The organism is Vibrio sp. CDRSL-10 TSBA (assembly GCA_039696685.1).
Classification (GTDB): Bacteria; Pseudomonadota; Gammaproteobacteria; order Enterobacterales; family Vibrionaceae; genus Vibrio.
On record CP155566.1, the window covers coordinates 3,056,591 to 3,114,261 of the forward strand.

The 57,671-nt window shown below is 52.1% G+C and carries 38 protein-coding genes and 25 pseudogenes (2 of these 63 running past the window's edge); 10 read left to right on the plus strand and 53 right to left on the minus strand.

Annotated elements, in window-relative coordinates; all coding sequences use genetic code 11:
* The 24 genes and pseudogenes from secY to rnr all read right to left on the minus strand — a co-directional run.
* A protein-coding gene (gene secY / locus ABDK09_21895) for a preprotein translocase subunit SecY (protein XAW89352.1) crosses the window boundary here: on the minus strand, nucleotides 1–184 show its beginning. The gene continues 1,151 nt to the left of window position 1, outside the view; the window shows 184 of its 1,335 coding nt (coding positions 1–184); it begins with the start codon at nucleotides 182–184; the stop codon falls past the left edge of the window.
* Between the two features lie 20 nt (nucleotides 185–204).
* Nucleotides 205–640: pseudogene (gene rplO / locus ABDK09_21900) on the minus strand (50S ribosomal protein L15).
* A 5-nt stretch (nucleotides 641–645) separates the two neighbouring features.
* Complete coding sequence (gene rpmD, locus ABDK09_21905; GenBank protein XAW89353.1) at nucleotides 646–822, minus strand: 50S ribosomal protein L30; 177 nt, start codon at nucleotides 820–822, stop codon at nucleotides 646–648.
* Nucleotides 823–829: 7 nt separating this feature from the next.
* A complete protein-coding gene (gene rpsE / locus ABDK09_21910) occupies nucleotides 830–1,333 on the minus strand; it encodes a 30S ribosomal protein S5 (GenBank protein XAW89354.1) in 504 nt (167 codons plus the stop codon).
* 14 nt (nucleotides 1,334–1,347) lie between these two features.
* Nucleotides 1,348–1,701 carry a 50S ribosomal protein L18 gene (gene rplR, locus ABDK09_21915; protein ID XAW89355.1) on the minus strand — a complete coding sequence of 118 codons (354 nt, stop codon included), beginning with the start codon at nucleotides 1,699–1,701 and terminating at the stop codon, nucleotides 1,348–1,350.
* 9 nt (nucleotides 1,702–1,710) lie between these two features.
* Nucleotides 1,711–2,245: pseudogene (gene rplF / locus ABDK09_21920) on the minus strand (50S ribosomal protein L6).
* A gap of 16 nt (nucleotides 2,246–2,261) precedes the next feature.
* Nucleotides 2,262–2,654: a 30S ribosomal protein S8 gene (gene rpsH, locus ABDK09_21925; GenBank protein XAW89356.1), complete on the minus strand. Its 393-nt coding sequence runs from the start codon at nucleotides 2,652–2,654 to the stop codon at nucleotides 2,262–2,264.
* Between the two features lie 29 nt (nucleotides 2,655–2,683).
* On the minus strand, nucleotides 2,684–2,989 hold the full coding sequence (gene rpsN / locus ABDK09_21930; GenBank protein XAW89357.1) for a 30S ribosomal protein S14: 306 nt from the start codon (nucleotides 2,987–2,989) through the stop codon (nucleotides 2,684–2,686).
* A gap of 17 nt (nucleotides 2,990–3,006) precedes the next feature.
* A pseudogene (rplE, locus tag ABDK09_21935) lies at nucleotides 3,007–3,547 on the minus strand (50S ribosomal protein L5).
* Nucleotides 3,548–3,571: 24 nt separating this feature from the next.
* Nucleotides 3,572–3,889 (minus strand): 50S ribosomal protein L24, encoded by a 318-nt coding sequence (rplX, locus tag ABDK09_21940; protein ID XAW90800.1) that lies wholly within the window; start codon nucleotides 3,887–3,889, stop codon nucleotides 3,572–3,574.
* 21 nt (nucleotides 3,890–3,910) lie between these two features.
* Nucleotides 3,911–4,276 (minus strand): annotated as a pseudogene (gene rplN, locus ABDK09_21945) (50S ribosomal protein L14).
* Between the two features lie 159 nt (nucleotides 4,277–4,435).
* A complete protein-coding gene (gene rpsQ, locus ABDK09_21950; protein ID XAW89358.1) occupies nucleotides 4,436–4,690 on the minus strand; it encodes a 30S ribosomal protein S17 in 255 nt (84 codons plus the stop codon).
* A complete protein-coding gene (gene rpmC, locus ABDK09_21955; protein XAW89359.1) occupies nucleotides 4,690–4,881 on the minus strand; it encodes a 50S ribosomal protein L29 in 192 nt (63 codons plus the stop codon). The genes rpsQ and rpmC overlap by 1 nt, the downstream gene beginning before the upstream one ends.
* Nucleotides 4,881–5,292: pseudogene (rplP, locus tag ABDK09_21960) on the minus strand (50S ribosomal protein L16). Before rplP ends, rpmC begins: the two are co-directional and overlap by 1 nt.
* A gap of 11 nt (nucleotides 5,293–5,303) precedes the next feature.
* On the minus strand, nucleotides 5,304–6,005 hold the full coding sequence (rpsC, locus tag ABDK09_21965; GenBank protein ID XAW89360.1) for a 30S ribosomal protein S3: 702 nt from the start codon (nucleotides 6,003–6,005) through the stop codon (nucleotides 5,304–5,306).
* Between the two features lie 19 nt (nucleotides 6,006–6,024).
* The gene (rplV, locus tag ABDK09_21970) at nucleotides 6,025–6,357 is read right to left on the minus strand and encodes a 50S ribosomal protein L22 (protein ID XAW89361.1); all 333 of its coding nucleotides are present in this window, start codon (nucleotides 6,355–6,357) and stop codon (nucleotides 6,025–6,027) included.
* Between the two features lie 10 nt (nucleotides 6,358–6,367).
* Complete coding sequence (rpsS, locus tag ABDK09_21975; protein ID XAW89362.1) at nucleotides 6,368–6,646, minus strand: 30S ribosomal protein S19; 279 nt, start codon at nucleotides 6,644–6,646, stop codon at nucleotides 6,368–6,370.
* Nucleotides 6,647–6,666: 20 nt separating this feature from the next.
* Nucleotides 6,667–7,491 carry a 50S ribosomal protein L2 gene (rplB, locus tag ABDK09_21980; GenBank protein ID XAW89363.1) on the minus strand — a complete coding sequence of 275 codons (825 nt, stop codon included), beginning with the start codon at nucleotides 7,489–7,491 and terminating at the stop codon, nucleotides 6,667–6,669.
* Between the two features lie 16 nt (nucleotides 7,492–7,507).
* Complete coding sequence (gene rplW / locus ABDK09_21985) at nucleotides 7,508–7,810, minus strand: 50S ribosomal protein L23 (protein XAW89364.1); 303 nt, start codon at nucleotides 7,808–7,810, stop codon at nucleotides 7,508–7,510.
* Nucleotides 7,807–8,410 (minus strand): annotated as a pseudogene (gene rplD / locus ABDK09_21990) (50S ribosomal protein L4). The gene rplW and the pseudogene rplD overlap by 4 nt, the downstream one beginning before the upstream one ends.
* A gap of 16 nt (nucleotides 8,411–8,426) precedes the next feature.
* A complete protein-coding gene (rplC, locus tag ABDK09_21995) occupies nucleotides 8,427–9,056 on the minus strand; it encodes a 50S ribosomal protein L3 (GenBank protein XAW89365.1) in 630 nt (209 codons plus the stop codon).
* 14 nt (nucleotides 9,057–9,070) lie between these two features.
* The gene (gene rpsJ, locus ABDK09_22000; GenBank protein XAW89366.1) at nucleotides 9,071–9,382 is read right to left on the minus strand and encodes a 30S ribosomal protein S10; all 312 of its coding nucleotides are present in this window, start codon (nucleotides 9,380–9,382) and stop codon (nucleotides 9,071–9,073) included.
* Nucleotides 9,383–9,810: 428 nt separating this feature from the next.
* Nucleotides 9,811–10,551, minus strand: coding sequence for a 23S rRNA (guanosine(2251)-2'-O)-methyltransferase RlmB (gene rlmB / locus ABDK09_22005; GenBank protein ID XAW89367.1), 741 nt, complete (start codon nucleotides 10,549–10,551; stop codon nucleotides 9,811–9,813).
* A 10-nt stretch (nucleotides 10,552–10,561) separates the two neighbouring features.
* Nucleotides 10,562–13,011 (minus strand): annotated as a pseudogene (rnr, locus tag ABDK09_22010) (ribonuclease R).
* Nucleotides 13,012–13,197: 186 nt separating this feature from the next.
* Here rnr and ABDK09_22015 point away from each other — a divergent pair.
* Nucleotides 13,198–15,058 (plus strand): annotated as a pseudogene (locus ABDK09_22015) (DUF3413 domain-containing protein).
* Nucleotides 15,059–15,146: 88 nt separating this feature from the next.
* Here the strand turns inward: ABDK09_22015 and ABDK09_22020 are convergent.
* From ABDK09_22020 to kefG, 7 genes and pseudogenes are all read right to left on the minus strand, one after another.
* On the minus strand, nucleotides 15,147–15,782 hold the full coding sequence (locus ABDK09_22020) for a tetratricopeptide repeat protein (protein ID XAW89368.1): 636 nt from the start codon (nucleotides 15,780–15,782) through the stop codon (nucleotides 15,147–15,149).
* Nucleotides 15,783–16,013: 231 nt separating this feature from the next.
* The gene (locus ABDK09_22025) at nucleotides 16,014–17,330 is read right to left on the minus strand and encodes an adenylosuccinate synthase (GenBank protein XAW89369.1); all 1,317 of its coding nucleotides are present in this window, start codon (nucleotides 17,328–17,330) and stop codon (nucleotides 16,014–16,016) included.
* A gap of 129 nt (nucleotides 17,331–17,459) precedes the next feature.
* A pseudogene (locus ABDK09_22030) lies at nucleotides 17,460–18,402 on the minus strand (isoaspartyl peptidase/L-asparaginase).
* Nucleotides 18,403–18,587: 185 nt separating this feature from the next.
* Complete coding sequence (gene slyD, locus ABDK09_22035) at nucleotides 18,588–19,118, minus strand: peptidylprolyl isomerase (protein ID XAW89370.1); 531 nt, start codon at nucleotides 19,116–19,118, stop codon at nucleotides 18,588–18,590.
* Nucleotides 19,119–19,310: 192 nt separating this feature from the next.
* Nucleotides 19,311–19,511 (minus strand): YheV family putative zinc ribbon protein, encoded by a 201-nt coding sequence (locus ABDK09_22040; GenBank protein XAW89371.1) that lies wholly within the window; start codon nucleotides 19,509–19,511, stop codon nucleotides 19,311–19,313.
* Nucleotides 19,512–19,525: 14 nt separating this feature from the next.
* Nucleotides 19,526–21,329 (minus strand): annotated as a pseudogene (gene kefB / locus ABDK09_22045) (glutathione-regulated potassium-efflux system protein KefB).
* A complete protein-coding gene (gene kefG / locus ABDK09_22050; protein XAW89372.1) occupies nucleotides 21,310–21,900 on the minus strand; it encodes a glutathione-regulated potassium-efflux system ancillary protein KefG in 591 nt (196 codons plus the stop codon). The pseudogene kefB and the gene kefG overlap by 20 nt, the downstream one beginning before the upstream one ends.
* A gap of 134 nt (nucleotides 21,901–22,034) precedes the next feature.
* On the opposite strand from kefG, the gene ABDK09_22055 reads away from it, so the two are divergent.
* The 6 genes and pseudogenes from ABDK09_22055 (at nucleotide 22,035) to crp (ending at nucleotide 27,583) form a co-directional block, all read left to right on the plus strand.
* A complete protein-coding gene (locus ABDK09_22055; GenBank protein XAW89373.1) occupies nucleotides 22,035–23,957 on the plus strand; it encodes an ABC transporter ATP-binding protein in 1,923 nt (640 codons plus the stop codon).
* Nucleotides 23,954–24,428: pseudogene (locus ABDK09_22060) on the plus strand (TIGR02444 family protein). Before ABDK09_22055 ends, ABDK09_22060 begins: the two are co-directional and overlap by 4 nt.
* Nucleotides 24,429–24,525: 97 nt before the next feature.
* A complete protein-coding gene (locus tag ABDK09_22065) occupies nucleotides 24,526–25,500 on the plus strand; it encodes a hydrolase (protein XAW89374.1) in 975 nt (324 codons plus the stop codon).
* A gap of 42 nt (nucleotides 25,501–25,542) precedes the next feature.
* On the plus strand, nucleotides 25,543–25,752 hold the full coding sequence (locus ABDK09_22070; protein ID XAW89375.1) for a YheU family protein: 210 nt from the start codon (nucleotides 25,543–25,545) through the stop codon (nucleotides 25,750–25,752).
* Nucleotides 25,753–25,845: 93 nt separating this feature from the next.
* A pseudogene (locus ABDK09_22075) lies at nucleotides 25,846–26,716 on the plus strand (phosphoribulokinase).
* Between the two features lie 233 nt (nucleotides 26,717–26,949).
* A pseudogene (crp, locus tag ABDK09_22080) lies at nucleotides 26,950–27,583 on the plus strand (cAMP-activated global transcriptional regulator CRP).
* An 82-nt stretch (nucleotides 27,584–27,665) separates the two neighbouring features.
* On the opposite strand, the gene ABDK09_22085 reads toward crp, so the two are convergent.
* The 17 genes and pseudogenes from ABDK09_22085 to pilM form a co-directional block, all read right to left on the minus strand.
* A complete protein-coding gene (locus ABDK09_22085) occupies nucleotides 27,666–28,460 on the minus strand; it encodes a DUF1338 domain-containing protein (GenBank protein XAW89376.1) in 795 nt (264 codons plus the stop codon).
* Between the two features lie 102 nt (nucleotides 28,461–28,562).
* Nucleotides 28,563–30,021, minus strand: a pseudogene (astD, locus tag ABDK09_22090) (succinylglutamate-semialdehyde dehydrogenase).
* Nucleotides 30,022–30,055: 34 nt separating this feature from the next.
* A complete protein-coding gene (gene astA / locus ABDK09_22095) occupies nucleotides 30,056–31,075 on the minus strand; it encodes an arginine N-succinyltransferase (GenBank protein XAW89377.1) in 1,020 nt (339 codons plus the stop codon).
* 99 nt (nucleotides 31,076–31,174) lie between these two features.
* Entirely contained in the window at nucleotides 31,175–32,386 is a 1,212-nt protein-coding gene (locus ABDK09_22100; GenBank protein XAW89378.1) for an aspartate aminotransferase family protein, read from the minus strand.
* Between the two features lie 420 nt (nucleotides 32,387–32,806).
* Nucleotides 32,807–33,385: an aminodeoxychorismate/anthranilate synthase component II gene (locus ABDK09_22105; protein XAW89379.1), complete on the minus strand. Its 579-nt coding sequence runs from the start codon at nucleotides 33,383–33,385 to the stop codon at nucleotides 32,807–32,809.
* A gap of 244 nt (nucleotides 33,386–33,629) precedes the next feature.
* A pseudogene (locus ABDK09_22110) lies at nucleotides 33,630–36,174 on the minus strand (ExeM/NucH family extracellular endonuclease).
* Between the two features lie 351 nt (nucleotides 36,175–36,525).
* Nucleotides 36,526–37,543, minus strand: a pseudogene (gene trpS / locus ABDK09_22115) (tryptophan--tRNA ligase).
* A gap of 151 nt (nucleotides 37,544–37,694) precedes the next feature.
* Nucleotides 37,695–38,375 (minus strand): phosphoglycolate phosphatase, encoded by a 681-nt coding sequence (locus tag ABDK09_22120; GenBank protein XAW89380.1) that lies wholly within the window; start codon nucleotides 38,373–38,375, stop codon nucleotides 37,695–37,697.
* 66 nt (nucleotides 38,376–38,441) lie between these two features.
* Nucleotides 38,442–39,114: pseudogene (rpe, locus tag ABDK09_22125) on the minus strand (ribulose-phosphate 3-epimerase).
* Nucleotides 39,115–39,244: 130 nt separating this feature from the next.
* Nucleotides 39,245–40,070 (minus strand): annotated as a pseudogene (locus tag ABDK09_22130) (Dam family site-specific DNA-(adenine-N6)-methyltransferase).
* Between the two features lie 114 nt (nucleotides 40,071–40,184).
* A complete protein-coding gene (locus ABDK09_22135) occupies nucleotides 40,185–41,702 on the minus strand; it encodes an SPOR domain-containing protein (protein XAW89381.1) in 1,518 nt (505 codons plus the stop codon).
* A 46-nt stretch (nucleotides 41,703–41,748) separates the two neighbouring features.
* A pseudogene (aroB, locus tag ABDK09_22140) lies at nucleotides 41,749–42,835 on the minus strand (3-dehydroquinate synthase).
* 27 nt (nucleotides 42,836–42,862) lie between these two features.
* Nucleotides 42,863–43,381 (minus strand): shikimate kinase AroK, encoded by a 519-nt coding sequence (aroK, locus tag ABDK09_22145; protein ID XAW89382.1) that lies wholly within the window; start codon nucleotides 43,379–43,381, stop codon nucleotides 42,863–42,865.
* A 188-nt stretch (nucleotides 43,382–43,569) separates the two neighbouring features.
* Nucleotides 43,570–44,809: pseudogene (locus tag ABDK09_22150) on the minus strand (type IV pilus secretin PilQ family protein).
* A 188-nt stretch (nucleotides 44,810–44,997) separates the two neighbouring features.
* Complete coding sequence (locus ABDK09_22155) at nucleotides 44,998–45,483, minus strand: hypothetical protein (GenBank protein XAW89383.1); 486 nt, start codon at nucleotides 45,481–45,483, stop codon at nucleotides 44,998–45,000.
* Complete coding sequence (gene pilO, locus ABDK09_22160; protein XAW89384.1) at nucleotides 45,476–46,645, minus strand: type 4a pilus biogenesis protein PilO; 1,170 nt, start codon at nucleotides 46,643–46,645, stop codon at nucleotides 45,476–45,478. Before pilO ends, ABDK09_22155 begins: the two co-directional genes overlap by 8 nt.
* Entirely contained in the window at nucleotides 46,642–47,625 is a 984-nt protein-coding gene (gene pilM / locus ABDK09_22165) for a type IV pilus assembly protein PilM (GenBank protein XAW89385.1), read from the minus strand. Before pilM ends, pilO begins: the two co-directional genes overlap by 4 nt.
* Before the next feature lie 207 nt (nucleotides 47,626–47,832).
* Here pilM and ABDK09_22170 point away from each other — a divergent pair, with 207 nt between their 5' ends.
* On the plus strand, nucleotides 47,833–50,313 hold the full coding sequence (locus tag ABDK09_22170) for a PBP1A family penicillin-binding protein (protein ID XAW89386.1): 2,481 nt from the start codon (nucleotides 47,833–47,835) through the stop codon (nucleotides 50,311–50,313).
* 82 nt (nucleotides 50,314–50,395) lie between these two features.
* On the opposite strand, the pseudogene oxyR reads toward ABDK09_22170, so the two are convergent.
* Nucleotides 50,396–51,317 (minus strand): annotated as a pseudogene (gene oxyR, locus ABDK09_22175) (DNA-binding transcriptional regulator OxyR).
* A 143-nt stretch (nucleotides 51,318–51,460) separates the two neighbouring features.
* On the opposite strand from oxyR, the pseudogene ABDK09_22180 reads away from it, so the two are divergent.
* A pseudogene (locus tag ABDK09_22180) lies at nucleotides 51,461–52,202 on the plus strand (glutathione peroxidase).
* 252 nt (nucleotides 52,203–52,454) lie between these two features.
* The gene (locus ABDK09_22185) at nucleotides 52,455–52,718 is read left to right on the plus strand and encodes a DUF3624 domain-containing protein (GenBank protein XAW89387.1); all 264 of its coding nucleotides are present in this window, start codon (nucleotides 52,455–52,457) and stop codon (nucleotides 52,716–52,718) included.
* A 196-nt stretch (nucleotides 52,719–52,914) separates the two neighbouring features.
* On the opposite strand, the pseudogene argH reads toward ABDK09_22185, so the two are convergent.
* From argH to argC, 4 genes and pseudogenes are all read right to left on the minus strand, one after another.
* Nucleotides 52,915–54,790: pseudogene (gene argH, locus ABDK09_22190) on the minus strand (argininosuccinate lyase).
* Between the two features lie 264 nt (nucleotides 54,791–55,054).
* Nucleotides 55,055–56,273 (minus strand): annotated as a pseudogene (locus ABDK09_22195) (argininosuccinate synthase).
* A 180-nt stretch (nucleotides 56,274–56,453) separates the two neighbouring features.
* Nucleotides 56,454–57,245 carry an acetylglutamate kinase gene (argB, locus tag ABDK09_22200; protein XAW89388.1) on the minus strand — a complete coding sequence of 264 codons (792 nt, stop codon included), beginning with the start codon at nucleotides 57,243–57,245 and terminating at the stop codon, nucleotides 56,454–56,456.
* Nucleotides 57,246–57,254: 9 nt separating this feature from the next.
* Nucleotides 57,255–57,671 (minus strand): annotated as a pseudogene (gene argC / locus ABDK09_22205) (N-acetyl-gamma-glutamyl-phosphate reductase) (it continues 589 nt past the right edge of the window).

A 57,671-nucleotide genomic window follows, 5' to 3' on the forward strand; every position in this document is an offset into this window, starting at 1 on the left:
CAATGATGGTGCCTTTTTGCTGTTCGAACAAATCGGCAAGTACAGCAGCGTCAATACCAGGGATTGGCACAAAAGAGCCTGCTCGGAATACTAGAAGCGCACCCACTACGAATAATAAGCGCGACTTCAGTTCACTTAAGCCGCTCTGAGCACTACGAAAATCTTGTCCTGGTTTCTTAGCCATCTGTACCTCAATCCTCGAGATTATTCCTCGATTTTACCGCCTGCAGCTTCGATTGCAGCTTTAGCGCCTTTAGTTACGCGCAGACCTTTTACAGTCACTGCTTTGTTGATCTCGCCAGAAAGAACGATTTTTGCAAACTCGATGTTTTTAGTCACCAGGTTTGCCGCTTTCAGGCTGTTTAGATCAACTACGTCACCAGTTACTTTCGCCAGTTCAGACAGACGAATTTCAGCAGACACTAGGCTCTTACGAGAAGTGAAACCGAATTTTGGTAGACGTTGTTTCAGAGGCATCTGACCGCCTTCGAAACCTGGACGAACTTTACCGCCAGAAACGTGACTTTTGACCCTTGTGGCCACGGCCACCAGTTTTACCAAGGCCAGAACCGATACCACGGCCTACACGCTTCTTAGAAGGTTTAGAACCAGCAGCCGGTGATAGAGTATTCAAAAACATTATGATTACTCCTCAACTTTAACCATGTAGTAAACCTTGTTGATCATACCGCGTACGCACGGAGTATCTTCAAGTTCTACTGTGTGGTTGATTTTACGAAGACCTAGACCGCGCAAAGTAGCTTTGTGCTTCGGTAGGCGACCAATTGAGCTTTTAGTTTGAGTTACTTTAATAGTTGCCATGGTGTTCTTACTCCGAAATAGATTCAACAGTTAGACCACGTTTAGCCGCAACCATTTCTGGTGACTTAACATCTACTAGAGCGTCGATCGTTGCACGAACGATGTTGATAGGGTTCGTAGAACCGTATGCTTTAGACAGAACGTTATGTACACCCGCAACTTCAAGTACTGCACGCATCGCACCACCTGCGATTACACCAGTACCTTCTGCAGCTGGCTGCATGTAAACTTTAGAGCCCGAGTGGCGACCTTTCACCGGGTGGTGAAGAGTACCTTCGTTAAGCGCGATAGTAACCATGTTACGACGTGCTTTTTCCATTGCTTTTTGAATCGCTGCAGGTACTTCACGGGCTTTACCGTAACCGAAACCTACACGACCGTTACCGTCACCAACTACAGTCAGTGCAGTGAAGCTCATGATTCGACCACCTTTAACCGTTTTAGAAACGCGGTTAACGGCGATTAGCTTTTCTTGCAAATCATTCGCTTGAACTTGTTGTTCTTTAGCCATCTTCCAACCCTACCTTAGAATTTCAGACCAGCTTCGCGAGCAGAGTCTGCCAGCGCCGCTACTCGACCGTGGTATTGGAAACCGGAACGATCAAATGCAACAGCTGATACGCCTTTCTCAAGCGCACGCTCTGCAATAGCTTTACCTACTGCTTTAGCTGCATCGATGTTACCAGAGTATTTCACTTGCTCACGGATCGCTTTTTCTACAGTAGAAGCTGATGCGATAACCTCAGAGCCGTTCGCTGCGATTACCTGAGCGTACACGTGACGAGGAGTACGGTGTACAACTAGGCGAGTCGCACCCAGTTCTGCAATCTTACGACGTGCACGTGTAGCACGACGGATGCGAGATGCTTTCTTATCCATAGTGTTACCTTACTTCTTCTTAGCTTCTTTAGTACGCACATTTTCATCTGCGTAACGAATACCTTTACCTTTGTAAGGCTCAGGCGCGCGGTAAGAACGAATGTCAGCCGCAACTTGACCAACTACTTGCTTGTCAGCACCAGTCAGTACAATTTCAGTTTGGCTTGGACATTCAGCTTTAATACCCGCTGGCAGCTCGTGCTCAACAGGGTGAGAGAAGCCCAGGGTCAGACCTACAGCGTTGCCTTTGATAGCAGCACGGTAACCTACACCCTTAAGAAACTAGCTTCTTAGTAAAGCCTTCAGTAACACCAACAACCATGTTGTTAACCAGAGCGCGAGCAGTACCTGCTTGAGCCCATGCGTTAGCAACACCTTCAGCTGGGCCGAAAGTTAGGTTGTTTTCTTCCTGTGCGATCACTACGCCATTGTGAATAACGCGAGTTAGTTCACCTTTAGCGCCTTTAACAGTGATCTCTTGGCCGTTTAGTTTCACCTCTACGCCAGCTGGAATAGCGACAGGTGCTTTAGCAACACGAGACATGTTCTACTCCTTAAAATTAAGCTACGTAGCAAATGATTTCACCGCCAAGACCTGCTTTGCGAGCAGCACGGTCTGACATCAGACCCTTGGAAGTGGAAACAACAGCAACACCAAGACCGCCCATCACTGATGGCAGCTCGTCTTTCTTCTTGTAAACACGAAGACCTGGACGAGAAACGCGCTTGATTTGCTCGATTACTGGTTTCGCTTGGAAATACTTAAGAGTGATTTCCAGCTCAGGTTTTGCTTCGCTGTCAACAGCGAAGTCAACGATGTAACCTTCAGCTTTCAGTAGTGCAGCGATTGCAACTTTCAGCTTTGAAGAAGGCATTTTAACAGCAACTTTGTTTGCTGCCTGACCGTTACGAATACGGGTCAGCATATCCGAAATCGGATCTTGCATGCTCATAAACTTTACTCCAAATGATTAAGTGGCAATTACCAGCTAGCCTTACGAAGTCCAGGAATCTCGCCTTTCATGCAAGCTTCACGAACTTTAATACGGCTCAGACCGAACTTACGTAGGTAACCGTGTGGACGACCAGTTTGGTTACAACGGTTGCGCTGACGTGATGCACTTGAATCACGTGGAAGAGATTGCAGAGTCAGAACTGCATTCCAACGATCTTCTTCAGATGCGTTTACATCGCTGATGATAGCTTTTAGCGCAGCACGCTTTTCTGCGAACTTAGCTACTAGCTTTGCACGTTTTTCTTCACGTGCTTTCATTGATTGTTTAGCCATAACAGTAACCCTTCACCTTACTTACGGAATGGGAAGTTAAAGGCAGCCAGCAGAGCACGGCCTTCCTCATCGTTTGCAGCAGACGTCGTGATAGTAATATCAAGACCGCGCACACGATCGACTTTATCGTAGTCGATTTCCGGAAAGATGATTTGCTCGCGAAACGCCCATGCTGTAGTTACCGCGACCGTCAAAAGACTTAGCGCTAACACCGCGGAAGTCACGTACACGTGGTAGAGCGATTGCAATTAAGCGCTCCAGAAAATCCCACATGCGTTCGCCACGCAAGGTTACTTTACAACCAATTGGGTAGCCTTCACGAATTTTGAAACCAGCAACAGATTTACGCGCTTTAGTGATCAGTGGCTTTTGACCAGAAATGGTTGCCATGTCAGATGCTGCGTTTTCCAGTAGTTTCTTATCGTTGATTGCTTCACCAACGCCCATATTGAGGGTGATTTTCTCAATTCTAGGGACTTGCATGACGCTTGTGTAACCGAACTGTTTGGTCAGTTCAGCGACTACAGACGACTTGTAGTAATCATGCAGTTTCGCCATAGTAGAACTCCAAATTACTTCTAATTAGTTAGAAACGGTTTCGTTGTTAGACTTGAAGAAACGAACTTTCTTGCCGTCTTCGAAACGAAAACCGATACGGTCCGCTTTACCAGTAGCTGCGTTGAAGATAGCCACGTTAGAAACGTCGATCGCTGCTTCTTGCTCTACGATACCGCCTTGGATACCTAGTGCAGGAACAGGTTTCTGGTGTTTCTTAACAAGGTTGATACCTTCTACGATAACTTTACCAGTTGCTAGAACCTTAGTTACTTTACCTTTCTTGCCTTTGTCTTTACCAGCAAGAACGATCACTTCGTCATTACGACGGATTTTAGCTGCCATTTTATTGCCGCTCCTTACAGAAACTTCTGGAGCCAGTGAAACAATCTTCATGAATTTCGCAGTACGAAGTTCACGAGTCACTGGACCAAAGATACGTGTACCGATTGGTGCCTCGGTGTTGTTGTTCAACAGCACACAAGCATTACGGTCGAAGCGAATGACAGAACCGTCTGGTCGACGTACGCCTTTACGGGTGCGAACTACCACCGCCTTCAGTACATCACCTTTCTTCACTTTACCGCGAGGAATTGCTTCTTTCACGGTAACTTTGATGATGTCGCCCACATGAGCGTAACGACGGTGAGAGCCACCCAGAACCTTAATACACATTACGCTGCGAGCGCCTGAGTTATCAGCTGCGTCCAGCATACTTTGCATTTGGATCATGTTAGTGCTCCGCTAAATATTAAATAAACTAGACCCGTCTCGGGTCGGGCTGCCTCTTTAAAGGGACGCGAATTGTACCACCCTTTTTTGAGATTGGGTAGTCAAAAAACAAGCGGCCCCAAAAATAATTGGGGCCGCTTTATTCGTAGTTAAGCTAAATTAGATTTTCGCTTTTTCTACTACTTTTACCAAAGTCCAAGACTTAGTCTTAGACAGTGGACGACATTCTGAAATCTCAACTGTGTCGCCAATGCCACACTCGTTGTTTTCATCATGTGCGTGTACTTTAGTCGTACGCTTAACGAATTTACCGTAGATTGGGTGCTTCACAAAACGTTCGATAGCAACAGTGATAGACTTGTCCATCTTGTCGCTAACTACACGACCTTGCTGGGTACGAATATTGTCGCTCATTATGCGCCCGCCTTCTCAGTCAAAACAGTTTTAACACGTGCGATATCACGGCGTACAGCTTTCAGAGTATGAGTTTGCTGTAGTTGACCAGTTGCAGCTTGCATGCGCAAGTTGAACTGCTCTTTAAGCAGATTCATCAGCTCTGCATTCAGCTCTTCAACGCTTTTTTCGCGTAGATCTTGTGCTTTCATCACATCACCTGTTTAGTTACAAATGTAGTCTTGAATGGCAGTTTACGCGCCGCTAGACGGAACGCTTCACGAGCCAGTTCTTCAGGTACACCATCAACTTCGTACATAACCTTACCAGGTTGGATTTGGGCTACCCAGTACTCAACGTTACCTTTACCCTTACCTTGACGAACTTCTAGTGGTTTTTCTGTGATTGGTTTGTCTGGGAACACACGGATCCAGATTTTACCTTGACGCTTAATGTGACGCGTCATAGCACGACGTGCCGCTTCGATTTGACGAGCAGTTAGACGACCACGGCCTACAGCTTTCAAACCAAAAGAAACCGAAGCTTACTTCAGTACCTTTAGCCAGACCACGGTTACGACCTGTATGAACCTTACGGAACTTAGTACGTTTAGGTTGTAGCATCTGTCGACTCCTTACTTACGGCCTTTACGCGGCTTCTTGTTAGGCTTGTCAGCCTTAGGCTCTACTGCGTTAGCAGCTGGCATTCCGCCTAGAATCTCACCTTTGAAGATCCAAACTTTAACGCCGATTACACCGTAAGTGGTGTGAGCCGAAGAAGTTGCGTAATCAATGTCAGCACGTAGAGTGTGTAGAGGCACACGGCCTTCACGGTACCACTCTGAACGTGCGATTTCAGCGCCGCCTAGACGACCGCTTACTTCCACTTTGATACCTTTAGCGCCTAGACGCATAGCATTCTGTACCGCGCGCTTCATAGCACGACGGAACATAACACGACGCTCTAGTTGAGACGCGATGCTATCAGCCACTAGTTGGCCGTCTAGCTCAGGCTTACGTACTTCAGCGATGTTGATTTGCGCTGGTACACCTGCGATTTTCGCTACTGCTGCGCGTAGCTTCTCAACGTCTTCACCTTTCTTACCGATAACAACACCTGGACGAGCAGTGTGAATAGTCACACGGATGCTCTTCGCAGGACGCTCGATAACGATGCGTGATAGAGACGCTTTTGACAGTTCTTTAGTCAGGAACTGACGTACCTTGAAGTCGCCGTCTAGGTTGTCAGCGAAATCTTTGGTGTTAGCAAACCATGTAGCATTCCAAGGCTTAACGATGCCTAGACGAATACCATTTGGATGTACTTTTTGACCCATTGCTTACTCTCCTAGTCTCTTAGCGATCTGCGACAACCACAGTGATGTGGCTTGAACGCTTCAAGATACGATCCGCACGGCCTTTAGCACGAGGCATAATACGCTTCATGACTGGGCCCTCATCTACGAAGATTTTAGCGACACGTAGGTCGTCAATATCTGCACCTTCGTTGTGCTCCGCGTTCGCGATAGCTGACTCTAGAACTTTCTTAACCAGTACAGCAGCTTTTTTGTTGCTGAAAGTCAGAACTTCTAGTGCTTGGTCAACTTTCTTACCGCGAATTTGATCTGCAACTAAGCGAGCTTTCTGAGGAGAAATGCGAGCAAAGTTATGTTTAGCTAATGCTTCCATTATTTACTCCTTAGCGCTTCTTAGCTTTCTTATCCGCAGCGTGGCCGCGGTAAGTGCGAGTTGGTGCAAATTCACCCAGCTTGTGACCGATCATCTCGTCAGTTACGAAAACTGGAACGTGTTGACGACCATTATGGACAGCGATGGTCAAACCGATCATTGTAGGAATGATCATTGAACGACGGGACCAAGTCTTAATAGGCTTTTTGTCTCCGCTTTCCACCGCTTTCTCTACCTTCTTCAGCAAGTGTAGGTCAATAAATGGACCCTTCTTGAGAGAACGTGGCATGGCTTATCCTCTTTAATAGATTACTTATTGCGACGACGTACGATGTACTTGTCAGTGCGTTTGTTCTTACGGGTCTTAAAGCCTTTAGTAGGCATACCCCAAGGAGATACTGGGTGACGACCACCAGAAGTACGGCCTTCACCACCACCGTGTGGGTGGTCAACCGGGTTCATTACCACACCGCGAACGGTTGGACGAACACCGCGCCAGCGGCTAGCACCAGCTTTACCCAGTTCACGTAGCATGTGCTCAGAGTTGCCTACTTCACCGATTGTTGCACGGCCTTCAGACAATACTTTACGCATTTCGCCAGAACGTAGACGGATAGTTACATATGAACCGTCGCGAGCAACGATTTGTGCATATGCACCCGCAGAACGAGCTAGCTGTGCACCTTTACCAGGAGTCAGCTCTACGTTGTGAACGGTTGAACCTACAGGGATGTTGCGCATTGGCAGAGTGTTACCCGCTTTAATCGGTGCATCAACACCAGATTGGATAACATCACCAGCTTGCAGACCTTTAGGTGCAATGATGTAACGACGCTCACCGTCTTTGTAAAGAACCAGAGCGATATTCGCGCTACGGTTTGGATCGTATTCTAGACGCTCAACTTTCGCTGGGATGCCGTCTTTTGTACGTTTAAAGTCGATTACACGGTAGTGTTGTTTGTGACCACCACCGATGTGACGTACAGTGATACGACCGTTGTTGTTACGACCGCCGTTCTTAGAGTTTTTCTCTAGAAGAGGTGCGTAAGGCTTACCCTTGTGTAGGTCAGCGTTAACAACTTTAACTACGTGACGACGACCAGCCGAAGTCGGCTTACATTTAACAATAGCCATTTTTCAACTACTCCTGTTATTCCGCGCCGCCAACAAAGTCAAGATCTTGACCTTCTTTCAAAGTTACGTACGCTTTCTTCACGTCTGAACGACGGCCTTGGCGTAGACCTTGACGCTTGGTCTTACCCTTAAGAATAAGAGTATTTACAGACTTAACTTCAACTTCAAATAGCTTTTCTACAGCTGCTTTGATCTCTTTCTTAGTTGCATCTTTTGCTACTTTGAAAACGATAGTGTTCGCTTTCTCTGCAGCCATAGTTGCTTTTTCAGAGATGTGTGGAGCACGTAGAACTTTTAGTAGACGCTCTTCACGAATCATGCCAGCATCTCCTCTACTTGCTTAACTGCAGTAGCAGTCATAAGAACCTTGTCAAATGCGATCAGGCTTACTGGGTCGATACCAGAAGCGTCGCGCACGTCAACTTTGTACAGGTTACGAGCAGCTAAGAACAGATTCTCGTCTACTTCGCCAGTAACGATAAGTACATCGTTAAGCTCAAGTTCGTTAAGCTTAGCTACTAGCTCTTTAGTTTTTGGTGCTTCTACTGAGAAGTTATCAACAACGATTAGACGCTCTTGACGAAACTAGCTCAGAAAGAATTGCTTTCATAGCACCGCGGTACATTTTCTTGTTTACTTTTTGGCTGTGATCTTGTGGTTTCGCAGCAAAAGTAACACCACCTGTACGCCAGATTGGGCTACGAATTGTACCAGCACGTGCACGGCCAGTACCTTTTTGACGCCATGGCTTAGCGCCACCGCCAGAAACTTCTGAACGTGTCTTTTGAGCACGAGTACCTTGACGAGCACCTGCTGCGTATGCAACAACTACTTGGTGTACAAGAGCTTCGTTGAACTCACGTCCGAAAGTAGTTTCGGAAACAGTTAGTGCGTTAGCACCTTTAACCATCAATTCCATTACTTACTCCTAGACGTTATGCTTTAACAGCTGGTTTTACGATCACGTTGCCGCCAGTTGCGCCTGGGACTGCACCTTTAATAAGAAGCAGATTGCGCTCAGCGTCAACTCGTACGATCTCTAGGTTTTGAGTCGTTACACGCTCAGCACCCATGTGACCTGCCATTTTCTTGCCTTTAAACACGCGGCCTGGAGTCTGACATTGACCGATAGAGCCAGGTGCGCGGTGAGACAATGAGTTACCGTGAGTCATATCTTGAGTGCGGAAGTTCCAACGCTTAACAGCGCCTTGGAAGCCTTTACCCTTAGATGTACCAGTAACGTCTACTTTCTTAGTTTCGTTGAACAGTTCAACAGTCAGTTCAGCACCAACTTCAAACTCTTCACCGTTTTCCAAACGGAATTCCCAAAGACCGCGACCAGCTTCAACGCCAGCTTTAGCAAAGTGACCTGCTTCAGCTTTGTTTACGCGGTTTGCTTTCTTAGCACCAGCAGTTACCTGGATTGCTGCGTAGCCGTCAGACTCAAGAGTTTTAACTTGAGAAATACGGTTCGCTTCAACCTCAACAACTGTTACTGGGATAGAAACGCCTTCTTCAGTAAATACGCGGGTCATGCCCACTTTACGACCGATTAGACCAATCATTCTTCTAATCTCCCTTAACCTAGGCTAATTTGTACGTCAACGCCCGCAGCAAGGTCTAGACGCATCAGAGCATCAACAGTTTTGTCTGTTGGCTCAACGATGTCGATCAGACGTTTGTGAGTACGAATTTCGTACTGATCACGAGCATCTTTGTTAACGTGTGGAGAGATAAGAACTGTGAAACGCTCTTTACGAGTTGGCAGTGGGATTGGACCACGAACCTGTGCGCCAGTGCGCTTAGCTGTTTCAACGATTTCCGCGGTAGAAGCATCGATCAGTTTGTAATCGAAAGCTTTTAGGCGGATACGGATACGTTGGTTCTGCATGAGACAGAGCTCCAAATTTGATAAATTACACAAACAATATCGCCACTCAAACTCGCCAGGGCGAGAGAATGCCGATTGATTTATGTGAAACCGTAGCATCCAAGATTAGGACGCATTGTCAGCTAATAGGTGATTAACCTGGAACTATCATAACGACAGTTAAAAGCTAAATTTTTATTAACTGCGAACATAAGCTGAGTTTACATTACCTGAAAAATCCGAAGATTTAACAGCTCCTCGCTGCTCATTGGTTCACAACTGGCTTAACCAGTGGGGCTGCATTATACAGATCGGTGCCGGGCATGCAAGCAGTGTTTGAAAAATAAACGCTGTTAATTCTAAACCACTGAATTGGGGTTGCTCAGTAACCAACAGCGCCGATAAAAAACGCAGGCCTGAGCCTGCGTTTTGCTGTGTTTGCGGGTCAGTTAGCTCAGCGAACGCTGGCGCACTGCCTCAAACAGGCAGATACCGGTTGCCACAGACACGTTGAGGCTCGATACCGTTCCGGCCATCGGGATCTTGATCAGGTCGTCACAGGTTTCACGGGTCAGTCGACGCATGCCATCCCCTTCCGCACCCATCACGATAGCCAGCGGCCCGGTCAGTTTGCTCTGATAGATGTCGTGAGTCGCTTCGCCGGCGGTACCGACGAACCAAACCCCCTGCTCCTGCAGCGCACGCATGGTACGCGCCAGGTTGGTTACCCGCACCAGAGGCACGGTTTCCGCCGCGCCGCACGCCACTTTGCTGACCGTTGCTGTCATCGGGGCTGATTTATCTTTCGGCACAATGACCGCTGCCACACCCGCGGCATCGGCATTACGCAGACACGCTCCCAGGTTGTGCGGGTCGGTTACGCCGTCCAGCACCAGCAGCAACGGCTGCTCATGTTGAGCCAGGATCGCGTCCAGGTCATTTTCATTCAGCGGCTTGGTCGGTTTGACTTTGGCAATCACGCCCTGGTGATTGGCACCGTTCGCTTTGTCATCCAGAACTTTGCGGTTCATTTCCTGAATCGATACACCGATACGAGCCAGCTCGTTCAGTACCGGCAGCAGGCGATCATCCTGACGACCTTTCAGGACGTAAGCTTCAACAAAACGTGCCGGGTCGCGTTCCAGGACGGCACGCACTGCATGAATGCCGTAGATCAGTTCGTTACTCATTATTTACCTATTACTTTTTCGCACGGGCTTTGTCGGCTTTACTGCGCGACTTATGCTTGCGTGCTTTTTCCGCTTTGCTTTTTTTACGCTTCGGTTGCTCGGCGGCATCCCTGTCGTCAGGGCGTTTGGTCGGTTCAATTTGCGGAACCGCTTTCGCGCCACGAGTGGCGGCCTGTTTTTTGCCTTTAGCCTTGGCTTTGGCTTCCGCCGCGCGTTTCTTAGCCGTTTTACCTTCGCCGCGTAGCTTACGACTAGTTTCCACTAATTCAAAGTCTATTTGACGATCATCAAGGTTAACCGCCAGCACTTTTACTTTTACCGCATCGCCGAGGCGATAAATGGCACCAAATGATTCACCCACCAGACGCTGGCCAATCGGATCAAACTGGTAATAGTCGTTCGCCAGGTTGGAAATATGCACCAGACCATCGATGTGCAGCTCAGTCAGACGCACGAAGAAGCCAAACCCGGTCACATTAGCAATCACACCTTCCAGCTCTTCGCCGACGTGATCCTGCATGTATTCACATTTGAGCCAGTCAGAGACTTCGCGCGTTGCATCGTCAGCACGACGCTCGGTCATCGAACACTGCTCACCATAGAAGTCCATATCATCAAAGGAATAATGATAACCGCCGGTCGGTGTCCAGCGATCCTTATTGGTCCCTTCCTGCTTGGCGATCAGATACTTGATAGCGCGGTGCAGCAGCAGATCCGGATAACGACGGATCGGCGAAGTAAAGTGAGCATAACGCTGCAGCGCCAGACCGAAGTGGCCGGCATTATCTGCGTTGTATACCGCCTGCTTCATCGAACGCAGCAGCATAGTCTGAATCAGCTCTTTATCCGGACGTTCGCCAATCTGACTCATCAGGTGAGCGTAATCGGTCGGCGACGGCTCCAGGCCACCACCTAAATCCAGTCCGAGCTCGGACAGGAAGTCACGGAAACCCATCAGACGCTCCTCACCCGGTGATTCATGGATGCGGTACAACGAGGGTTTCTTTGGCTTTTTCCACCAGCGAGGCCGAGGCGATGTTCGCCAGGATCATGCACTCTTCAATCAGCTTGTGGGCATCGTTACGCACCAGCGGCTCGATACTTTCGATCTTACGCTGGGCGTTAAAAATAAATTTGGTTTCAACCGTTTCGAACTCAATCGCACCACGCTGTTCACGTGAGCCTTTGAGTACTTTATACATACGGTGCAGCTCTTCCAGATGCGGCACTAACGCGTGATAGCGCTCGCGCAGCTCTTCGTCGCCTTCGAGAATATCGTGCACCTTGTTGTAGGTCAGACGGGCATGGGAATTCATCACCGCTTCATAATGCTTGTAACCAGACAGCTTGCCGTTTTCCGAGATGGTCATCTCACACACCATGCACAGGCGATCGACCTGCGGGTTGAGTGAGCACAGGCCATTGGACAGCACTTCCGGCAGCATAGGTACAACCTGAGACGGGAAGTAAACCGAGTTACCGCGTTGAATCGCCTCTTTATCCAGGGCTGAATCCGGACGCACGTAATAGCTGACATCGGCAATGGCAACCCACAAACGCCAGCCGCCGCCTTGCTTGGCTTCACAGTAGACCGCATCATCGAAATCACGCGCATCTTCGCCATCGATAGTCACCAATGGCAGTTCACGCAGGTCGACCCGGCCCTGTTTGGCCTCTTCCGGCACCTCTTCACCCAGACCGGCAATCTGTTTTTCCACTTCTTGTGGCCACACATGCGGGATCTGGTGGGTACGGATAGCAATTTGCGTCTCCATGCCCGGCGCCATATTTTCGCCCAGCACTTCAACCACTTGCCCCATCATGCCGCGATTGCGCGAACCACGGTCGGTAATTTCAATCACCACCACGTTGCCCATCCGGGCACCGCCACGCAGTTTCGTTAGGGATCAGGATATCCTGATGAATGCGCGAGTCATCCGGCACCACGTAGGAGTAACCGTATTCAAAGAAAAAGCGACCGACAATCTGGGTTTGACGCTCTTCCAGCACGCGGACTAAACGCCCCTCTTTTCTGCCGCGCTTGTCAGTACCGGTTGGCTGCACCAGTACCAGATCACCATGGATGATGTGCTTCATCTGATGATGAGGAAGAAGAATGTCATTGTCTTTATTGACGCTGCCTTCCGGGCGTACCCAGCCGTGACCGTCTTTATGACCAATCACATAGCCTTTGACCATTTCCAGTTTTTCCGGCAGGGCGTAACACTGGCGACGGGTAAAAACCAGCTGGCCGTCTCGTTCCATTGCACGCAGACGACGACGTAAGCCTTCGTACTGTTCCTCACCAGACAACTGCAGCGCTTCGAACAGATCATTGCGGTTCATCGGCACATTGGCCTGAGTCAGATATTCGATGATGAATTCACGACTTGGTATCGGATTTTCGTAGTTATCAGCTTCACGATCCGCGAAAGGATCAACGTGCGGGGTGTCAGACATAGCCAGACCTGCTTAATTATGAAGGGAACACCAGTATAACCTACTGAGAATCTGAGCATAAGAACTAAAACAAATATCCTGAACAAGATCACCAAAGGCAAATATGTGACATAAATCAAACTTTACGTTACATTGACCCGCTTTCTACCTCTTGTTTCACCCCCTTCTGCGGGTACGGATAATCTCATGCTGTTAAATTTACGCCACAAGGTGCGCTGGTTACTGAGCCAGTTTGTTTTGAACGTTGTTTTATTGTCAGTACTAGGCCTGCCTTATCTGACCTGGATGCTCACCCCGCAGCACGACTGGGTGGCCAAACTGTACTTGCTGACCACCCAGATAGGCTGGTTTGGTCTGTTTGCTCTGGCCATCAGTTTAGTCATGCTGACGCTGAGCTGGCTGCCGGGACGCTGGCTGAGAAGTATCGCGACCCTGGTCACCTGGCTCGCCTCGGTGCTGCTGATCGTCGATGTGCAGGTTTACCAGCAGTACCGCTTCCATCTCAGTGGTTTCGTCTGGGAATTGCTGATCGAAGGCGGTGATGAGGTCATCAGCCTGTCCTGGTACACCCTGCTGATGGCAGGCATGATTGTGCTGGGGCTCGGGCTGGCCAGCCTGGTGGTGAGCGTATTGAGCAGTAAACTGGCTCGCACGAATCTGCGCAGGGCCAGATACGCCTGCGCGATTTGGTTTGCTTCCCTGCTGACCAGCCAGGGCATTCATATGTGGCGCGATGCCAATTACGACAGCGTCGTACCCAGCTACAGCTATCACTGGCCACTGTACTACCCTCTGACTGCCAAACGCTTTTTCCACAAGATGGGCTGGATTGATATCCAGACAGCACGTGAAGAGAACCTGACTCTGGCCCATCCACAGAGTTCAAACCTCAATTACCCTTTGCATCCGCTCAGCTATGAGAAGTCAACGCAGCAACCTAAGCAACAACCGAAGCAGCAAGCGAATATTCTGTTCATCGCCATCGATACCTGGCGCTACGATGATGCCAACCCACAAGTGACGCCGCATATCAGCCAGTTTGCCAAGCGCAGTTTGCGTTTCCAGCAACATGTCAGTGGCGGCAACTCAACCCAGGCCGGTATTTTCAGCCTGTTCTACGGTTTGCCGGCGACTTACTGGAAACGCGTTCCTGTCAGCGCAGCAACGTCCGGCGCTGATGGATGCTCTGCAGGCACAAGATTATCAGTTTGCGATTTATGCCGCGGCGCCGCTCAACAGCCCTCCGTTTGATCGCACGGTATTTAACGGGGTGGAAAATCTGCGTATTGATACACCGGCAGACACCTCGCCACAACGTGACGCGCGCATTACCGATGACTTCATTGACTTTCTGCACACACGTGACAGCAGCAAACCTTATTTCGGTTTCCTGTTCTATGACTCAGCCCATGCGACCGATTTTCCGGCTGACATGCCGCTGCACTTTTCGCCTTCCTGGGAGCGGGTTGATCATATCAAGCTCAACAACGATTTCGATCCTGAACCGTACCGCAACCGCTACCGCAATGCGCTGTACTATATTGACACTCAGGTCGAACGGGTGCTGAAATCCCTGCAGGCACGCGGTGAACTGGACAACACCATCGTTGTCATCACGTCCGATCACGGTCAGGAGTTTAACGATAACCATCAGAACTACTGGGGTCACGGCAGTAACTACAGCATGGCGCAGATTCATGTCCCGCTCTATATCTATGTGCCGGGCCGGGAGAGTAAAGATATTCGCTGGAAGACCACTCATCAGGATATCGCACCGACTGTTATGCAGCGTACACTCGGGGTCACTAACCCGGTCAGCGACTATTCGGTAGGTTATGATTTGTTTGATACTCAGCGGGACCGGGACTGGTTGCTGATCGGCAGTTACTTCAACTACGCCATGGTGGCGGATGATGAGATTATGGTGACCTACCCGAGCGGCAGCGTTCAGACCATGACACCGCAGTTAGAGCCGAAAGCGCAGCACTCGTTTACCAGCAGCGATCTGATGCAGGCGCTGACCCAGATGAATCGCTTTTTGAAATAAGCACTTTCGCTTTACGCCAGAGACAACTGCGGCCACGTGCAGGTATGACAACGTGGCCGCAATCGCAAATAAAGGTAGTCTGGTGAAGCTACCAGAAGGTGGTACGCCGCTTGGCGCGGGCAATGATATTTTGCGGCATACGCTGCTCCAGCCCCTGGCGCAGAATCGCAATCCGGTTGTGAGTCCGTTGGTCAGCGGTCACTGAATTGTACAGCCAGCGATAGGCATCCTCATAATCCAGCGGACTGCCGTAATCACGCAGCAGCAGCTCGGCAAGGTGAATACGCGCGTTGAGATTACCCATCGACGCAGCTTCACGCAGATAAGGGATCGCGCGCTCTTTATCCTGCTGCACTAAGGTGCCGCGCGAATAATAGCGTCCCAGTTGTTCCAGCGCAGCCGGCAACCCCTGGTGAGCGGCATTTTCCATGTAGTACAGGCCAAGCTCCACGTCCTGATCCACACACACGCCCCATGCCAGCATGTCACCATACAGAAACTCGTAAGCCGGCAGATTGATGCGGGTGGCGCGGGCAACGATGTCCTCGACCAACTGACAATTATCCGCTTTGACGCGTTCCAGATGTTTGTTGTTCTCGATTAGTTTGATCAGCTCAGCTTCTGAATATATTGGCACTGGCTCACCGACCTCAGCCACATTAGCTTGGCTGAAAGACGCGTGAAAGACTAACACCAGAGAAGCGGCTACCGTTCGTAGCTTCATACCTGCACTCTTAGTTAACTCCGATAGCCATAACAGTATAGCGCGCGATACGCGCAGGCCCGGTCTGATTCTTTTATCGGCCAATGCCCGCCACGCTTTAGGCAAATATTGCCACAGGCTGGCAACTTTTTGCCGCAGCAGTTGCCTGCTCTGGGATGAGAAGCATAAAAAAAGCCGGCTGAGTCAGCCGGCTTTCAAAAATACTTTACTATCAATTACACGTTAAACGAATTACACGTTAAACGGATGCACTTTGATAATGGTCTCGTTACGGTCAGGACCGGTCGAGATGATGTCAACCGGCACACCAGTCAGCTCTTCGATACGCTTGATGTAATCCAGAGCAGTTTGTGGCAGTTGATCAATCGATTTTGCGCCAAAGGTGGTTTCTGACCAGCCTGGCATGGTTTCGTAAATCGGTGTCACGTTCTCGTATGCGTCAGCCGCCATTGGCGATACTTCAGCAATTGAGCCGTCAGCCATCTGGTAACCAGTACAGATCTTGATCTCTTTCAGACCATCCAGTACGTCCAGTTTAGTCAGACAGAAACCCGTGATTGAGTTGATCTGGATTGCACGACGCATCGCAACCGCATCGAACCAACCAGTACGACGCAGACGACCGGTCGTCGCACCAAACTCATGACCTACAGTACCCAGGTGTTTACCAACCGGATCCTGCTTGTCCAAACCATCGTACAGTTCAGTCGGGAACGGACCAGAACCAACACGGGTACAGTACGCTTTGGCAATACCCAGGATGTAGCCCAGGTAGCGAGGACCAAAACCAGAACCGGCAGCAACGCCACCAGCAGTGGTGTTGGATGAAGTCACGTATGGGTAAGTACCGTGGTCGATGTCCAGCAGTGTACCTTGCGCGCCTTCGAACATGATTTTGTCGCCGCGTTTACGGGCTGCATCCAGCTCGTCGGTCACGTCGATAACCATAGAAGTCAGCAGATCAGCGTAACCCATCGCCTGTTCCAGAACATCTTCGTAGCTGACAGGTTCAACTTTGTAGAAGTGTTCCAGCTGGAAGTTGTGCAGCGCCATGACTTCTTTCAGCTTCTCAGCAAAAGCAGCACGGTCAAACAGGTCGCCAACACGCAGACCACGACGAGCAACTTTGTCTTCGTAAGCAGGACCGATACCACGACCGGTAGTACCAATGGCTTTTTTACCACGCGCAGCTTCACGAGCCTGGTCGAGAGCGATGTGGTAAGGAAGAATCAGGGGACAAGCTTCAGAAATGTAAAGACGTTCACGTACCGGAACACCGCGCTCTTCCAGAGCTGTCATTTCTTTGATTAATGCGTCAGGTGAAAGTACCACACCGTTACCGATGATACATTTCACGTTATCACGAAGGATACCGGAAGGAATCAGGTGCAAAACGGTTTTTTCACCGTCGATGACCAGTGTGTGACCTGCATTGTGACCGCCTTGATAACGAACCACATATTTTGCATCTTCAGTTAAAAGATCAACGATCTTCCCTTTTCCTTCATCACCCCATTGGGTGCCAAGAACGACTACGTTATTTCCCATCTTTCCAAGTCTGATTGCTGATTAAAAATGGATTCTAGCACCGATAACGATTCGATGCAGTCATTTTTTAAGCGTAAAAAACGGATAAAAAATTACCTTTGCAATCCATTTATTTAGTGAATTTAATACTCACTCATCTGCATAAATATTGACAAGCAAGTTGCCTTGTACATCGATACTGGCGCGGTACATACCGCTGCTGTTCATCGCGAAATGAATCTCGCCCTGTGCGTCGATGGCAATCAGACCGCCTTCACCGCCCATCGCTTTCAGATCGCCCTGGATCACCTGTTCGCAAGCCGTATGTACGTCCTGCTGCAGATAGCGCATCCGGGCCGCCACATCCCCGGCGACACTTTTACGGATAAAGTACTCGCCCATTCCCGTCGCTGACACCGCTACGTTGCCGTTTTCTGCCAGCGTACCTGCGCCGATAATCGCCGAATCACCGATGCGACCATACTGCTTGTTGGTGATGCCACCGGTACTAGTGGCTGCGGCGAGGTTGCCATGCTGATCCAGCGCGACCGCGCCGACCGTACCGTGCTTAGTATCGTCCGGATACGCGGATTCCGACAGGGCAAACAGACCTTTTTGTTTCATACTTTGCAGCTGGTCATAACGGCGCTCGGTAAAAAAGTAATCCTGCTCGGTGTATTCGTAGCCAAGGCTGAATGCAAACTCTTCCGCACCCTCACCCGCCAGCATCACATGCTGGCTGCGCAGCATCACATCGCGGGCCAATTCAACCGGATTGCGAATATGGCGAAACCCCGGCAATCGCACCGGCGTCCATCTGCGCGCCGTGCATCACCGAAGCATCCATTTCCACCATCTCTTTGTGAGTCAGCACCGAACCATGCCCGGCATTAAAATGCGGACTGTCTTCCAGCACCCTGACGGCAGCCACCACAGCTTCCAGTGCATCTGCCCCCCGGGCGAGCAATTGATGACCGGCGCTGACGGCCTGTTGCAGAGCCTGGCGGATCTCGCGGTTAAGCTCAGCGCTCATCTGGGCGCGTAATATGGTACCGGCACCACCATGGATGGCGATGGCAAAAGGTTGGGTCATGCTGTGCTCCTTGTCCGCTGACATCACGCTGGGCAGCGCCTCGCTGGGCGTCACTACGCAGGCGTAACGTCCTCACCGGACACGCAAAAAGAAAGTACTCAGATATAAAAAAGCGCCAGCCAGGTCAACCGGCTCGCGCTTTGATTCATTTCGGCTCCCGGTACAGTGACCGGCGCTGAAATCAATTAGTGGTGGTGATGATCACCGCCACAGCAACCACCTTCGTGGTCGTGGTCGTGGTCATGACCGCCAGCCTGATGAACGTGACCGTGCGCCAGCTCTTCTTCAGACGCTTCACGCAGTGCAACCACTTCACATTCGAAAGTCAGAGTGTGGCCAGCCAGCATGTGGTTACCATCAACCACAACTTCGTCGCCATCAACTTCAGTGATTTCTACCGGGATTGGACCCTGGTCAGTATCCGCCAGGAAACGCATGCCCACTTCGATTTGGTCTACGCCTTGGAATACGTCAGCTGGTACACGCTGAACCAGTGCATCACTGTGCTCACCGTACGCATCTTCTGGTGCAATCGTTGCAGTGAATTTATCACCGGCAGCTTTGCCTTCCAGTTCGCGCTCAAGACCAATGATCAGGTTGTTGTGACCATGTAAGTAATCCAGTGGTGCTTCCACTGTTGACTGGTCTACCACGATGCCATCTTCCAGTTTTACCTGGTAGGCAAGGCTTACAACCACGTTCTTTTCAATTTTCATAACGGCTCCAAGGAGTTGTGTATTCAGTACTCAAATCAGATCACACAGATTAGCTTGAGATAGGCGACATTATGGATGATTCGTCCAGTCACCTCAAGGCATGCGTGGCAAGCGGACCCGGTTTAGGTCGGTCATAGGCCGCAAAAGCGCGTTTTATCCCGCTCTCAGCGAGAGACATACGCGGCGCAGCACTCACTCGGGGCGGAAGATACCTATCATCTGCTCACCGGCATGCGTGCTCTGCTCGACCGATTTTGGCGCGCGTTGTTCGGTGTAGTCACACTCGACACACTCGACTAATTCGACATTATTGTCGATCCACCAGCGCAGGGTATCCTGCGCCTGACAGTGCGGACAGGCCGCACCGGCAATAAAACGTTTCTTGGCTTTCACGTTATTTGATCCTGTTATTGTTCCCAGTAGCCGCGCGACTGACGATCATTATCCATCTCGCGGCCAAATATCTCTTCCAGCTCTTTACGTGCTTCTTTGGCACGCAGTCCCAGTTTCGTGCCCTCAGTGTGCTGCGGCAGCAGCTCTTTAAGCATGGCATGATCAAGACGACGAAAATGCGCTTCGGCCCGCTTGGCTTCATACGGATGCATACCGAGCGACACCAGTGCCTGCCGCCCCAAGTCGAGCGCACCGAGGAACATTTCGCGTGAGTAACACTCTACACCATGATTCATCAGCTGATAGGCCTCGACCCGGCTGCGGGCACGGGCAAGAATTTTCAGGCGCGGAAAATGGTGCTGACACAGAGCGACGATTTTCATCACTTCATCCGGCGCATCGGTACAGATCACTATCGCTTCGGCATCGTCGGCCCCGGCGGCGCGCAGCAATTCTAATTGAGTCGCGTCACCATAAAACACTTTATAACCATATTTGCGCAGCAATTTGATCTGGCTCGCATCGCTTTCCAGCACCGTCACCTTGATCTTATTGGCAAACATCAAACGACCGACAATCTGCCCGAAACGGCCAAAACCGGCAATAATCACCCGCGGCTCTTTATTGAACACATCGCTATCGAGAGTTTCATCCGCTGCGCTGTTGAGACGACGTGCAAACCACTTACGTTGTACGGTCAGAATCAGCGGCGTGGTCACCATGGATAAACTGACCACCACCAGCAAAAATGACACCTGCTCCGCGGCCAGCAAACCTTCATTGCTTGCGGCAGTAAAAATGACAAAGGCAAACTCGCCGCCCTGACTGAGAATCGCCGCCATGCTGCTGCGCGCTTTAGCCCGGGTGCCGGATAAACGCGCCAGCAAATAGAGAATCAGGCCTTTGACCACCACCAGGCCGGTAACCGCCAGCAGGATCTGCACTGGCATAGTCATCAGCATACCGAGATCAACGGCCATACCGACCGCAATAAAGAAACAGGCCAAGCAGCAAGCCTTTAAACGGCTCGATAGCAATTTCCAGCTCATGGCGGAACTCACTTTCGGCCAGCAGGACACCGGCCAGGAAAGTACCCAGCGCCATCGACAGCCCCAGGTTTTGCATCAGCAGCGCAATCCCGACCACCAGCAGCAGCGCCGCGGCGGTAAACAGCTCACGCACTCCGCTCAGCACAATATAACGAAACAGCGGACTGAGCAGATAATGTCCGCCGACCAGCAGACCAATGATGCCACACAGCATCCACACGCCGTCCAGCCAGCTCCCGCCGGTGCTACCGGCCAGCACCGGCATCAGTGCCAGAATCGGAATCACCGCAATATCCTGAAACAGCAGGACCGCGAAGCCCGACTGCCCGGTCTCACTGCGGCTCAGCCCCTGCTCTTCAATCACGCGCAATGCGATCGCGGTGGAGGAAAGAGCAAGGCCAAGGCCAACCACCAGGCTGCTCTGCCAGCTCATGCCGAGCAGACAGGCCAGGCTGGATAACACCGCACCGGTCACCACCACCTGAGCGCCGCCGAGTCCAAGGATCGGGCCGCGCATCTGCCACAGCTTTTTCGGATTCAGTTCCAGACCAATCAAAAACAGCAGTAGCACCACGCCAAATTCAGCAAAATGGAGAATCGCATTCACATCACTGATCAGCCCCAGCCCCCACGGGCCTATCGCCACTCCGGCCAGCAGATAGCCGAGCACCGAGCCAAGCCCGGCGCGCTGTGCCAGCGGCACCGCAACGACCGCCGAAGTCAGAAAAACCACTGCACTTTGCAGGAAATCACCGGTCAGTGCGGCCATCACTCACTCCTGTCCGGCCAAGCGGGTCGAGCAGCCACTGATGGTATTCCTCAGCGTGCTGATAACGTTCCACTTCACTGACATTGCGCGCCCAATACAGAATCAGTGGTTCCATCCATTCCATGCAGCACAGAGCAGCGGTCAGTTCAAACGGCTGCAAAATTTCGCGCATCGAGTAACGGTTATATCCTTGCTGACTGAACGCATCTTTGTTACCGCCGGTGGTCACCACGCTACGCCAGATCTTGCCTTTCATGGCACTCTCATCACCAAACGCGAAGCCTTTACCCAGCACACGATCAATCCACTCTTTGAGCAAAGCGGGACAGGAGTACATATACAGCGGATGTTGAAACACAATCACGTCGTACTGCAGCACGCGCTGGTGCTCAAGATTGACGTCGATGAAGAAATCGGGATAGGTAGCGTAGAGATCCAGTACCGAGACATGCTCAAGGGTCTTGATCTTTTTGATCATGATCTGATTGGCGACCGAGTGATCCGGCTCAGGGTGGGCATACACCACCAATACTTTGGGCTTGTTGTCAGCCACGGTCTCTGGGTTTGCCATTCGTTGAGCACACTCCCTGTGGTTATCAAACGGTTACTGAGCATCATAACGTAATTTGTATAATGATCGACATTTATCCGTATTGCCCCTACTATTCCGGGCGAAAATTTAATACCAGAACAGACGGCATTATTATGATTACCTTCTCCGATATTCAGTTACTGCGCGGTGGCAAACCACTGCTTGATGCAGCTTCAGCGACCATTCATCCCGGCGATAAAGTCGGTCTGGTGGGAAAAAACGGCTGCGGTAAATCCACCCTGTTTGCGCTGCTGAAAGACGAGCTGACCATAGATGCCGGCAGTTTTAACCAGCCCGCACACTGGGAACTGGCCTGGGTGGCGCAGGAAACTCCCGCTCTGGAACGCACTGCACTGGAATACGTGATTGACGGTGACCGCGAATACCGCGAGCTGGAACGCCAGTTACATCTGGCTGAGCAACAGGATCAGGGCACCCGCGTGGCTGAGCTGCATGGTCAGTTGGAAACCATCGGCGGTTACAGCATCCGTGCCCGCGCTGCCGAACTGCTCGATGGACTGGGCTTTAGCCAGGAGCAGATGGAGTGGAATCTGACTCAGTTTTCCGGTGGCTGGCGTATGCGCCTTAACCTGGCTCAGGCGCTGATTTGCCGCTCGGATCTACTGCTGCTCGATGAACCGACCAACCACCTGGATCTGGATGCCGTGATGTGGCTGGAACGCTGGCTGCAAAGCTATCCGGGCACTTTGCTGCTGATTTCCCACGACCGTGACTTTCTGGACCCGATTGTCGGGCGGATTATTCACATCGAAAACGAGAAACTGAACGAGTACACCGGTAACTACTCCTCGTTTGAAACCCAGCGCGCGCAGAAACTGCTGCAACAACAAGCCATGTACCAGAAACAGCAGAAACAGATGGCGCACATGCAAAGCTACATCGACCGTTTCCGCTACAAAGCTTCCAAGGCCCGTCAGGCACAGAGCCGCATCAAAGCGCTGGAGAAGATGGAACAGGTTCTGCCAGCCCAGTTTGATAACCCGTTCAGTTTTGAGTTTCGTGAGCCTGCCGCTCTGCCTAACCCGATTATGATGATGGATCAGGTCAGTGCGGGTTACGGCGACCATCTGATTCTGGAAAAAATTCGCCTCAATCTGGTGCCGGGCAGCCGTATCGGTCTGCTGGGCCGTAACGGTGCCGGTAAATCAACCCTGATCAAACTATTGTCGGGCGAGCTCAATCCGCAAGGCGGCGATCTGACCTACTCGCAAGGTGTCAAGATTGGTTACTTTGCCCAGCATCAGCTGGAAACACTGCACCCGGAAGAGACGCCGCTGCAGCATATGATGCAAATCGCACCGGACAAAAACGAGCTGGAGCTGCGTAACTATCTCGGCAGCTTTGGTTTTCACGGCGATAAGGCGCTGGATAAAGTCGGCCCCTTCTCCGGCGGGGAAAAGGCGCGTCTGGTCCTGGCGCTGATCGTGTGGCAGAAGCCAAACCTGCTGCTGCTCGATGAACCGACCAACCACCTGGATCTCGACATGCGCCAGGCCCTGACCCTGGCTCTGCAAAGCTACGAGGGGGCGATGGTGATCGTCAGTCACGACCGCTACCTGCTGCGCGCGACCACCGATGACCTTTACCTGGTGCACGACCAACAAGTCGCACCGTTCGATGGTGATCTGAACGATTACTATAAGTGGCTGACCGATCAACAAAAAGCTGATCGCAAAGAGAGTGCGGCGCAGGCTCCGGCCAAAGACAACACCAACAGTGCCGCGGCGAAAAAAGAGCAGAAACGACGCGAAGCGGATTTCCGCAAGCTGACCGCGCCAATTCGCAAAAAGCTGACACAACTGGAAGCGAAAATGGATAAGTTGAACGCCACAATTGCCGAGGCAGAACAACAATTATCCGATTCCGCCCTGTATGACGCGGAAAATAAAGCTAAACTTAATCAGGTTCTCGCAACTCAGGCCAGCGCCAAATCCGAACTGGAACAGGTCGAAGGTGACTGGATGAGTGAGCAGGAAGCCCTGGAAGAGATGGAACAGGAGTTCAACATTCAATGAGCCAAGAACACGTCACACTATCCCTCACGTTAGAAAGATTGTGGCAATTCAGTTTGCAATACTACAGCGTACGCGAGGTCAAAGAGGCGTGTCTCAGCTTACAGAATAACTTCAATGGCAATGTGAACTTACTGCTGCTGCTTAAGTACCTCGACGAGCAGCAGCTCACCTTGCAGGAAACAGGACTGGCAATCGCTGGTTGAAGGCATTGCCAGAACCGAAACCCTGCTCCATCACTACCGCGAACTGCGCCGCAAACTCAAAAACAATCTGACCGATACTTTGTACCGCGAAGCGCTGCAGTTTGAACTGCAGCTTGAGAAGCAGCAGCAGTCTGACCTTATTGAGGTCATCAACCGTCATACCCTGACCATCAATCACGGTGAAGTGCTGACCTTGCGCTACTGCCGCCAGCTTGGTGCCGAACATCTGGCCACCATTTTCGGTAAACCCGTTCCTGCTTCATTCTGAGCCGGCACCACTGCGCTCCGGCAGGGCTAAGCGGCAAAATTCGAACAGCCTATTATTAGGGTATATACTCATTTAAACACTTTGTATTGGCTGAACTATGACCCAATTTGTTGCCGCGACCGGCCTGAAGAATCCGCACCTGCAAACCTTATTACCCCGCTTTATCCGCAAGAAGGCGCTGTTCGAACCTTGTTGGCAAACACTGGACACGCCGGACGGTGATTTTCTCGATTTAGCCTGGAGTGAAGACCCGCAGCAGGCCAGTGGTGATAAACCGGTGTTTGTGCTGTTTCATGGTCTGGAAGGCTGCTTTTACAGTCCGTATGCCAATGGCCTGATGCACGCTTTTGCCCAGGATGGCTGGCTGTCCGTGATGATGCACTTTCGCGGCTGCAGTGGTAAACCCAACCACCTGGCGCGCGCTTATCACTCCGGCGAGGTGGAAGATGCGCGCTTTGTGCTGGAAACCATCCGTGACCGTTTCCCGCAGCAGACCATTATCGCCGTCGGCATCTCGCTGGGTGGGAATATGCTGGTCAATTATCTGGCCGATTACAATCAGGACCCGATCCTGAGTGCCGCGACCATCGTTTCGGCGCCACTCGACCTTGCCGCCTGCTCAGAGCGTATTGAGCACGGCTTCTCCAAACTGTACCGCACCTATCTGCTCTCATCACTGAAAAATACCGCGCTCAAGAAGCATCATCTGCTCAAAGGCGAACTCGGGCTGTCTTACCACAACATTAAGCGAGTCACCCGCCTGCAGGAGTTCGACGACCTGATCACTGCCCCACTGCATGGCTTTCGTGATGCCAGCGATTATTATCAGCGCTGTTCAGGCATTCATAAATTGCAGGATATCCGTCTGCCGACCCAGATCATTCATGCCAAAGACGACCCCTTTATGACCGATGCGGTGATCCCGAAATTTATCCTGCCGGATAACATTGACTATCGTCTGTTCGAGCAGGGTGGACACGTCGGCTTTGTCAGCGGCAGCCTGCTCAAACCAGTCTTCTGGCTCGAACAGGCCCTGCCCGCTTACTATGCCTGCCTGCGCGATAAAAACTGATATAATCGCCCTGTTCATCCATCATAAAAGTATGAGGTATTTATGATTGTTCCCTGGCAACAAATTGACCCCGATACATTAGACAGCCTGATCCGCGAATTCGTGTTACGTGAAGGCACCGACTACGGCGCGCAAGAAGTCTCGCTGCAGGATAAAGTCGATCAGGTCAGAGCCCAGCTGCAGCGCGGTGATGCGGTAATTGTCTACTCTGAACTGCATGAAACCGTCGATATCAAAACCAACCGCGCTTAAGCCATCACCCGATCACCGTTTCCGTGCTATAGTGTTTCGACTCAGGCTGTGAAATTACACAGCCTCGTTAAGGAATCAGAGACAAGGTCTGTCATGTCAGCGAAACACCCAATTATTGCCGTGACCGGTTCATCGGGCGCGGGCACCACCACCACCTCAGAAGCCTTTCGCAAGATGTTCAATATGATGGACATCCGGCCGGCGTGGGTGGAAGGTGACAGTTTTCACCGCTTTACCCGCCCGGAGATGGACGTCGAAATCCGTAAAGCACGTGAGCAAGGGCGCCATATCAGCTACTTCGGCCCTCAGGCCAACGATTTTGCCGCGCTGGAAGGGTTCTTCCGTCAGTATGGTAAATCGGGTACCGGCCAGATTCGTCGTTACCTGCACACCTTTGACGAAGCGGTCCCCTACAATCAGATGCCGGGCACCTTTACCCCGTGGCAGGATCTGCCACAAAACTCAGACATCATGTTCTACGAAGGTCTGCACGGCGGTGTGGTCGATGGTGACATCAATGTGGCTCAGCATGTCGACTTTCTGATCGGCATGGTGCCTATCGTCAACCTGGAATGGATTCAGAAATACGTGCGTGATACCCGCGACCGCGGCCACTCACGTGAAGCTGTGATGGACTCCATCGTGCGTTCGATGGATGACTACCTCAACTACATCACACCGCAGTTTTCCCGCACCCATATCAACTTCCAGCGCGTGCCGACGGTCGATACTTCTAACCCGCTCAACGCCAAAGGCATCCCGAGCCTGGATGAAAGTTTTGTCGTGATCCGGGTGCGCGGGATTAAAAATGTCGACTACCCGTACCTGCTGGCGATGATTGATGGCTCGTTTATGTCACGCCACAACACCATCGTGGTTTCCGGGCGGTAAAATGAGCTTTGCGATGGAGCTGATCGTACGGCCACTGCTGGAACAACTGATAGAATCAGGAAAAATCGGCTAAGGATGTCGCTTACTTTTCATACCGTGATCATGGGCACAGTTTTGCGTACATTATCCGGTCTCCAACACGATTAAAGTCAAGAAATCGTGTTGGAAAAAGGATACTATTCTAAACCGAAACACAAGATAACTTGCAGCAATAATAAAGTCCTCTTATTCTAGAGAATCCGTTGAATAAGGCTTCGCTAAAATATGGATAGCAGCAAGCGTACCCTGCAGAGGAAGTGAGATATTATGGTTCTAGGTAAACCTCAAACCGACCCAACACTAGAGTGGTTTCTTTCCCATTGTCACATTCATAAGTACCCTTCAAAAAGCACGCTGATTCACGCGGGCGAAAAAGCAGAAACCCTGTACTACATCGTTAAAGGTTCTGTTGCGGTACTGATCAAAGATGAAGAAGGTAAGGAGATGATTCTGTCTTACCTAAACCAAGGTGATTTCATCGGTGAACTTGGCTTGTTTGAAGAAGGCCAAGAGCGTACTGCCTGGGTTCGTGCCAAATCTCCTTGTGAAGTGGCTGAAATTTCATTCAAGAAATTCCGTCAGCTGATTCAGGTTAACCCTGATATCCTGATGCGTCTTTCTGGTCAGATGGCGCGCCGTCTGCAAGTCACCAGCCAAAAAGTCGGCGATCTGGCGTTCTTGGACGTAACAGGCCGTATCGCGCAGACTCTGCTGAACCTGGCTAAACAGCCAGACGCGATGACTCACCCGGACGGCATGCAAATCAAGATCACTCGTCAGGAGATTGGTCAGATTGTCGGCTGTTCACGTGAAACCGTTGGCCGCATCCTGAAGATGCTGGAAGAGCAGAAACCTGATTTCTGCGCACGGTAAAACTATCGTGGTTTACGGCACTCGTTAAGCCCGTACGTAAAACAAGCAAAATTGCAAAAGCCACCTCGCGGTGGCTTTTTTATTGTGTTCAGGACGCAAAAACAGGCTCTTTAGCGGCTGTCCGTACTTTCGAAAATCTTATCGGCTGAGGCAGCGACAAAGCCGGTGTACAATTTGCCATCCGGCAGCGGATAACGTTTGGCAAACTCGTAAAAACCGCCCGGGACAGTATAAGTGCCATCACTAAAACGTACCGCAACCTTATCTGCCATGGTCGAGGACTGTTCGAGTAACACCTGCGGCGACCCTTTTACTTCCCCGCCCGACTCATTGATGGTAAATCCGGCCTGACGCAGGTGATCATTAACCTGCTGCACTTCATGCAAATGCTTAAGCTGATTGACACTGACGGTGAAATGGTTGGCACCATAACCGTGTGCTGCCAGCCAGGAGGCATACTCGCTCTCTGCGGCCAGCGCCTGATAATCCGCGTAGCTTAATTGCCATAACCGCCCGCCGAAGAGGAAATCGCTGCCCGTCAGCTGACGCTCGTCAACCTGAGCCACCAGCGCCTGCACAATAGACTGCAACTGCGCTGAGCACTCTTCTACTTTCAACTCACTGATAAACACTTTCGGCTGCAACGGATCCGGATGCTCATAATGTTTGGCAACCAGTTTTTTACTCTCAAACAGATAATCGCCGCACGCCTGATAACCCAGCTCGATAAACGGCCGGGCAAGAGTATCCAGGCCTAATGGCGCCAGATTGAAGGTGCGCAGGGCAATATGGTCATTGATCAGTGCTTCGTCTTCTTCCAGCAACTGATGCACCTTGTCCGCCGAAGGACAAAGACGGTCAATGTAATCATTCCACAGAGATTGAAACAGAGCTGTTGGCGTCATAACGCCTCCTTTTCAGCGCGCCAGCGCGCATTAGCGTTGACCGCCCGGCAGGGCGGCACAGTGATAGCGACTACCGGGCCGGCACCTGGCCAGCCCCTGAACTCACAGTTCGATGCCCGGGCTGAGCGTCGCCGGCAGCTCAGTCGCTGAACCTTCCATCGAAGCCATCGGATAAGCGCAGTAGTCCGCGGCATAGTAGGCACTCGGACGCAGATTGCCGGACGCACCCGGCCCGCCAAACGGCGCATCTCCGCTCGCTCCGGTCAGCTGCCGGTTACGGTTAACAATACCGGCACGGATATGGTCGACGAAATACTGCCACTCGTCGTCATCGGTACTGACCAGACCGGCCGACAAACCAAACCGGGTATCATTGGCCAGCGCGACGGCCTGCTCAAGGCCTTGGTAACGCACCACCTGCAGCAACGGCCCGAACACTTCTTCATCCGGCAGTTCACACACTGCGGTCACATCAATAATCCCCGGCGTCACAAACGCCGCCTGCAACGCACGCGCCTCAATCAAAGGCTCTGCGCCAAGTTCAACCAGACGGGCCTGGGCCGCGAGGATCACCTCAGCCGCCGCCACGGAGATTTGCGGCCCCATAAAGGGCGCCGGCTCGGCAAACGGCTGGTCAATACGCAGTTTGCGGGTCGCCTCAACCAGACGTACCAGCAGCGCATCACCTTTCTCTCCCGCAGGAATGTACAAGCGCCGCGCGCAGGTACAGCGCTGGCCGGCACTGATAAAGGCAGATTGCAGTATGGTGTACACGGTCGAGTCCAGGTCGCCATACTGCTCAGAGATCACCATAGGGTTATTGCCGCCCATTTCCAGCGCCAGCATTTTACCCGGCTGGCCGGCGAAACTGACGGTGCAACAAATGACCGGTTTGAGCGCTGCCGGTAAACAGCAGGCCATCGATACCTTTTGACTGCGCTAACGCGATGCCGGTCTCTTTTCCTCCCTGAACCAGGTTAAGCACACCATCCGGCAATCCGGCCTGCTGCCACAGTTTCATCGCCACTTCCCCGGTCCACGGCGTCTGCTCTGACGGCTTAAACACCACGGTATTACCCGCCAGCAGCGCCGGTACAATGTGTCCGTTCGGCAAATGACCCGGAAAATTATACGGCCCGAATACCGCCATGACACCGAGCGGGCGATGACGCAGCACAATCTGGTTGCCCGCCGCTTCACGCACACTTTCACCGGTACGCTCATGATAAGCACGAATAGAAATCGCAATTTTACCGGCCATCGCGGCGGCTTCAGTGCGGGTTTCCCACAATGGTTTGCCGGTTTCTTTGGCAATGACCTCAGCGATCATCTCGCTGTTGGCTTTGACCTGCTCAGCAAACGCCAGTACGACTTGTTCACGCTCAGCAAACGAACGTTGTTTCCAGTTCAGCAGTGCGCTGCGCGCGGCACTGACCGCCTCTTCAACCTGAGCCGGTGTCGCGCAGTCCCCCTGCCAGACCACTTCCTGGTTGTATGGGCTTAGAGAGGTGAAATGTTCACCCTGGCCAGCCACCCATTGACCGGCAATCCACTGAGTCATGTGTTACATCCTTAACTTGTCTTGTAAATGGGGTCTACTGGGCCAGAATCCGCACCCAGTCACCTGTTTCAACCTGCAGCGCCGAGGCGACATCCGGCGCAATAATGACGGTGCCGCTTTCGCGGTTATGCGCCGCTTTCGCCGCCGTGGCACGAAACTGTTCAAATGAGCTGTTACACATCAAAAACGTCTGCGAACTGGAGTGCGCAGCCACTTCGACCTTAGCCCGCACCGAATCGCGCACCGACTCGATATTGCGCAGATCGCACTCGACTGAAGGACCCGCATCGAAAATGTCGACATAGTTGCGGCAGGTAAAGCCCTCTTTTTCCAGCAAGGCTAATGCCGGGCGGGTTTTCTCATGCACCTGACCAATCACCGCCTGCGCTTCTTTACTCAGCAGGTTGATGTAGATCGGCAGTTTGGGCATCAGATCGGCGATAAAGCCTTTTTTGCCGATCCCGGTCAGATAATCGGCCATGGTGAAATCAATCGAGAAAAAGTGTTCCTGCAGCCATTGCCAGAACGGCGAGTTGCCATGCTCGTCCGACACACCGCGCATTTCGGCGAAAATGGTTTTGGAAAAGCGCTCCGGGTGTTCTGCCATCATCAAAAAGCGGCACTTCGACATCAGACGGCCGTTCAACCCCTGCCGAAACGCCGGGCGCAGGTACAGGGTGCAGATCTCGGAACAACCGGTGTAGTTGTTGCCAAACGTCAGTAACTTGACCACATTGTTAACACCGAGTTTAGGCGAAGAATGCACTATGGTACTGATGTGATAAGAGTAACAGGGCATGTCCCAGCCGACCGCCGCTTCGATGCCGGTGGTACCGGCCACTTCGCCGCTTTCGGAGTCAAAGCCAACCATCAGGTAGCCTTCGTCACCCGGCTCGGTCACATTGGGTTTGCTAAAGCTGTATTCGGAATGGGTAATGCGGTTGGTCAACAGTTCCTGGTTGACCGGCAATGAGGTGAAACCATGTCCCGATTCAACCGCGCAGGTATGCAGCGCGTCATAATCAGACATTGCAATGGGGCGAACAACAAGCATCTATATTCCCTCCAGATGCAGACAGGCCAGCGCCTGTCAGCCTGATAACAGCACTGTATCCGCGCCATCTCTTGGCTAAGATACAGTGCTCCGGCTTGCTTAAACTAGCGTTGCAATTGCTTTATCCAGTCGTGCTAAGCCTTGTTCAATTTCTTGCTCTGTGATCACCAGTGATGGGGTCATACGCACCACAGACGCACCAGCCACCAGCAGCATCAGACCTTGCTGACCAGAAGCAAGCAACACATCACGCGCGCGGCCTTGCCACTCGTCGTTCAGTGCCGCGCCCAGCAGCAGACCTTTACCACGGATCTCTTTAAACAGGTTGTATTTCGCGTTGATCTTCTCCAGTCCCGCACGCAGCAGAGCTTCACGCTGCTTAACACCAGCCAGAGTTTCAGGTTGGCTGACGATATCAACCACCGCCTCTGCCACAGCGCAAGCCAGCGGGTTACCACCGTACGTCGACCCGTGTACGCCCACTTTCATGTGCTGAGCCAGTTTGGTGGTGGTCAGCATGGCGCCGATTGGGAAACCGCCGCCCAGTGACTTGGCGGTGCTGAGAATATCCGGAGTCACGCCTATGCCCTGGTAAGCATAGAAATCACCGGTACGACCGTTACCGGTCTGCACTTCATCAAAAATCAGCAGGGCGTTGTGTTTATCACACAGCTCACGCACCGCCTGCACAAATTCTGGGTTCGGCGACACGATACCGCCTTCGCCCTGCAGCGGCTCCATCATGATGGCACAGGTGCGATCAGAGATGTGTGCCTGCAGCGCTTCGATATCGTTGTAAGGCAGGTGAGTCACATCGCCCGGTTTCGGACCAAAGCCGTCAGAGTAAGCTTCCTGGCCGCCCACGGTCACAGTAAAGAAAGTACGGCCGTGGAAACCCTGTTTAAATGCGATGATTTCCGATTTTTGCGCACCATAAACATCTGCCGCATAACGACGGGCCAGCTTCAGTGCCGCCTCGTTTGCTTCTGCGCCGGAGTTAGCAAAGAAGACTTTTTCCGCAAAGCTGACCTCAGTCAGTTTTTTTGCCAGACGCAGCGCAGGCTCATTCGTCATCACGTTGCTGAGGTGCCAGATTTTGTTGCCCTGTTCAGTCAGCGCTTTCACCATAGCCGGATGACAGTGCCCCAAACAGCTTACGGCGATACCGCCGGCAAAGTCGATGTACTCTTTACCCTGCTGATCCCACACGCGTGAACCTTCGCCCTTAACCGGGATGAATTCCATCGGGCTATAACAAGGCACCATCACCTCATCAAACAAACCACGATCTACTTTATTTTCCACTGTCATTACCCATTCCTTATCAATACCGCATGCCTGGCAAAAAGGCTCTCCTTCCCAAAACCTTACTCATAAGATTTTGTGTTGCGTTTAAGCAGATGCAGCATTGTATTTACAAAATATTAACCAATTCAATAGTGAATTATTCTTTCAGCTTAGCATTTAAGCTCACAATCCTCACCACTCATGATTATTTATGCACCATGTAAACTCTTTTATGAAGTACTTTTTAAAAATGAGCGAAAAAACCTCATTTGAGCCCTGTATTCATCAGCACTGGCAAGGAGTTGGCAGGATGTGCGGCGCATAACTTTTCAGCGCAGAAAAAAGGTAAATTAAATGACGAAAATGTTAAGAAAAGTGATCGCGATCAGTAATCAGCCCGGCGAGATGCCGCCAGGCTGAGAGGAAAAAGAAAGGATTGCGCGCTCAGCGCTTGAGGAAATTAGCCAGCAACTCGTGGCCTTGTTCGGTTTTAATCGATTCCGGGTGAAACTGCACCGCATCAATCGGCAGGGTTTTATGCTGATAGCCCATGATCTCATCCACACTGCCATCGGCCAGTTCAGTCCAGGCGGTCAGCTCAAAACAATCCGGCAAAGTGCCGTTTTTGACCACCAGCGAGTGATAGCGGGTCACGGTGAGCGGATTGTTGAGACCGGCGAATACACTGCGTCCGGTATGCCGGACCGGTGAGGTTTTACCATGCATCACCTGACGGGCTCGCACCACTTCACCACCAAATACCTGAGCTATCGCCTGATGCCCCAGGCACACGCCAAGCATCGGCAGCTTACCGGCAAAATGCTCAATCGCAGCCAGTGAAATGCCGGCTTCATTGGGCGTACACGGCCCGGGCGAAATCACCAGATGGCTTGGCGCCATTGCTTCAATCTGTTCGAGGGAGATCTCATCGTTACGCACCACTTCAACCTTTGCGCCCAGTTCGCAAAAGTACTGGTACAGGTTATAGGTGAACGAATCATAGTTATCGATAATCAGAAGCATAGTGGCGTTACAGGTTAGAGAACAACCCCCGCATTCTACAAATCCCCGATGCGGATTCAATCAATAAAAGCATTTTGCCGGTAATGACGGCTGTTTTTGTCCGCGGCGTGTCGCTCAGCGGCGGCGAGCGCTGCCATAAATAAGGGGGCCTCAGCCCCCTCAATCACTTATGCTGCGCTTGATCGGCTCAGCGTGGCGCCTGACAGCGACCTTTGCCATGCGGCGAATGCGGACAACCCGCCGGATACATGCTCAGCTCCAGCAGTGCCGGATCATGGTCCGAAGCTCGGAAATGGTCCTGATACTTAGGCAGATCCCCTTTGAAATCATCGCTGTAATCAAACAGCGTCGACTCCGCCGCATTAATATGCCAGTCCGTCGCATCGACGACGTGTTGACGCAAACTCGGGCTGATAAGGATATGGTCAAGTGAACCGACCTCATCGTTGTACGAGTAACTCCAGTTGCTGCGGTCACTCAGCGTCATCGCGTTCAGGTAGCCATAAGTGCGGGTAATGTCCGCGCCCTGATCACCGAACTGCTCAACACCGTTAATCCGGGTGTTACGGGCGGCGCGAATGGTTTTACCTGCTTGCTGCGGCGAGTAATCGGTCAGCACCAGGATCGGGTCTTCCTGCGCATAAGAGTTGAGATCGCCGATGATCACTTTGTGACCGTCAAGTTCAGCCAGCGCATCCCCGAGAGCCACCGCTGCGGCGACCCGGAACTGTTCACATGATCCCTGCAGATCGCTGTCTAAGCCGCCCTGACCGCCCTGCTCCGGCGGCGCGGTATCTTCCCAACAGCTTGAACCTTTCGATTTGAAGTGATTGACCGCAACCGTAATCATCTGATTGCCACCCTTGACCTGGAAGGTTGGCGCCAGAGTGTCACGCTGATAGTTTTCCCCGTCTTCAATCACATTGCCCTGCTCATTAAGCACCTGCGGCGCGTGCTGGCTCGGCATTGCAATCACCCGGTTGTCACGCAGCTTGACCACTTTGTCACGGTAAATAACCCCGGTGGTAATCGCATCGCTGCCCACCGAGTCCTGCTGGTCAGTGACGCCATCATGATTAGAGTCCACGGCGACAAAACGGTAACGGCGTTTTTTATCGCCAATGTGCGCGTTAAGCTGGCCGACCAGCTGTGCAATTGCAGCCCCCTCGCCAAAGCCGTTATTCTCAATCTCCATCAGGCCAATGATGTCAGCATCAAGGCGCAAGATGGCCGCGACAATTTTTGCCTGCTGCACTTCAAACTCCGCATAGCTTTGCGCGCCGCGATTATCACCAAACGCGTTACTGTCGCCGCCAAACGGCGAGTTGAAATAGTTGAGCACATTAAACGAGGCAATGCGCAAATCACCTCGTTCCAGCTCTGGCTGCTCTGTGCGGGGCTGATTATGGATCAGATTGTCCTGACTGATTTGATTGGTGACAATCAGACGATACTCGTCATAGCTGTAACCAATCACGCCTTCGAGACCAAACAGGGTGTCGTCAATACGAATATAATCCTCCGTCGAGCCATTCTGGTCGATATCGCTGCGGCCAAACTCAGGATAGTAAGGGATTTCACCATCTGCGGCTCTGGCATCTGACTCAACAAACAGACGACGCTGCGCATTGTCGAGGCTCTGCTGCTGCGCCTCACCGGAAACCGGCGACATGCTGCTGATTCGGCTGCATATTGACTCTTCCCTGCGCCAGTACCATGTTGTTGCGGCGCGCATCATAGTCATAACTGAAGGTGCGGGTGACGCGCATGTCCAGATCCTGCGGCAGGGTGACCAGCATTCCCTCATAACGCTCCAGCGTGTCGGCGAAGCTGTTGTCGGTGGCGAGCCTTTCAATCGGCTGTGGTCGCGGCGCTGCCTGCTGTGAGGTCTTCAGCCACTGCTGGTTTTCGACCCGCAGCTGAGTCTGCTGGTAATACTCTTCAACCTGCCCGAGAGCGCACACCACATCACCCGGCTCAAGCTGTGAGGCTGACTGACCGGTATAAACGAACAGGCCCTCCGAAGTATTGGGATTGTTATCATCCTCCAGCGCCTGCAGGTAGAAGCCGCGGCTCAGACCCGTGGTTACCGCACTGACCACGCCCTGCACATAATAAGACTGCTCAGTAATATACGGATAACCGTCAATAAACGGCGAGCGGTTACCCTCGCCCTGAATGGTCTGAATCGCGGTAAACTCAGGTGTACTGCCATTATCCAGACAGGCAAAAGCCTGCGTTGTGTCGCCGCCCAGTGAACCAAGTCCGGCTATCACATCCCGGCTGAGAGCCTGCCATTGCTGCGGCTGATAACTGGCCGACGGGGCCAGCGCATCGGCGAGTCTGACCAGGGTCTGGTCCTGAGCAAAGTAGCCACCGCCCATCTCACCCAGCACGTCATGCACACTGCCGTCAGCATTCAGCAGCGCCACAGGATCATTACCATTAAAGTTGATCACGCTGTTATTCGTCAGATCGGCCTGAGCCAGGATGTCGCTATTGGCGCCCGAGTTAGCGATCACCAGTACATCACGCGGCCCGATCTGCAACCCGCTTAAATCCAGCGTTCGATCCCAGTTGCCGGAACCGTTTACCGACAGAGCCAGCTGATAGCCATCGAGACTGGCGGGCTGATCGGACGTATTGGCGATTTCGATCGCCTTGTTATAGCTGCTGCCTTCCACGTATTGCGACAATACGATTTCAGCGTGCAGCGGAGCACTAAGCAGTGCTGCCAGCGACACGCCGGCAGCCGGATAAAAAACAGAAAACCTCGCTTGGATCGGCATAATCATCCTCGTCATCCATGATGTAACGTCAGTGTGAGTTTCATTGTGAAGTGTCACATTTACCGCAGTAACACCGAAAATTTCAGTTACCAGTGTTGTACTTAACGCTGTAAGTACAAATGTTGTGCAGCACGAACATCGACCTGGATCTCAGCCTGCCCATCTAATGGTGAACCGAGGTCAAATTTTAAACAGCCTGAGTGACAATTGAGATGACGCTTAGATTAAGCCTTGATTACACAGGTTTTTCGTCAGGCCGCCGGTATCTCAGCCTGCGTTCTTCCGGCCTGCCTGACGCAGGGCAAAAAAAGCCCCGGCCGAAGCCGGGGCTGATAATTCTCGCGTTAGCGCTTACGGACGGGCAACAAAGCCGACCGCTTTGTAAACCTGTTTCAGGGTTTCGTAAGCACGGGCAGAGGCTTTCTCAGCACCTTCGCGCATTACGCTGTCGAGGTAAGCACGGTCCGCACGGACACGGTGGTACTCAGCCTGCACAGGTTCCAGCATAGCCACCAGCGCTTCGCCGACATCTTTCTTAAACGGACCGTACATTTCCACCCCGGCATACTGCGCTTCGATCTCAGCAAATGTCTTACCGGTCGCAGCTGCATACAGGCCCATCAGGTTAGCAATACCCGCTTTGTTCTGCGCATCATAAGCAATGCGTGGCGGTGTATCGGTATCCGTTTGCGCTTTGTTGATCTTCTTGATGATCGACTTCGGCTCTTCCAGCAGGGTGATCACGTTTCTTACGGTTGTCATCGGATTTCGACATCTTCTTGGTGGCATCCTGCAGACTCATAACGCGCGCATTCACTTCCGGAATGTACGGCTCTGGCACTGTGAAGATAGGCGCATCAGGGCTGTAGATGTTATTGAAACGGGTCGCGATATCACGCGCCAGTTCCAGATGCTGCTTCTGGTCACTGCCAACCGGTACCTGGTGGGCACCGTACAGCAGAATATCTGCCGCCATCAAAACCGGGTAATCGTACAGACCCACGTTAACATCATTGGCGTAACGGGCTGACTTATCTTTGAACTGAGTCATGCGGTTCAGTTCACCCATTTGCGTGTAACAGTTCAGTACCCAACCCAATTGAGCATGCTCCGGTACATGTGACTGTACAAACAGCGTGCTCTTTTGCGGATCAACGCCAACCGCCAGACAAATCGCCAGCGCGTCCAGGGTCGCTTCATGCAGTGCTTTAGGATCCTGACGGACCGTAATCGCGTGCAGATCCACCACACAGTACTGACAATCATAATCGTCCTGCATTTGTTGCCACTGACGTAGAGCACCCAGGTAGTTACCGATACTAAGTTCACCTGACGGTTGAACACCACTCAATACGATGGGTTTGCTCATGAGAATGATTTCCTTGTTACTTAAAATGAGATAAGACAGAACAAATCTGAGATAACACCCGCCGGGCTACTGCTGGCAGGTGTCAATTCGAAAACAGTAATTCAGCAGTGTACTCATTAACGAGTATTTTGCCAGAGAAGATTGCCAACTTTTACGCGCAAACCGCCAGTAGTTCCAGCAGATCAGCAATGTTATCCGCGACCACATCCGGACCGGCGTTGGCAATCGGCTCACCATGGTTGTAGCCATAAGTCAGACCAAAAGAGGCGCAGCCGGCATTTTTGGCCGCCAGAATGTCATTTTTGGAATCGCCGACCATCAGCATCTGCGCTGCACTGAGCTGATGTTTTTCCAGCAGCCAGTTGAGCGCCATCGGATCCGGTTTTTTGTGCTGGAAAGTATCGCCGCCAATCACATCACTGAAAAAACCGTCAATGCCATGCTGCTCAAGAATGTGTGGCACAAACTTAGATGGCTTATTGGTGACAACCGCCAGGGTAAAACCGGCATCACGCAGCTCACTCAGCGTCTGTTTAACATTGGCGTAGAGATGGCTCAGCTTGTGACCGGTCTGCTCATAGAAGTCGTCAAACAGCTCACGGGCCTGGTTGCGGGTCTCTGCGCTCAGCGCGGGATCGATGCTCAGGCTTTGGCTCAGCGCGCGGCCAATCAGCACATCGGCACCATTACCAACGTAATCGCGTACCTGTAGTTCAGACACGCCGGGGTAACCCAAAGCACGCACGGCCTGGTCAGCGGCAACAGCAAGATCCGGCACACTGTCAAGCAAAGTACCGTCGAGATCAAAAGCAATCAGTTTAATCTGGTTCAAAATATTCTTCCTAGGCTGGTTATAATAATGAGGCTGATTTAAGAGTAATCATGGTGACCAAGTCGGTTATTCAACCCGTGCCAGTTCAGCGCGCATTTCCGCAATGACCGCCTGATAATCCGGCTGACCAAAAATCGCCGAGCCGGCGACGAACATATCCGCCCCTGCTGCTGCAATTTCACGGATGTTATCCACTTTAACTCCGCCGTCGATTTCGAGACGGATATCGCGCCCGCTGGCGTCAATCAGCTTGCGCACCGCGCGCAGTTTATCCAGGGTATGCGCAATGAAGGACTGACCGCCAAACCCCGGGTTAACCGACATCAGCAGAATCATGTCCACTTTGTCCATGATGTAATCCAGATGGCTGAGCGAGGTGGCCGGGTTGAGCACGACACCGGCTTTACAGCCATGCTCTTTAATCAGTTGCAGGGTACGGTCAACGTGTTCAGACGCTTCAACATGGAAAGTGATCATCGATGCGCCGGCTTTGGCAAAATCGGGAATGATGCGATCGACCGGCTTAACCATCAGATGCACATCAATGGGTGCGGTAATGCCGTAGTCGCGCAGCGCTTTACAGATTGGCGCACCGAAACGTCAGGTTAGGAACGTAGTGATTGTCCATCACATCGAAGTGAACGACGTCGGCACCGGCCGCAAGTACACGTTCGACGTCTTCTCCGAGACGGGCAAAATCAGCGGAGAGAATGGATGGCGCAATGAGAAAATCTTTCATACCTGACCTCTTAGGCGATGGAATACGATGAACAGTTTATGTTCGCATTCTACCTAAGCGAGCGGCGAGATCCTAGCAGCAAGGCAAGGATCGTCAGGAAGCAGCAGGATATTTTAGGCGCGGGCGCAACTCACAGCGCGCGCGGATTAAACAGCGCCAGCAGCTCATCGACTTTGTTACGCCCTGCTCCGTTGCGGCTGATGGTGCGTTTGACCTTAACCACATTGAGCTGCGCACCGTGATACAGCCGGCGGGTCAAAATGGTATCGTGGTTGGAAATCAGCACCGGAATACCGCGTTCAGATGCGGTTTTTTCCGCCACGTCAGCCAACGCCGCCTGATCATCAAGAGAGAAGCCGTTACCGGCATAAGAAGTAAAGTTGGCGGTATTAGACAGCGGTGCGTACGGCGGATCACAATAGACCACACTGTTATGGTCCGCGCGGGCAAAGGTGTCGACATAGCTGGTACAGACAAAGGTCGCGCGCTGGGCTTTTTCAGCAAAAAACTCCAGCTCCGCCTGCGGAAAATAAGGTTTCTTGTACGAACCGAACGGCACATTAAAGCCGCCTTTCTTGTTGTAACGGCACAAGCCGTTAAAACCGAAACGGTTCATGTACAGAAACGCCAGCGAAACGGTACAGCACATCATCACTCTGGTTGAATTCGGCCCGGATAGACAAATACGCTTCTTTGCGATTGTTATCGGCCACGAACCAGCGTCGTGCTTCATCGATATATTGCTGTGGACTCTGCTTGAGCAGGTTGTACAGATTGATCAGGTCCGGATTGATGTCCGCCAGCAGGTAGCGTTCAAACTCGGTATTGAGAAAAATAGATCCTGCACCGACAAACGGTTCAACCAGCTGCTCCGCTGGCGGCAGGTGACGTTGAATGTCTTCAACCAGGCTAAATTTTCCTCCAGCCCATTTCAGAAAGGCACGCTGCTTCTTCATCTACTGCTCTAATCAATCACCGAAAAAATAAGGCTGCGGAATGTAACATATTTTCAGGTCAGACCCAACGTAATTGGCGCCGTAAGACGCGAATAGCCCGATAATGTGCGCCTTTTACTGACCGCGGGCAATCTCGCGTTGTACCTGACTGAGTGACTTAGCCCACGGGCCGAGTGACTGCAGCGGCTGCGGCAGAGATTCAACCGCATCACGCGCCAGCTGAATGGTCGGATAATTACGGTAAGTGATAATGTACCATTCAGTTTCATTGCGCACCGTCGGATACACATTCACCTCACCCTGTAACTGGTACTGGTCGATAAAACGCTGCGCTTCCGGCAATGAGTTCACCGCGGCCAGCTGCAAAGTGTAGCTGCGTGGCGACATGGCATTAAGCTCGTCCCGCCCGAATGAAAAACGCACTGCCTGCCCGCTCTGAATGGTCTCAGCGACACTATTTTCACGGTCAGCAGCCTGATCGTTAGTGGCGCTTTCAGCCGCTGCCGCGCTGTTTTGCGGTGCCGCGTCAGCGCTGGCTTGTGGTTGAGACTGAGAGTGAGGTTGAGACTGAGATTGGGCTTGCGGCTGCGCAGCCACTGCCGTTTTGTCATCCAGCAGTGCATCCACCACATCAGACGTAATCACAACGCGCTGCTGATGGCCATCCGCTTCGCCCACCCCTTCGCTCGATTCAATCACCGCCGGCGGCAGGGCTGATGAATCATCATCGGCCCGGGTTCGGTTATCGGCGGCCTCGACGGCCACATCGTCCATCCGCACCTGCTCATTCGATTCCAGGGTTGGAATCGCCGTCTGTTCGATACCTTGCGTCAGTTGCTGCGCCTTCTCATCCGCGGACGGTTGCGACCACATCCACCAGTAACCACCGCCGATCAACAGCAGCAGTAAAATCACCAGCAAGGCGATATTGAGTGGTGAACCTATGATTGAACGAATCACGATGCGTTTTTCCATCTTCTGCTCTGCGAGCGCCATAATGTCTCCCGGTAACCGCTTGACCTTTTTAAACGCCTGACGAACCTGGCGTTCTCTGTCATCATCAACATAACGCATAACGCGCTGTTCAAACAGTCTGTCCGCCTCAGGTTGTGAAAGCGACTCAATTTCCAGATCGACCGGTTTCGACTCCTGACCATAGCTGAGCCGGGTCAGTAAGGTATCCAGACGATTGGGCAGTGAAAACAGCACCACGTTAACACGCCATAACGGATGGCTTTGCGCTTCAAGCAGCCACATCCATAGCTCGGACAGCAGGACATCTGACAGCAAATGGGCGTCATCGACCACAACCACAACGTCACAGCTGCTGTCGGCAAACAGAGCAGAAAAGCTATCGCTGAGGGAATCTTTGGGGTTAAACAGCGGGTCAGAAACCAGCTGATTGAGAATGGTAGTACGGCGCTGCTCGTCATCCTGATTCGGATGGCACATCAGCAAAGACTGATTTTTATCATCAGCCCAGTGCTCCAGAAAACGTTGGGCAAGCCAGGATTTTCCTGCGCCTTTGCTTCCGGCGACATTGACAAAATTGGAACTATACCGGGTCAGGAGCTGCAAGCGTTCCAGCAGCTCCACCTGAGAATCCAGTGTCAACTCATGTGCCAAACTCATGACTTATCCTAGTGATAAGACGGGATGACTGCAGCCCGAGACAGGTTTATACCGTGCGGCAGTAATCGATCGCCTGTTGAATGATGGCTTGCGGTACACCTTTCACTACTTCAGAAGTACCAATACCAGTCGGTAATACTAAGCGTAGCTCACCTGCCAATACTTTTTTATCCCGCATCATGTGCTTGATGAAATCATCAAACGACATGCTGTCCGGAGTATGGATAGGCAGCTTGGCCTGCAGCAGAATGGTTTTGATGCGCTCCAGTTTCCTGCTCAGTAATCAGGCCCTGCAACTGAGCGGTTTTGGCCGCCATCACAGTCCCTGCCGCGACCGCTTCGCCGTGCAGCCAGTTACCGTAGCCGAGCTCAGCCTCAATCGCATGACCAAACGTGTGTCCGAGGTTAAGCAGAGCACGGATACCCGCTTCTTTCTCATCCTGGGCCACGACTTCAGCTTTAATCTGGCAACAACGCGCAATGGCGTAAGTCAGTGCCTCTTCATCCAGGGCATAGAGCGCAGACATATTCTGCTCCAGCCAGACAAAGAAATCCTGATCATAAATAATGCCGTATTTGATCACCTCTGCCATCCCGGCCGCAAACTCACGCTCCGGCAACGTTGACAGACACTGGGTATCAATCAGCACCGCTTTCGGTTGATAGAAAGCACCAATCATGTTTTTGCCCAGCGGATGGTTAACCGCGGTCTTACCGCCCACCGATGAATCCACCTGCGATAACAGCGTAGTCGGCACCTGGATGAAATCGACTCCGCGCTGATAACACGCTGAGGCAAATCCGACCAAATCACCAATCACGCCGCCACCGAGCGCGACAATCACCACATCGCGGCTGTAGTTGTGCTCAAGCAGGTAACTCATGATGGTATTGAAGGTGTCGAGCGTTTTGTATTGCTCGCCATCCGGCAGTTCAAGCACTGCCGACTGACAGCCGAGGCTATCCAGCATCGCGGTCAGTTTATCCGCATACAGTGGGGCCACTGTATGGTTAGTGATAATCAGGACTTTTTGCTTTGCCGACAGACAAAGAAGAGCCGGATCATTGAACAATCCGGCGCCAATAGAGATAGGGTAGCTACGTTCATCTAAGCTGACCGTAATCCGTTCCATGGTATGCACTCCACGTCAAAGAACAACTTAATGTTCTTCTAGCATTTTTACGATCTGGTTGGCTACCACTTTTGCACTTTGATCATCAGTGCGCACAGTAATATCTGCGATCTCTTCATACAGTGGGTTACGATCACCCGCCAGGCCTTCCAGGACTTCGCGAGGGTTGTCAGTCTGCAGCAACGGACGTTTTTTGTCGCGATTGGTACGCGCCAGTTGCTTCTCGATGGTGGTTTCCAGGTAAACAACGATGCCACGTGCAGATAGACGGTTGCGGTTCTCTTTGCTTTTCACAGAACCACCACCGGTGGCAAGAACAATACCTTGCTGCTCAGTGAGATCATTAATCACAGCTTCTTCGCGTTTACGGAAGCCTTCTTCACCTTCGACATCAAATACCCATGCGATATCTGCGCCAGTGCGCTCTTCAATCACAGTATCAGAGTCAACAAACTCCATATGCAGTTGCTGAGCCAGGTGTCTACCAATTGTGCTTTTGCCAGCGCCCATTGGGCCAACAAGGAAAATATTGCGTTTTTCAGCCATGTTTAGCAGTAATTTACAACGTTAATTCAATGACATCGCCACAAGGTTACGCCGGACAGAAGTCAGCGATAGGATTGCTTGTGGCACCTATTCCTCACAGATATTTCGTGATAAGACCCGAAATTATCTAGATATGGTGCCAGTAATGCAACTTTAATTTTTACCGACCACCAATATTGACGGGTAAGTTACTGAATCACAACTTTCGGTGTGACGAAGATCAGCAGCTCACCTTTACCGCTTTGCTGGTAACTGCGCCGGAACAATGCCCCCAGCCACGGCAAATCCCCCAGCAGCGGCACCTTATCCACCGTATGGCTGACACTGTGCTGGAAAATACCGCCCAGCACCACGGTTTCACCGTCATTAACCAGCACCTGGGTACCTATACGCTGCGTGTTGATCGCAACCGCTTCACCGGTTCCGGTCTGCACGACTTCGCCCGGCCGGTCCTGGGTGACATTCAGATCCAGCACCAGGCGATTATCCGGCGTAATCTGCGGTGTCACCTTAAGGCTCAGTACGGCCTTTTTAAACGCCACGCTGGTCGCCCCGCTCGATGACGACTCGAGATACGGAATTTCTGTACCCTGCTCAATAAAAGCCGGCTGCTGATTGGTCGTGATAAGGCGCGGACTAGAGATAATTTCTGCTTTCGACTCACGCTGCAATGCCGACAGTTCAAGATCAAGCAAGGTGTCAGAGCCAAGACGCGCCACCTGAAACGCAATCGTGGAAGCATTCAGTGAGGTGGCGGCCAGATTGACGTTGAGCCGGTCTTCCAGTGCAAGTTCGCCCGACTCATCCGCCAGGGCTGCGCCGGCAAACAGATTCTCCTCCAGCGAAGCCCCTATCCGGCCATGCGCGGGAGAAGAATGAAATCCCCAGCGTACCCCAAGTTCATCTAAATCACCTTCATTGATACTGACAATACGCGCTTCAATCTGCACCTGCTTCACCGGCACATCGAGCGCTCGGACCATTTTCGCGATATCCGCAACGTTCGGCGCCAGATCGCGCACCAGCAGTGCATTGGTACGTTCATCAACACTGAGCGAAACCGCGCTCAGACAGCAAGCCAAAATTGCCGTCCGTCGCAATGATCGCCGCCATGTCCTGCGCTCTGGCATAATGCACCGTGACCACCTGGCTCTGCAGCGGCGCCAGGAGCTGCGCCTGCTCCCTGTGATGCTGCGCCTGACGGGCAAACTCATCCTGCGGCGCAATCAGCATCACACCATCCGCCAGTTGCATCTCCAGCCCACGGTGGCGCAGGATAAGATTGAGTGCCTGCTGCCAGGTAACGTCCTCCAGGCGCAGCGTCAGCTCACCCTGTACACTATCGGACACCACCAGATTGAACCCCTGATAATCCGCCAGCAACTGCAGCACACTGCGCAGCTCTATCGTCTGAAAGTTAAGTGAGATCCGGTCGCTTTCACCGGGCTTAGCTGGGCTGATATTCTTCGCCGCGCTGGTCGCCTTTTCGCTCGCCAGCACGGTCAGCGGACCGCTCACCGCCAGCATCAGCATCACTATCAGCAGGCGCAGCAGAGACACAACCGGCAATCTCAGCCAGGCAAAACGACTTACCGGTTCAGGACATCGCATCATATTCACAGTGCGCTCAACTCCATTTTGATAGTCAGTGGCTCGGGCCGGTTACAGTTTTTATTCTCAGCCAGCACCAGCCACAACGAGCGAGCATCGATTCGTTCCACCCGCGCGTCTGCCAGTTGATCGCCGACCTTAACTTGCACCAGTTGCCCGGCCTGAATTTCAATCACAGCCAGGCGTTGCTGCTCATTACCTAGCACGGCTTTCAATAACCAACCGCCCTCAGCAGGCCATGCTTCATCCTCCGGCCGCGGCAAAGGCAACACATTTCGGCAGAGCTCGGAAGCATCATCGGCAGTGGACGGTACTGCAAACGGATTACTGACCGCGCGATGGCGCTGGGCATCCGCTCCGCTCAACGGCTTTGCTTCGGCGGCAAAAGAGTCGGCAGTAAAGGGGGCGGCGGCGAAGACACAATGTCCAGTCAGCACCAGCACCGCAGGCAATAGTCTATGGCTGAGACGCCGCATTCCTGATCTAGTCATCCTCACTCCCGAACTCATCATCACGCTGAAACTCATCAGCCAGATAGGTAAAACCGCGGGCACGGATCTGCAGCCGTGACTGATCCGGGGAGGTGCGCTGCCAGTGCACCTCAGCCAACAGCACACCAAAAGGCAGTGCCGCCAGATCGCGCATAAACTGCTGCAGCGCCGGATACTCACCACTGGCTTCCAGACGCAGTGGTACCCGCAGCAATTCCTCCTCAGGCTCCGCGGTTTGCCATTCAAGCCGGGTCAGCACCAACTGATGCTGCGCAGCCAACTGACTGATGTGATTTAACAAAGGCGCCAACTGGTGCTGACGAGGAAACTGGCGCAGTAACGCCTCATGACTCGCCTGCAGCTCGGCATATTGGTCCTGCAAAGTCTGCAGTTCATGTTTCGCCTCAGCCAGTTGACGCAGATCCTGGCTGAGCTGCTCAATTTTCTGCTCGAGGGATGAGGCAAACCGCTGCTGAGGCAGCAGGTGCCACTGATAACCGACAGCTGCCACAATCAGCACCAGCAGCAGACGCAGCAACCACTGCGCGCCGGGTGGCCATTGCGCCATCTCACTGAGATCAAAGTGTAAATCACCCATTATGGCAGCACCGCCTGATCGGGCTGCAACCGGAAACGACAGCTCAAACGGCTGATAAATGCTGCCAAAGCGATGTTCAGGAGCAGCAATAAGTTCGATATTGACAGCGCGGACTGGCGTTGCCTGTTGCAACTGTTCGAGCAGGTTGTGCAGACGGTCGGCGGCCAGGCTGACTCCGCGCACCTCCACCAGATCCGCGCTCTGCGTGACGCTGTCGAGATAGACACCAGATGGCACCGCTGAGGCCAGTTGCTGCATTAGTCGCTCCGCATGATGGCGCTGGTCCAGCAGTTGTTGCCAGGTTTCCTGATGCGCGCGTATACGAGTCAGCTTATGCTGCCACTCGGCAAGTTGCGGCAGATAGCGCGCCAACTGAGCAGACTGCAGCTGTAACTCGCCAAGCTGCTGCTGACGCTGAGTGATTGTGCTTTGTTGCTGCCAGGCCACCAAGGCGAGCAGCACCAGCCCGAATATTACCGAAGCCAGGCTGGCAACCATAAAACGGCGCTGAGCGGTAATGCGCTTCTGTTCGCGCCAGGGCAGGAAGTTCACCTCCGCGCTCATCGAACCGCCCCCGACAATAACTGCTGTTGCCAGCGTAAACCCGATAATGCCAGCGCCATCGCCAGGGCATAGCAATGCGGTTTCTCAGCCGGGCTTGCGCCGCCCGTCCGCTCCAGACCATCGAATGCCGAAAGCAATTCACAAGGCAGACCCGCAGTCAGCGGGGTGCTGAGCAGTTGTTCGGCTCCGCCGCCACACAGCCATAGTCCGGCCACCACATCACTGCCGTGCAGGGCTGACAGGCGTTGCAGTTCACGCTGCAGGCAATCAAGTAACATGTCGTCCGCCACAGCTCCGGCAACGGACGACATGACTGGGAAGGTTAAAGCCGGAGTCTGAGTAAAGCTCTGTTGTCTGTAGTAAAAACTGCCGTCGGGCAGCTGCATAGTTAAGGTCAGCCACCGCTGGCCGACATCGACCAGCAGGCAGTCACTGCGCCCCTGCTGCACGCTGTACCAGTACCACAAACCACGCATCACCTGACTGAGCAGGGCCAGTTGCAGAGGTTGCCATCCAGCCCCGCGCAGCGCATCGACCCGGCTTTGCACCACTTCACTCCGGGTCGCATACACCTGCCCCTCCTGCTTACCCTCAGCGCTAAGAGAATCAGATTGCATAATGTAATCCAGCTGCAGCGCATCAAGCGGCATGGGGGACTGCTGCGCAAAGGCCTGGTAGACCGCAAACTCTTGTTCGTTAGCATCTAAAGCACTATCTATTTGTATTTGTTTAGTTATTACCGAACTGTCCGGCACTGCCAGCGCCACTTTACGACTAAATAGCGGTAATCCCTTTTTTAGTTCTTTGAGTTTCTTTACAATTTTCTGATAATTCAGCGTGTGGTTATCAGCGAAAATATCATCAGGTACGACTATCTCCTGACAACCGAGCAGCGAGTAAGATTCACGATGCGGTTTTAATAGCACGGCTTTAATACTGTGGTGGCCGATATCGACACCTGCAACTAATGATTGACCCATAAATAAGATTAACTCCAGTAACAACACTCTGTGACCAAGTGATTTGCAACGTAGCGCCAGGCGCTGAAAGCGATATTCGTAACAGAGCTCAGTGCGCCAAACAGCTTTATGCGAAAAATAGCTGCGTTACATTTTTAAGTGCTGAGGTTTTAGTCTAGAGTACAAGGGTTTCCATTAGGGCAGCCTCTACTAAACAGGGATTCTCCGGTGAAGTTCATAAAGCGTTTATTAGTATTTTCATTGATTTGCATTATTCTTGGAGTCACAACAATCTTTGGCTTCTACTATTATGTAAAGCCTGACCTCCCAGATGTGGCGACACTGCGCGATGTAAAGTTGCAGACGCCAATGCAGGTCTTCAGTCGCGACGGCAAACTGATTGCTCAGTTTGGTGAGCAGCGCCGTATTCCGCTCAAACTGGACGAAATGCCGAAAGAGCTGGTCGAGGCGATCATCGCCACCGAAGACTCACGCTTCTACGAACATTTCGGCTTTGACCCAATCGGCATCACCCGTGCCGCGTTCGCTGTCATTGCGACCGGCAGCGCTTCTCAGGGTGCGAGTACCATTACGCAGCAGCTGGCACGTAACTTTTTCTTGTCCAACGAGAAGAAGATCATGCGAAAAATCAAAGAGATTTTTATCGCCGTGCATATCGAGCAACTGCTGAGCAAAGACGAAATCCTTGAGCTGTACCTGAATAAAATTTATCTCGGCTACCGTTCTTACGGGGTCGGCGCGGCCGCACAGGCCTACTTTGGTAAAGAAGTGAAAGATCTGACCTTAGGTGAGATCGCCATGATCGCTGGTCTGCCAAAAGCACCGTCGACCATGAACCCTATCTACTCGCTTGAGCGTGCGACCCATCGTCGTAACGTGGTACTGCAACGTATGCTGGATGAGAAATACATCACCCAGGCGCAGTATGAAGAAGCACGGAACGAAGTATTGCAGTCACGCTACCACGGTGCGGAAATTTCGCTTAACGCACCTTACGTCGCCGAAATTGCCCGCGCCTGGATGATCGACCGCTACGGCGAAGATGCGTATACCTCAGGTATGAACGTCTACACCACTGTCGATTCCAAACTGCAGAAAGCGGCCAATCGCGCCGCGCTGGATAACCTGCTGGCTTATGATGAACGCCACGGTTACCGCGGTGCGGAAAAAGAACTGTGGAAATCAGGTCAGGCAGCATGGGACGAAGAAAAAATTCGCGACCATCTGCAGGATGAGCCGACCTACAACGATCTCTACCCTGCTGTCGTGGTGAAGGTTGACCAGCAATCCGCTCAGGTTTGGGTCAAAAACAACGGCCTGCAAACCATCGTCTGGGATGATATGAACTGGGCCCGCCGCTTCATCACCGATGAACGTCAGGGCGCGCTGCCAAAAGCGGCCGGTGACATCATGGCGGCTGGTCAGCAAATCTGGGTACGTCAGTTACATCAAGATGATGCAGAGCAACAACACTGGAAACTGAGCCAGGTACCGAATGCGCAGACCGCATTTGTTGCCATGGACCCGGAAAACGGAGCAGTCCGAGCTCTGGTCGGCGGCTTTAACTTCGTCCACAACAAGTTCAACCGTGCGACGCAGTCAGTACGTCAGGTCGGCTCCAGTATCAAGCCGTTCATCTACTCTGCCGCGCTGGATAAAGGCATGACCCTGGCCAGTCTGATCAACGACGCACCGATTAACCAGTGGGATCAGAGCCAGGGCACCGCATGGCGTCCGAAGAACTCGCCACCGACTTATGGCGGCCCGACCCGTCTCCGTATTGGCCTGGCGCAGTCGAAAAACGTGATGGCAGTGCGGGTACTGCGTGAAGTTGGCCTGGATGATACGCGTCAGTATCTGACCCGTTTTGGTTTTGAACTGGATAAATTGCCACGTTCAGAAACCATCGCACTGGGTGCCGGCAGCCTGACTCCGGTCAAGATGGCACAAGGTTACTCGGTCTTCGCCAATGGCGGCTACTATGTTGAGCCATACTACATCAGCAAAGTGATGGGCCCGTTCGGCGAACCTGAATATGAGGCGACACCGAAAGTTATCTGCCATCAGGCCTGTGACCAGACCGATATTAACGGCATCAGCGAGCAGGATGCGGACACTCAGTATGCACCACAAGTGATCTCTGAGCAGAACGCCTTCCTGGTGCGCGAAATGATGTACAGCAACATCTGGGGTGGTGGTGACTGGCGTGAAGGGACCGGCTGGAACGGCACGGGTTGGCGCGCACAAGCGCTGAAACGCCGTGACATCGGTGGTAAAACCGGCACAACCAACGATTCCAAAGATGCGTGGTACAACGGCTTTGCTCCTGGCATTGTCGCCACCGCCTGGGTCGGTTTTGATGAGCACAGCCGCGATCTGGGTCGCAGTACACCAAACCCTGCGATTGAAGATGATGTGTCTGGTGTGGAAGCCGGTGCGAAAACGGCTCAGCCAGCCTGGATCGAATTCATGCAGCAAGCCCTGCAAGGGGTTGGCGAGCAGGATAAGAAAGTGCCGGATGGCATCTCACGAGTGCGTATCGACCGCAACACCGGGCTGCTGACCAATAAGCTTGATGGCAGCTCAATGTTTGAGTACTTTGCCGACGGCACCGAGCCTGAGGATTACGTCAGCGAGTCGTCGACCAACAGTACCTACACCAACGATGAGAACGAATCCCTGTTCTGATTGTCAGGCAAGATCGAAAAGAGGCTGAATATTCAGCCTCTTTTTTGTTTCTCTTTTTTGCTTATCAGCGTGAGATTAATGATCAGGCAGCGGTCAGACCGGTGGCGGTTTTCGGCAGCGCCATCAAACAGTCATGCATTGCCGCAGCCAGAGTCTCAAAACGCTGTCTGAGCGGAGAGCCCGGACGGTACACCAGTACCAGGCGGCGCGAAGGAACCGGATTGACCGCTTTAACATAGCACACACCGTCTTTGACCTTTTCTGCAGGCAGCGACAGCTCAGGCAACAGAGTAATGCCGCCTCCGGCCGCAACCATATTGCGCAGCGTCTCCAGACTGGTGGCCTTAAAACGTTCATCATCCTGAGCGCCAGCAGCAAAACAGAAACCCAGCGCCTGATCACGCAGGCAGTGACCATCGCCCAGAGCCAGTACGGTTTTGCCTTTCAGCTCCATCATGTCGACTTCATCACGCTCAGCCCACTCATGGCCGCACGGAATCGCAATACTCATCGGTTCGACATAAATTTCCAGCTCTTTAAACGGTTCGGTTTCAGCAACCGACGCCAGAAACCAGACAATCGAGCTTCCCCTCTTCAAGCTGATGGATCAGCTGCTGGGTTTGTGCTTCATGCAGATAGAGTTCCAGCTCGGGAAAACGCTGTTTCAGAGTCGGTACAATACGCGGTAATAAATAGGGTCCCAGAGTCGGAATAAAGCCGATGTGCATCGGTCCGGTCATCGACCCACCCTGCCCGCTGGCCATATCTTTAAAGGTTTTCACCTCACTCAGAATCCGCTTAGCCTGCTCGACCAGCTGCAAACCGGCATCGGTAAACAGCACCCGCCGGCTGCTGCGCTCAAGCAGCACCGTACCCAGTTCATCTTCCAGCTTACGAATTTGACCACTCAGGGTCGGCTGGCTGACGAAGCAGGCCTCAGCCGCTTTGCGGAAATGCTTATGCTCGGCCAAAGCTACCAAGTATTCAAAATCACGAATGTTCATTGTGTACCTCTATAGGATGTACCTATCAAAACCATAACATCAAACGATTAGAGCTATCAAAGTATTTATTCAATAATGGCGTCATCAACAGGGGGAAATCACTTTGCCCTGGACATGAATCTAAAACTTGGAAGGAAAACAGTATGTTTGTATCGAAAGAAGGTCAGTCAGTCCCTCAGGTTACGTTCCCGACTCGTCAGGGCGATCAATGGGTCAATGTCAGCAGTGATGAACTGTTTGCTAACAAAACCGTGATTGTATTCAGCCTGCCGGGCGCGTTCACCCCGACCTGCTCCAGCAGTCACCTGCCACGCTACAACGAACTGTTTTCGGTCTTCAAAGATCATGGCGTCGATGACATCATCTGTATGTCGGTCAACGATACCTTTGTGATGAATGCCTGGAAAAACGATCAGGAAGCCGAAAACATCACCTTTATTCCTGATGGTAACGGCGACTTCACCTCAGGCATGGGCATGCTGGTCGACAAGCGTGATCTTGGTTTCGGTCAGCGTTCATGGCGCTACAGCATGCTGGTACGTAACGGTATCGTGGAAAAAATGTTTATCGAACCCAACGAACCGGGCGACCCGTTTAAAGTCTCTGACGCCGATACGATGCTGAGCTACCTGGCGCCGGAGTTTAAAACCCAGGAATCGATTACGGTATTCAGCAAACCGGGCTGTCCGTTTCTGTGCTAAAGCCAAGCAGAATCTGATTGACGCCGGTCTGCAGTATGAAGAGGTGATTCTGGGTAAAGATGCCACCAGCGTCAGCCTGCGCGCCATCACCGGTCGAACCACAGTGCCGCAGGTGTTTATCGGTGGTAAACATATTGGTGGCAGCGAAGAGCTGGAAAGCTACTTAATCAGCCGCAGCGCATAACCATCGCAAAGCGCCACATACTGAAGGAAGCCGTTCAGTAACCGATGACATTCACCAAATAAGCACGCCCCACCGCCAGCCTCACAAGCTGGCGGTTTTTTTGTCCGCGTGCCACAGGCCAAATGACGTTCAATAGCACAAATGCCACCGCTTGCTGTTTTTTTCCTGCTCGCCTTATACTGGAGTCCGCAGTCTCGATTCAGACTGACGATAAGTGATTACGGATGAACGATTACAGATGAATAGAAGACGATGAGTTGTTACGACTGTCAAACCCACTGGTTCTGGAAAAAAATCGGCCGCTGCCAACGCTGTATGAATCAATTAACCGTGCTGTCGGTGCTGTGCTGGATTATCTGGTGGTTTACCTGCCGCGACACACCGCGCACGATTGAATCCATTACCCTGCTCATGGCGGCTTTTGCCTGCAATAGTTTGCTGTTACTGCATGTCTGGATGAAGTTCGTGATCCTGCCATTGCGTAAACACAGTGGCAAAGATAAGCGTGGTGAATAATTGACCATTGTAAATGGCGCAGGGCTGACAAGAAAAAAAGCCCTGAAACTAAGTCTGTTTCAGGGCTCTCTTAGAGAGTTCTAAGAAAAAGCAGTGGTACAGTAATAGACCCTGCTTCCTCTTATTGGTTCCGATAAAAATCGATCTTTTTTGATCTTTTTTTAAGCGACGTTATGAATGCTTTATATTCAGCAGCTTATGCAACACTCGCCTTAATAATCAGCTGGTCATCTAGATTCACTTCCAGCGCCACTTCATCACAGGCATGCTGACGCGGGCACTGTTCGCAATCTTTCAGTACTTTTTCCGGCAACAGCGTCTTTGAGGTCGGAATAAAGTCCTGCTTCATAAAGAACTCCGGCGTGCGGGTCAGAACAAACACCTTGTTGATCGCCATCTGACGCGCTTTGTTAACCAGGTAATCGACGATAGCGGTTCCCTGGCCCTGACCTTGCCAGCCGGCTTCCACACCCAACGAGCGGATTTCTGCCAGACCTGAGTCATACACATACAGTGACGCGCAACCGGTGATCTCACCATTATGTTCAGCCACGGCGAATGAGCCGATATCGCGCACAATTTCGTTGCGTGAACGTGGCAGGTTTTCACCCATGTTGGCCCAGTAAGCCACCATGCCTTCCAGACGTTCAATATCAGTCAGACGAGCCGGACGTACTTTCACCGATGATGCATCACGTTTAGCCAGACGTTTTTCTGCCTGTTCTACCGCGTAAGCCACTTGGTGCGGCGCGACACCACCCAACGCACTGCGTTTTTCCAGACACGAATCAATCGTCAGAATCGCGTACACATCCTCTTCAATCACCGGTGAGAACTCTTTCAGTTTCTGCCAGTGAAAGCTCTTCCAGTGCACTGCCTTTGGCAATCGCACCGACCACAGCCACACCAACGATATGGTGTGCTTCACGGAACGGGATGCCTTTTGCTACCAGGTAGTCCGCCAGTTCAGTCGCGTTAGCATAACCTTGCTTGGCCGCTTCCAGAGTACGCTCACCGTTGACCTTGATCCCTTCAAAACACAGCGCGGCCATTTCCATACAGTCGTTCCAGGTGTCAAGCGCGTCGAACAGACCTTCTTTATCTTCCTGCATGTCTTTGTTGTAGGCCAGTGGCAGTGCTTTCACTGTCATCATCATGCCAGCCAGTGAACCATACACCCGGCCGGTTTTACCACGGATAAGCTCCAGCGCATCCGGGTTTTTCTTCTGCGGCATCAGGGAAGAGCCGGAAGTCACGGTATCTGCCAGTTCAATAAAGCCTGACTCGCCTGAGTTATAGAAAATCATATCTTCTGCCAGACGTGACAGGTGCAGCATAGAGATAGACGCAGTGGTCATCAGTTCCATCACGTGGTCACGGTCAGATACCGAGTCCAGTGAGTTACGGGTCGCACGACGGAAGCCCAGATTGTGCGCCAGTTTCTCACGGTCGATAGAATATGCGGTACCCGCCAGAGCACCTGACCCCAGCGGGCAGGTATCAAGACGTTTGATGGCATCGCTGAGACGTGAATAGTCACGTTCAAACATTTCCACGTAAGCCAGACACCAGTGAGCAAATGTTACCGGCTGAGCGCGTTGCAAGTGAGTGTAGCCCGGCAGTACCGTGCCCTGATGTTCTCTGGCCACTTCCACCATTTTGTTTTGCAGACGGTCAAGCGCGATCAGCAGTTGCTGACCCTGCTGACGACACCATAATTTCAGGTCGGTCGCGACCTGGTCGTTACGTGAACGGCCAGTGTGCAGTTTTTTACCCAGGTCACCCACTTTGCCAATCAGCTGCTGTTCAACCCAGGAGTGAATATCTTCGGCGTCTGACAACAGGATTTGTTCCGGATCTTCCATCACTTCCAGTTTCAGCTCATTGAGTGCCAGCTCCAGCTTTTGCTGTTCTTCTGCTGTTAACACATTGACTGACAGCAAAGCCTTGGACCAGGCAATCGAACCGACGATGTCCTGTTCCGCCAAGCGGTAATCGAAGCGCAATGAATCATTAAATTGTTTGAATCTGGTGTCTGCTGCCTGGGTAAATCTTCCGCCCCATAATGCCATTGCGTTTCTCCTAATGCTCACTAATCACTTGCTTTTGCTAATATGATATTCGACCTGAAACAGGCGATTTATTGTGTTATTTGCCTACCCGTCAAAGTTACGGGAAGTTGAACAAAAAATAAAGTAAAAATTCACTTTTTAAACATACTTATTCAAAAATAACTGGATAACTATGCTTATAATCTCACACATACAACAAAGCCCGCTTGCAAGACAAGCGGGCTGAGATTCAGTTTAAAGCGTGTAGACGCAGGCTACGCCGGATTATTTTTTCGCGGCGGCGTTCAACGCTCTGATACGACTAGACAGAGAGTACAGACGGATGAAACCGCCCGCGTGGCTCTGGTCGTAAACTTCATCCGCGCCAAAGGTTGCAAACTCTTCTGAGTATAGGCTGTTTTCAGAACGTTTTTGCGTTGCTGTCGCCTGACCTTTGTAAAGCTTGATCACAACTTCACCGTTCACATCCTGCGCCAGTTCATCTGCCGCAGCGAACACTGCCTGACGCAGTGGAGTAAACCAACGACCATCATACACCAGGTGTGATGCTTTAATGCCCAGCTCTTCACGGAATTCAAATGAAGTTTTATCCAGTACCAGTTGCTCAACAGCACGCAGAGCTTCCATGATGATGGTGCCCCCCGGAGTTTCGTAACAACCACGAGACTTCATACCAACCAGACGGTTTTCCACGATGTCGATACGACCCACACCGTGTTTAACACCTTTTTCGTTCAGGGCAACCAGTGCGTCGTATGGAGACAGTTTCCTGACCGTCAACCGCGACCACTTCGCCTTTAGCCACTTTCAGCGTCACGTATTCTGCTTCGTTTGGTGCTTGCTCAGGATCCACTGTCCATGCCCAGCAATCGTCGTTTGGTGCATTCCAGGTGCTTTCCAGAACGCCACCTTCAGTCGAGATGTGCCATGCGTTAGCATCACGTGAGTAGATCTTGGTCAGTGACGCCGCACAAGGAATGTTGCGCTCTGCCAGGTAATCCAGACACTCTTCACGGCTGACCAGATCCCACTCACGCCATGGTGCAATCACGTGCAGATCCGGTGCCAGTGCAGCAAATGCGCCTTCGAAACGGATTTGGTCGTTACCTTTACCGGTACAACCGTGTGCCAGTGCATCCGCACCCACTTTACGTGCCACTTCTACCTGAGCTTTAGCAATCACAGGACGTGCCATTGATGTACCCAGCAGGTATTTACCTTCGTAGTAAGCACCGGTTTTCAGAGTTGGGTAGATGTAGTCTTTAACCAGCTCTTCTTTCAGGTCAACCACGTAACACTCAGATGCACCTGATGCGATCGCTTTCTCTTCGATACCAACCAGTTCGTCAGCACCCTGACCCACATCGGCCACAAAGGCAACCACTTCACAGCTGTAGTTCTCTTTCAGCCATGGAATGATCACAGATGTATCCAGACCGCCAGAATAAGCGACAACCACTTTATTTACTTGAACTTTGCTCATGTTCTTTTATCTCCGATTCCCTGGCTCTGCGCTTGGCGGTTAGTGCTCAGGTTGTTTTGCTATGATGCTGTAAAAAATCTGCTTTCGTTTGGTATCCCATCCGTTCAACACATTACGTTAAAAATCAATCTTTTCAAACAGACGAGTTAACAAAACGGATGGGTGAATAATTCAATATGTTTACTGCGGTAAAAACTGGGTGCCGATACTCTTTCCGGCAAACAGCTGAGCCAGTTTTTCCGGATAACGCCAGGTTGCCACTTCAATTGGACGGCCCAGATCCTGTGCCGCTTCCAGAGCCGCACGGACTTTAACAATCATGCCATCGGTAATCACTTTGGCTTCAATCAGAGCATCCGCCTGTTGCTGATTCAGGCTGTGGATCAGATGACCCTTGCCATCCAGTACGCCGCTGACATCCGACAACAGAACCAGCTCGGCATCCAGAGCCGCCGCCACTGCCACTGCCGCCTGGTCGGCATTGACGTTCATCAGCTGACCTTCACTGGTCATGCCGATTGAACTGATGATAGGCAAAGCGCCCGCTGCCAGCAGAGCATTCACCACGTCCGCTTTACCTGGTTTCGCCAGGCCCACAGCGCCCAGCTCAGGGTCCAGCTCCTCGACCTGACACAGACCACCGTCCGCCAGGCTCAGACCGACCGCATTCAGACCGTCTTTAATCGCCTGGCCCTGCAACAGCTTGTTGGCTGTACCGGCCAGAGCGCCGGTGATGTAGCCAATCTGGTCGTAAGGGGTAACACGCAGACCATCTTTCTTCACCGTTTTGAGCTGCAGCTTTTCCATCAGTTCATCGACGATGTAACCACCACCGTGCACAATCACCAGCGGACGCTGCGCCTCAGCCTGGTATTGCGCCATCGCGCCAAACAACTTGCTCAGCGTTTCACTGCACGACAGCGCCGCGCCGCCTAACTTAACCACTAATGGATTTTGTTTTGTATCCGTCATACCTTACCCTCACACCAAAGCGGTCAGTTCATCGAAACCGTAGTGTATGTTCAGACATTGCATCGCTTGACTCGATGCGCCTTTTAATAAGTTGTCAATTGCCGAGACCACGATGACGTGCTCGCCCTGCACCTTCCAGCCGATATCACAGAAACGGAGTGAACTCAACATCCTGAATACGCGGCAGAGTGCTGGTATGCAAACGTACCGCCGGCTTGTCGCCGTATGCCTCAGCAAAGGCCTGTGCAACCTGCTCAGCGCTGACACCCGCCGCCAGTTTCATGGTGATGGTCGCCAGGATCCCACGCTTAAAGTTACCCAGGTGCGGCGTGAAAATCACATCACAACCGAGGTGAGTCGCAATTTCCGGCTGGTGACGATGGGTAAACACACCGTAAGGCTGCAGGCTGACTTCACAGAAACTGT

Coding starts and splice junctions, on each gene's coding strand:
- rpmD (XAW89353.1), bottom strand. CDS start 822: ATGGCAACTATTAAAGTAACTCAAACTAAAAGCTCAATTGGTCGCCTA.
- rpsE (XAW89354.1), bottom strand. CDS start 1,333: ATGGCTAAAGAACAACAAGTTCAAGCGAATGATTTGCAAGAAAAGCTA.
- rplR (XAW89355.1), bottom strand. CDS start 1,701: ATGGATAAGAAAGCATCTCGCATCCGTCGTGCTACACGTGCACGTCGT.
- rpsH (XAW89356.1), bottom strand. CDS start 2,654: ATGAGCATGCAAGATCCGATTTCGGATATGCTGACCCGTATTCGTAAC.
- rpsN (XAW89357.1), bottom strand. CDS start 2,989: ATGGCTAAACAATCAATGAAAGCACGTGAAGAAAAACGTGCAAAGCTA.
- rplX (XAW90800.1), bottom strand. CDS start 3,889: ATGGCAGCTAAAATCCGTCGTAATGACGAAGTGATCGTTCTTGCTGGT.
- rpsQ (XAW89358.1), bottom strand. CDS start 4,690: ATGAGCGACAATATTCGTACCCAGCAAGGTCGTGTAGTTAGCGACAAG.
- rpmC (XAW89359.1), bottom strand. CDS start 4,881: ATGAAAGCACAAGATCTACGCGAAAAAAGCGTTGAAGAGCTGAATGCA.
- rpsC (XAW89360.1), bottom strand. CDS start 6,005: ATGGGTCAAAAAGTACATCCAAATGGTATTCGTCTAGGCATCGTTAAG.
- rplV (XAW89361.1), bottom strand. CDS start 6,357: ATGGAAGCATTAGCTAAACATAACTTTGCTCGCATTTCTCCTCAGAAA.
- rpsS (XAW89362.1), bottom strand. CDS start 6,646: ATGCCACGTTCTCTCAAGAAGGGTCCATTTATTGACCTACACTTGCTG.
- rplB (XAW89363.1), bottom strand. CDS start 7,491: ATGGCTATTGTTAAATGTAAGCCGACTTCGGCTGGTCGTCGTCACGTA.
- rplW (XAW89364.1), bottom strand. CDS start 7,810: ATGATTCGTGAAGAGCGTCTACTAAAAGTTCTACGTGCTCCACACATC.
- rplC (XAW89365.1), bottom strand. CDS start 9,056: ATGATTGGTCTAATCGGTCGTAAAGTGGGCATGACCCGCGTATTTACT.
- rpsJ (XAW89366.1), bottom strand. CDS start 9,382: ATGCAGAACCAACGTATCCGTATCCGCCTAAAAGCTTTCGATTACAAA.
- rlmB (XAW89367.1), bottom strand. CDS start 10,551: ATGAGTAACGAACTGATCTACGGCATTCATGCAGTGCGTGCCGTCCTG.
- ABDK09_22020 (XAW89368.1), bottom strand. CDS start 15,782: ATGAAGCTACGAACGGTAGCCGCTTCTCTGGTGTTAGTCTTTCACGCG.
- ABDK09_22025 (XAW89369.1), bottom strand. CDS start 17,330: ATGGGAAATAACGTAGTCGTTCTTGGCACCCAATGGGGTGATGAAGGA.
- slyD (XAW89370.1), bottom strand. CDS start 19,118: ATGAAAATTGAAAAGAACGTGGTTGTAAGCCTTGCCTACCAGGTAAAA.
- kefG (XAW89372.1), bottom strand. CDS start 21,900: ATGGCAAACCCAGAGACCGTGGCTGACAACAAGCCCAAAGTATTGGTG.
- ABDK09_22055 (XAW89373.1), top strand. CDS start 22,035: ATGATTACCTTCTCCGATATTCAGTTACTGCGCGGTGGCAAACCACTG.
- ABDK09_22065 (XAW89374.1), top strand. CDS start 24,526: ATGACCCAATTTGTTGCCGCGACCGGCCTGAAGAATCCGCACCTGCAA.
- ABDK09_22070 (XAW89375.1), top strand. CDS start 25,543: ATGATTGTTCCCTGGCAACAAATTGACCCCGATACATTAGACAGCCTG.
- ABDK09_22085 (XAW89376.1), bottom strand. CDS start 28,460: ATGACGCCAACAGCTCTGTTTCAATCTCTGTGGAATGATTACATTGAC.
- astA (XAW89377.1), bottom strand. CDS start 31,075: ATGCTTGTTGTTCGCCCCATTGCAATGTCTGATTATGACGCGCTGCAT.
- ABDK09_22100 (XAW89378.1), bottom strand. CDS start 32,386: ATGACAGTGGAAAATAAAGTAGATCGTGGTTTGTTTGATGAGGTGATG.
- ABDK09_22105 (XAW89379.1), bottom strand. CDS start 33,385: ATGCTTCTGATTATCGATAACTATGATTCGTTCACCTATAACCTGTAC.
- ABDK09_22135 (XAW89381.1), bottom strand. CDS start 41,702: ATGAGTTTGGCACATGAGTTGACACTGGATTCTCAGGTGGAGCTGCTG.
- aroK (XAW89382.1), bottom strand. CDS start 43,381: ATGGCTGAAAAACGCAATATTTTCCTTGTTGGCCCAATGGGCGCTGGC.
- ABDK09_22155 (XAW89383.1), bottom strand. CDS start 45,483: ATGACTAGATCAGGAATGCGGCGTCTCAGCCATAGACTATTGCCTGCG.
- pilO (XAW89384.1), bottom strand. CDS start 46,645: ATGAGCGCGGAGGTGAACTTCCTGCCCTGGCGCGAACAGAAGCGCATT.
- pilM (XAW89385.1), bottom strand. CDS start 47,625: ATGGGTCAATCATTAGTTGCAGGTGTCGATATCGGCCACCACAGTATT.
- ABDK09_22185 (XAW89387.1), top strand. CDS start 52,455: ATGAGTTGTTACGACTGTCAAACCCACTGGTTCTGGAAAAAAATCGGC.
- argB (XAW89388.1), bottom strand. CDS start 57,245: ATGACGGATACAAAACAAAATCCATTAGTGGTTAAGTTAGGCGGCGCG.